Genomic DNA, 56,206 nt, shown 5'->3' on the forward strand with positions numbered 1-56,206 from the left:
AATGCTGCGAGCCGACAGACCACTGGTAAGCCGTGTGCGGGAAATCCGCATGCACGGTTTGAAAGGGGGCGTTGGCTCTCTAACCGGCCTTCGGGCCTTTTTGCGAGCCAACGTCTACCAATGAAACGCTATTTGGATGACCGCATTCGCCAAGATCTTCTGAAGAAAATGGTGGTGCTGACCGGCCCGCGCCAAGTCGGCAAGACAACCTTGAGCCAACAGTTGCTTGGTGAAGTTCCGGGTGGGCAGTACCTGAACTTTGATGTGGCGGCACACCGGGCCGTGATTCAAGCGCAAAGCTGGCGCCAGAGTGCACCGCTGCTGGTGTTTGACGAAATCCACAAGATGCGGGACTGGAAGAGCTGGCTCAAAGGGGTTTATGACGGCCGGGCACCGGGCCAGTCGATGCTGGTGACGGGGAGTGCACGCATGGACACTTTCCGGCAGGCGGGCGAGTCACTGGCCGGGCGCTTTTTCAGCTTGCGCCTGCACCCATTCTCGGTTCGCGAGTGGTGCGAGGCAACCCGGGCATCACCCCACGTCGCACTTACGCATCTGCTCTCAAGGGGCGGCTTTCCGGAACCGGCGCTGGCCGACAGCGATGCCGACGCCCAGCGCTGGCGCAGCGACTACTTTTCCGGTCTGGTGCGTGAGGACGTGCTGGAGTTTTCGCGCCTGCAAGAGGTCAACGCCATGCGGCTGTTTGCCGAGATGTTGCGTTCACGGGTGGGCTCGCCGCTGTCCATTGCGTCTTTGGCGCGCGACCTGAACCTGTCGCCGGTGACACTCGCCAAATACCTGGATATTCTTCAAGCTCTGTTCATCGTGTTTGTGGTCCGCCCCTGGCATCGCAACATTGCCCGTGCCACGCTACAGTCGCCCAAGGTCTACTTTTATGACACCGCTCTGGTGTTGGGCGATGACGGCGTCCGGTTCGAAAATCTGGTGGCCTGCCATCTGCTGAAGAACGTGCAGTGGCAGCAAGACACACGCGGCGCTGCGGTTGACCTGCACTACATCCGTACCAAGGACGACGCCGAGGTGGACTTCTGCCTGAGCGCGGGTGATACCCTGACCCATCTGGTGGAGTGCAAGCTGTCTGCTGCCAAACCGCACCGCACCCTGACCCGGTTCGCCACCGAATGGCCGCAGGCGCAAGCCCTGCAACTGCTGCGCGAATGCAAGGCCGAGGCTGACATCGGTCGCCTGCAAATTCGGGACGCAGCGTCTTGGCTTGCGGCTTTGGAGGTATGAGAAGTATCCTTGCAAATTCAACATGCCCTATTGAATTTGCAGGACTGTTACTGGCCCGCTCCGCCGACGAAGAAAAGCAGAGCCAGCTCCAGTGCCTGGCCGACTTCCACGCGCTGCACGCGAACGAGTCGCCGGCCATGCTGAAACGCCTGCAGCAGGCCGTCATGGAAAACAAAAACGTGTTCGAGGTCCTGATGGACGCCGTGCGCGTCTGCTCGCTGGGCCAGATCACCAACGCCCTGTTCCAGGTCGGCGGGCAGTACCGGCGCAGCATGTAATCACCACGGGACAGCGGCGAAGCGCTGCACCAGAAAATCCAGCAGCGCCCGCACCGCGGGCGACAAATGTTTGCGCGAGGGATACAGCGCGTAGATCGCCATGTCGGGCACCTTCCAATCCGGCAACACCCGTTGCAGACTGCCGTCACGCAGGTGCGGATTGGCCAGGTAGGTGGGTTGCAGCGCGATGCCGCCACCCGCCAGCGCGGCGCGCAGCAAGGCGGTGGCCTCGTTGGCGCTGAAGTGGCTGGCCACGCTGACCTGGGCCTGCTCATCACCCCGGCTGAGCTGCCACACACTTTTGCCAAAGTTGGCGTAGCTCAGGCATCGATGTGAAGCCAACTCTGCAGGGGTTTGCGGCGTGCCGTGTGCGCCCAAGTAAGTGGGTGACGCCACCAACACCGACGTGCAGGGCGCCAGCACGCGGCCAATGAGCGCGGGGTCCGGCTCGGCACTGATGCGTATCGCCAGGTCGACGCGTGCCTCGACCAGATTCAGAGCACCCTCGCTGGCGTTGAGGTCAACCTTAAGCTGCGGGTGCAGCTTCAGAAAGTCCACCACGGCGGCAGCCATCTGCGCATAGGCAAACGACACGCTGCAAGTGATGCGCAGTTGCCCGCGCATGGCGCCGTCGCGGTTGCTGGTTTCTTCTTCCACGTTCTCCATCAGCGCCAACATTTGCTGGCTGCGGCGCAGGCAGCTCTCGCCCGCATCGGTCAGCGTCACGCTGCGGGTGGTGCGCTGCAACAGGCGTGCGCCCAGCCACTGCTCCAGCTCGCCCACGTAGCGTGTCACCATGGCGCGCGACATGTCCAGCTTGTCGGCCGTGGCGCTGAAACTGCCTCTGTGGGCCACCTCCACAAACACCTGCATGGCGGTCAATCGGTCCATCATTTGCTCGATTTGTGAAACAGTAATGCGCGAATTATCCGGTTTATCTGCGCGGATATTGAAACTACAGTTCATCCCAGCGCTGCAGAGCGTGTTTTTCAAACCACCCACAGGAGCTACTCCATGATCCGCACCACCGTCATTGCCGCCTCACTCGCCATTGCCTTTTCCGCCCAAGCCGCCCAGCCTTTGAGCGTCAAGGTCTACAACGCCGGCGCCGCCAGCTTCAACGTCAACTCCACGCTGGTCTACGGCGAAAAAGAGGCCATCGTGATCGACGCCGGCTTCACCCGTGCCGACGCGCTGCGCATTGCCGCCAACGTGCTCGACAGCGGCAAGCAGCTCACCACCATCTACGTCAGCCAGGCCGACCCGGACTACTACTTTGGCGTGGAAACCTTGAAGGAATTTTTTCCGCAGGCCGATGTGGTGAGCACCCCCGCCGTGCTGGAAAAACTGAGCGCCAAGCTGGCGGGCAAGCTCGCGTTCTGGGGCCCCAAGATGGGTGCCAACGCACCGCGCAAACCGGTGGTGCCGCGCGCTCTCGTTGGCAACACCCTGACGCTGGAAGGCCAGACGATTGAGATTCGCGGCACGCAAGGCGCGCTGGCGCATCGTCCCTACGCCTGGATTCCATCCATCAAGGCGGTGGTCGGCAACATCGGCGTGTTTGGCAACATGCACGTGTGGACCGCTGACACGCAAACCGCTGCGCTGCGCGCGGCCTGGGTGGCGCAACTCGATGAGATGGCAGCGCTGAAGCCCGAGCTGGTGATTCCCGGCCACATGCAGGCCGGCACTGCGCTCGATGCCAGTGCCATCACCTTCACCAAGGACTATTTGCAGACCTTTGAAAAGAACCTGGCTGCCAACACCACCAGCGCAGCGCTGATCGGTGCCATGAAGCAGTCCTACCCGCAACTGACCGAAGGCGCGATGTCGCTGGACATTGGCGCCAAGGTCAACACCGGCGAGATGAAGTGGTAAGGCTGAATAGGGAAGAAGGCGGCACCATGCGCAGCACCGTTACCTATCTGTTCGATCCCCTGTGCGGCTGGTGCTATGGCGCGTCACCCGTGATCCAGCAACTGGGGCAACAAGCCAGCATCCAACTGGAGCTGGCCCCCACGGGCCTGTTCGCCGACGCCGGGCGCAGCATGGACGCGGCCTTCGCGGACTATGCCTGGTCGAACGACCTGCGCATAGCCAAGCTCACCGGCCAGCGCTTCACCGAGGCCTACCGCGACAACGTGCTGGGTCGCCACGGCAGCCGCTTTGACTCGTCCGCCGCGACGCTGGCCTTGACAGCAGTGTCCTTGTCCGAGCCGCTGCGTGAGTTGGAAACGCTTAAGGTTTTGCAGGAGGCGCGTTACGTGCAGGGTCTGGACACCTGCGCCGTGTCGGTGGTGGAGACGCTGCTGCGCGATCGGGGCCTGGCCGCTGCCGCGGATCGGCTGGCGTCAGCCGATGACGAACTGCTGGCCGCCAACGCGGCGCGCATCCGGAAGGCGCAGGGCATGATGCAGAGCTTTGGCGCGCAAGGTGTGCCAGCCCTGGCGGTCAGTGATGACAGGGGCCGTCGCCTGCTGAGTGGCAATGTGTTGATGGGTAGTCTGGACAGTCTGCTCGGTCACATTGCGGCCGTCTGAACGTCACAACAGAAATGGTCAGACACCACGAGAAGGAGTTTGCGATGACTGTTCTTCACCAAGTTCTGGCCCACCTGCGCGCGGGTCGCTGGAACGAGGCCCACAACCTGGTGCAGAGCGATGCTTCGCAGTTGGGCGCCTGGTTGCATGGCATCCTGCACATTCAGGAAGGTGATCTGGAAGATGCCGAGTATTGGTACGGCAAGGCCGACCGGCATTTCCGCAGCCGCGGCAGCCTGACGGAAGAGTTGGAACGTTTTGAGGCGGCGTTGCCGCGTGGCGAAGGCTCAGTGCGGTGAACAACAGGCGCCGGCGCTGACGATCCGCCTCCGCGTGAACGCTCTTCAGACTTACCTCAATGAAGCAAGACTTGGGTTTACGCGTCAAGCCGCTTTGCCTCTTGCCAATGACTTGACAGAAAGCACGTGGGCCAGCTTCTGTTCACCGAACGCACTGATCGCAAAATCAATAAAGGCGCGCGTTTTGGCCGGCAGCAGTTTCTGGCTGGTGAAGTAGAGCGAAAGCGGCCCCAGATCGACATGCCAGTCGGGCAGCAGCCGCTCCAGCGCGCCACTGGCCAAGTGGGGTGCGGCATGCGGCACCGCCACCAAACCGACGCCCAGACCCAGCACGGTTGCGCGGCACAGCGCATCCGGTTCATTGAACACAATCACGGGCTTTTGTTCTGCCTCCATCTCGGTGCCCGCACTGTTGCGCATGATTCGCGTGCGGGCGCGGCCGCTCAGTGGCGACCGCATGACCACGCCGGCCAAATCTGCCAGTCCGGACGGATCTTTGGGGCGGCGTTTGCCGCGCAGGAACGCCGGCGCTGCCACCGCAATCAGATGTATCCGTCCCAGTTCGCGCGCCACCATGCCGGGTTGCAGTTCGAAGCCACCGCCGATCGCCGCGTCGAAACCTTCGGCAATCAGGTCCAGTGGCCGGTTGTCAAAGGTCCAGTCAGGGATGACCGCCGGATAACGCGCCAGAAAGGCGGGCATCAGCGGCAACAGGAATTCCATGCCAAAGCTGGGTGCAGCACTCAGTTTGAGCACTCCGGCCGGCTGTCCCGCGTTGACCTTGATGTCGGCAATTGCATCCTGGACGCTGTTGAGTCCGCCACGCACGGATTGCAAAAAACGCTCGCCTGCTTCATTCAGGGTCAGGCCGCGGGTGCTGCGCTGGAACAGCCGCACGCCCAGATTGCGCTCCAGTTGCGCGACGTTGCGGCTGACCGCCGCAGGAGTCAGTGCCAGCCGGCGCGCTGCCGAAGAGAAGCTGCCGCTTTCCGCGCTTCGAACGAAAGACTCCAGGTTGGCGAAAGTTTCCATCACGCGCTTTCAACTGTTGGTTGAAACAGATTCTATCTGGCTGCAACTACCGCTACAGGATGGAAGCACCTAAAGTTCACCCCATCAGCCGTCGAGACGGGCATGGACAGCACCGGCTTTTCGGGGCGCTGGCGGTTCGCAAATTTGAAGCCCTATTTATCAACTGGAGTTAATCATGAGTATCGGAATTATTGGTTCTGGCGGCCTTGGCGCCAACGTGGCACGCGCACTGGCCAAGAAGGGCATTGCAGCGACCATTTCAAACAGTCGTGGGCCGGCCTCTCTGGCTGCGCTGATTGCGGAAGTCGGCCCGTCGATCAAGGCAGGCACGGTGGCAGAAGCCGCGAGCGCGGACATCGTGCTGGTGGCGGTGCGCTGGGAGTCGCTTCCCGAGGTGCTCTCAGGCATGCCCGCCTGGAATGGACGCATCGTCATTGACGGCACCAATCCAGTCGAGTTTCTTGACCCCAATGCGCCCAAAGACCCGAGCAATCCGCTGGCCGACTGGGGCATCAAGGCGATTGATCTTGGTGGCAAACATTCCAGCGCGGTGTTCCGCGAGATGGTGCCTGGCGCGCGGGTCGTCAAAGCCCTCAACCATCTGGGCGTGGACGCGCTGACGCAGACCGAAGTTTCTGGCGGCACGCGTGTCCAGTTCTATTCCGGCGACGACGCGGCGGCAAAAGCCGAAGTTCGCAAGCTGCTGGAAGCGGCGGGTTACTTTGCCGTGGACCTGGGGACGCTCGATGTGGGTGGCCCGCTGGCACAACTTCCGTTCGGCCCGCTGGCGGCGATCAACTTCATCAAGATCTGACTCAGCTTTGTCCGCAGGGCTGCTGGTGATGCAGAGGGTCGCGTCACAGCACCGTGATGTCGTCCTGGTGGTTGGCTATGTGCAGCGTGTGCGCCAGCGCAAAATCGGCGTGGCTCAGCGTGCCGTAGGCGAAATGCGGCTTGAGTGCGCCGGTGTGGCGCTGAAAACGTTGCACGGCGGCGCGTAGCCGCGTCTCCCCTGATTGCCACTGGGCCACTTGCGGCAAGGCGGGCGCACCGGGAATGGGTTCAATCAGGCTGTGGCTCATGCGCCCGCGCAGCCGGAATAGCGTGAACGCCGCAGCCCCCAGTGTCGACTGAAACAACGCGCTCCTGGGTTGCGGAAAGCCGTCCATGCTCATGTCGATGCTCTGCGCCATGTGCTCCAGCACGGCAGACATGGGCCAGGCGTTGCTGCTTTGCACCTGGGTGGCGTGCTCCAGGCGGTCCAGCCAGCGCAAGACATCGTCCAGCGACTGGACCTTGGGGCTATCCGCCATGGCGACTCATGTGGACAAGGCCAGCGGGGTGATGCGAATCAGCCGCCTTTTTTACAGCGCTTGCCGGGGTTTTTCTTGTTGTTGGTGGCGGTACCGCGCTCCAGGCTGCGCAGTTGTCCGCGGGGGGCGGTAAAGCACACGCCCTTGGGCGGCACGGGGCGGGGGGTAGCCTTGCGCTCGGCTTCGGTACGGAACTCTTTAGACATGCAATAACTCCATTGATTAAAAAACGAAACCCCGCGATTATCCCCGGACTGCGCGCTGGCCGCCTTTGGCCACCAGTTCCAGGTAGAACGAGGCCGCCCCTTCCTTGGCGGCGGCGTCGATCAAGGCGGTCAGGGTGGCGAAATGAACCACGCTGGCGGCCTCCGCGCTGTGGCCGAACTTGCAGTCAAAATCCCAGTAGTCGACGCCCTCGGGCAGCGGTTTGCGGCGCTCCCGTTTGACGTATTTGCGGATTTCGTGCTTGACGGCTTCCAGCACACGGTCAGGGTGCTTGCCTTCGATGTTTAATAGGAATGTTTTCTTCATTCGTGCGATTATGCGGTGGCTGCTCGCGGCCCCGACTTTTACCTAACAAAGCGTTTGCCTATGCCATTTTCCTCACTGGGCCTGTCGCCTGCGCTGTTGCGCGGCTTGGGCGACAAAGCTTATCCGGCGCCGACACCGATTCAGTTGGCGGCCATCCCCGCCGCTCTGCAAGGCCGCGATGTGCTGGGTTCGGCGCAGACCGGCTCCGGCAAGACCGTGGCTTTTGCGCTGCCCCTGTTGCAGCAACTGGAATCTGCCGCGATGGAGCGGCCACGGCGCCTGCGCGCGCTGGTGCTGGTGCCGACGCGCGAACTCTCAACCCAGGTAGGCGAAGAGATTCGCAGCCTGGGAGCGCATCTGGCCAATGTCCCGAAGGTTTCGATTGTGTTCGGCGGTGTTTCCATCAACCCGCAACTGCTGCGTTTGCGCGGTGGCACCGATGTGGTGGTCGCTACGCCGGGGCGCCTGCTGGACCTGGTGGCGCATAACGCGCTGGACCTGTCCTCCGTGGCGACCCTGGTGCTGGACGAGGCCGATCGTCTGCTGGACCTGGGTTTTACCGAGGAGTTGACGCGCATCCTGGCACTGCTGCCGGCGCGGCGCCAGAACCTGTTTTTCTCCGCCACTTTTGCGCCGGCGGTGCAGGCGCTGGCGCACCAGTTGTTGCACGACCCCGTTCGCATCACGGTGCAGCCAGAGCCTTTGACGCAGCCCGACATCCAGCAGCGCGCCATTGCCGTCGATGCGGGCCGGCGCACCCAGCTGCTGCGCCATTTGATACAACAAAACCATTGGAGCCGGGTACTGGTGTTTGTCGCCACCAAACACGCCGCCGAGATCGTTGCCGACAAATTGCGCAAGGCCCGCATCTATGCCGAGCCTTTCCACGGCGAGTTGAGTCAGGGCAAGCGCACCCAGGTGCTGGCCGACTTCAAGGCCTCGCGCCTGAAAGTGGTGGTGGCCACCGACATGGCGGCGCGCGGCCTGGACATCGCGCTATTGCCGGTGGTGGTCAACTACGACCTGCCGCGCTCGGCGCTGGACTACACGCACCGCATCGGCCGCACCGGCCGCGCCGGGGAGCCCGGCATTGCCCTGAGCTTTGTCAGCGCCGACAGCGAAGCCCATTTCCGCCTGATAGAAAAACGCCAGCATCTGAAGCTGGCACTGGAGCAGGTTGAGGGCTTCGAGCCGCTGCAAACCCTGGGCACGGCGGCACCGACCGCTGGAGGCATCAAGGGCAAACGCCCCAGCAAGAAAGACCGGTTGCGGGCGGCCGCGGCGGCGGCGGGCTCCTGAGCCGCCGCCAACCGGGCCCTATTTGACACAGGACAAGTCGGGGCCAGTCAGCAAGCGACGGATAGCCCTGCCGCCGATATACTCCGGGTAACTACTTACAGGAGTTTTCATGAGGTTTTTATCCATCGCGCTGGCCCTGCTGTTGGGCACCCTGGGCTTTGTTTCGTTCAGCGCAACTGCCGCCGAAGCCAATCTGAAGACCGTCGCGGCGCTCTACAAGGACAAGACGGCCCTGGCCGGCAAGACCATCAGTGCCCAGGGCAAGGTGGTGAAGGTCAACAACGGCATCATGGGGCGCAACTTCGTGCACGTGCAGGACGGCAGCGGCGACGCCAAAGCCGGCACCAACAACCTGGTTGTCACCAGCAAGCAAACGGCGGCGGTCGGTGACCAGGTCACCATTTCGGGCCTGGTCGTGATCAACCGGGATTTTGGCAGCGGCTATTCCTACCCCCTGCTGATCGAAGAGGCCACGGTCACCGTCAAGAAATAAGGGCTGGCCCTTGAACAGTTGGGGACAGAGTTGAAGGTCTGTCCCGCAAAGTATTAGAGAAGCCTTACCTTCACGCTCTTGCCCTTGACCTTGCCGGCGTTGAGTTTCTGCATCGCCTCCAGCGCAATATCGCGCTGCACCGCCACAAAGGTGGTGAACTCGGTCACATTGATTCTCCCGATCTGCTCGCGGCTGTAGCCGGCATCGGCGGTCAAGGCGCCCAGCACGTCGCCGGGGCGGATTTTCTCCTTGCGGCCCCCCAGAATCTGCAGCGTCACCATCGGCGGCAGCAGCGGCCCCTTGCCCGTGGGGGTCAGTTCTTCGAGCTTGTGCCAGACCGACTCATGGCTCTGGTACAACTCGATCTTGCCGACCGAACCCATCTCGTTCATGCTGGCCAGGCTCAGGGCCAGGCCCGATTCGCCGGCGCGCCCGGTGCGGCCGATGCGGTGGATGTGCACTTCGGGGTCCGGTGTGATGTCGACATTGATGACGGCTTCCAGTTGCGTGATGTCCAGGCCGCGCGAGGCGACGTCGGTGGCCACCAGCACCGAGCAACTGCGGTTGGCAAACTGCGCCAGCACCTGGTCGCGCTCGCGCTGCTCCAGCTCGCCATAGAGGGCCAGTGCGCTGAAACCCTGCGCTTGCAGGTAAGAAACCAACTCCTTGCAGCGCAGTTTGGTGTTGCAAAACGCCAGTGTGCTGGCCGGGCGGAAGTGATTCAGCAGCAGTGCCACCGCTTCGAGCCGGTTGGCGCGCGTGACCTCGTAGAAACGCTGTTCGATCAGGCTTTTGGCGTGCTGCGCCTCGACCTTGATGGTCAGCGGCTGGCGCATGAACTGCTGCGCCAGCTTCTCGATGCCCTCCGGATAGGTGGCCGAAAACAACAGCGTCTGGCGCGTCGGCGGACATTGCCTGGCAACGGTCGCGATGTCGTCGAAGAAGCCCATGTCCAGCATGCGGTCGGCCTCGTCCAGCACCAGGGTGTTGAGCGCTTCCAGCGTCAGGTAGCCGCGCGCCAGATGGTCCATGACGCGCCCCGGCGTGCCGACCACGATGTGCGCGCCATGCTCCAGCGAGGCGCGCTGGCCGCGCAGCGCGACGCCGCCGCACAAGGTGACCAGCTTGATGTTTTCCTCGGCCCGCGCCAGACGGCGGATCTCGACGCTGACCTGGTCCGCCAACTCGCGCGTCGGGCACAAGACCAGGGCCTGCACGGCAAAGCGGCGCGGGTTCAGCTTGTCCAGCAAGGCCAGCGCAAAGGCGGCGGTCTTGCCGCTGCCCGTTTTGGCCTGCGCAATCAGGTCTTTGCCGGCCAAGGCAGCGGGCAGGCTGGCGGCCTGGATTGGCGTCATTTCCAGGTAGCCCAGTTGCACCAGGTTGGCCAGGGTGGCGGGGTTCAGGGGCAGGGTGGAGAAGCTGTTGCCGGCAGATGGCTGGGTGGCGGAGGGCGCGCTGCTGGCGGCTTTTTTTTCGGTGGTGCTCATGGGTCGATTATCCGTACAACCCGTTGTTGGGCAAAATGCGGCATGGACCACGCACACGACACCCAGCAGCGCCTGACCGATCTGGAGATCAAGGCCAGCTTCAGCGAAGATTTACTCGACCAGTTGAACCAGGTCATCATCCGCCAGCAGCAGCAAATCGACCTGCTGATACGCGAAATCGCCGACCTGAAACAGTCCAGCACCGACGGCGGCCTAGCCGCGCCGCGCAACCTGCGCGATGAGCTGCCGCCGCATTATTGACACTCTGAGCCTGCCGCATGAGGACGCTATGGCGATCCTTTCTACAATCGAACGATCAGAGCCCGACAGACGGCAGTCGCCGCACCCCCAGACAGGCAGATCGCATGACCCAACTCCATATCTCCACCGCATTTGATTCCGGCGCCATCGAGGTGCTGAGCCTGGCCGACGCCGGCGACATCCAGCTCAACATCCGGCGCGACAACGCCAGCGAGTTTGCCCAGTGGTTTCACTTCTCGCTGCAGGGCGCGATGGGCCTGGCCGTGACGCTGCGCTTTCTCAACGCCGGCGCCTGCGCTTACCCGAAAGGCTGGCAGGGCTACCGGGTGGTGGCCAGTTACGACCGCCAGCACTGGTTTCGCATTGCCACCGAGTTTGACGGCACCCAAATGAGCGCCCACCTCACGCCCCAGACGCAATGTGTTTACTTTGCCTATTTCGAACCCTATTCGCACGAGCGCCATCTGGACCTGATAGCCTCGACGGCCGCGTCCGACTGCGTGACGGTGCAGCACCTGGGCCAGACGGTCGATGGGCGCGACCTGACGCTGCTGCGCATCAGCGATGAGGGCAGCGCCACGGCGCCGGCGCAGAAGAAGAAAATCTGGTTGATCGCCCGCCAACATCCCGGCGAAGCGATGGCCGAGTGGTTTGTCGAAGGCTTTCTGGAACGCTTGCTGGACGGCGACGACCCGGTGGCGCGCGTGCTGCTGGCCCAATGCGTTTTTTACGTGGTGCCCAATATGAACCCGGATGGCGCCCTGCGCGGCAACCTGCGAACCAACGCCGCCGGTGCCAACCTGAACCGCGAGTGGCAAAACCCCAGCCTCGAGAAATCGCCCGAAGTCTTCTGGGTGCGCCAGAAGATGCAAGAGACCGGCGTCGATCTGAGCCTGGACGCTCATGGCGACGAGGGCCTGCCGTACAACTTCTGTGTCGGCACCGAGGGCACCCCCGGCTACACGCCGCGCCGCGAGGCGCTCGAGTCCAGCTTCAAGACCGCCTGGCGGCAAACCTGCCCCGATTTTCAAACCACGCAAGGTTATGCCCGCGCCAATCCGGGCGAGGCCAACATGACGTTGGCCACCAACTGGGTCGGGCAGAATTTCGATTGCCTGGCTTTCACCATCGAAATGCCGTTCAAGGACAACGCCGATTTGCCCGATGCGGTGGCGGGCTGGAGTTCTGAGCGCTCGCGCAAGCTGGGAGCCAGCGTGCTGTTGCCGATTCTGGCGGTGTTGGAACAATTGAGGTAGCGCCATGACAGACGCCAGCAACAAGCCCACGTTTCGCCGCGCCGCGCCGCCAAAGCCACGCGCCCCCATCCCGGCCGGGCAGAGCAACACCGCCGCCATCGGCACCAACGGTACCCTGCGCCTGAACAAGCGCATGGCCGAGCTGGGGCTGGCGTCGCGCCGCGAGGCCGACGAGTGGATCGCCAAGGGTTGGGTCAAGGTCAATGGCGAAGTTGCCACCATGGGCATGCAGGTGAAGCCCGATGTGCGCATCGAGATCGCCAGGCAGGCGCAAGGCCAGCAGGCCAACCAGGTGACGATTCTGCTGAACAAGCCGATGGGCATTGTGAGCGGCCAGGCCGAGGACGGTCACCTGCCGGCCATCACCTTGATCCAGCCGCAAAACCGCTGGGCCGAGGACAACGCGCGCTTCTTCTTTCACCCCCGGCAACTGCAAAGCCTGGTGCCGGCCGGGCGGCTCGACATCGATTCGATTGGCCTCTTGGTGCTGACGCAGGACGGCCGGGTGGCGCGCCAGTTGATCGGCGAAGACTCGGTGATGGAAAAGGAATACCTGGTGCGGGTCAGCTACACCGGCTTTGCCGAGCCCGATGGTCAGCCGGACCGGCTGTTGCAGATCAACGATGGCGATCCGGTGAGCAGCAATGTGCAGGCGATTTTTCCGGCCGCCGGCCTGGAAAAATTGCGCCATGGTTTGAGCCTGGACGGCCAGGCCCTGAAACCGGCCAAGGTAACGTGGCAAAACCCGGAGCAGTTGCGCGTCGTGTTGACGGAAGGAAAGAAGCGCCAGATCCGCCGCATGTGCGAACTGGTGGGCCTGAAAGTGGTGGGCCTGAAACGCGTGCGCATCGGCAACGTGATGCTGGGTAACCTGCCGCTGGGCCAGTGGCGCTATCTGGCGCCGCATGAACACTTCTGATACCCCGGCCGACCGCAACTCTGGATCCATCGTATGAACAACTTGAGCTTGAAACATGTCTCATGGGCCGCCCTGCTGATAGTCGCGGCGTTACCGCTGGCTCAAGTGCAGGCGCAGCCGGCCACGGTCAATGCCATCTGCAGCACCGACCAGCTCTGGTGCGAGCGGGCGGCGCAGGAATTTACCCGCGGCACTGGCATCAAGGTGCTGCAATCGCACAAGGCCACCGGCGAGGCGGCGGCCCAGTTGCGCGCCGAGGCGGCCAATCCCAAAACCGACATCTGGTGGGGCGGCACCGGCGACCCTTACCTGCAAGCTGCCGAACTGGGCTTGCTGGAACCCTACCGCCCCAGCTACCTGAACGACTTGCATGGCTGGAGCGTGCGCCAATACGCCATGACCCAGAACATGGTGGGCGGCTTTTACACCTCAGCCATCGGCTTCGGCTGGAACACCGAACTGCTGCGGAAAAAGAAGCTGCCGGAACCCAAATGCTGGTCCGACATGATCCGGCCCGAATACAAGGGCGACATCGAGATTTCCCACCCCGCCTCCAGCGGCACTGCCTACACCATCCTGGCCGGGCTGGTGCAGTTGATGGGGGAAGAGCCAGCCTTTGACTACATGAAGAAGCTGCACAAGAACATCAGCAACTACACCCGCAGCGGCCAGGCGCAGGCGCCCAACGTGGCCAAGGGCGAGGTCGCCATCGGCATCAGCTTCATCTTTGGTTTCGACGGCTGGCGGCACAACAAGTACCCGGTCAAAACGGTCGCGCCCTGCGAGGGCACCAGCTACGAAGTGGGCGGCATTGCAATGGTCAAGGGCCAGCGCAACAAGGACGCCGCCAGGCGCTATTACGACTGGTTGATGAGCCCGCAGGGGCAGGCCATAGGCGCCCAGGTCAACAGCTTGCAGGTGCCGGCCAACAAGACCTTCAAGCCCGATCCCAAAATTCCGCAGCTCGATTCGGTGCGCCTGATCAAGTACGACTTCGAAAAATACGGCAAGGCGGCCGAGCGCCGCCGTCTGCTGGAGCGCTGGACCAAAGAGGTCGAGTCGCTGCCGCGCTAGCAGCGGCGCCAGAGCGTATGGGTAAGCCGCCCGCCAGGAATCCGCTGCGCCATCTGCGACCGAGCGACCTCAGGGCTGTGGCGCAGTTGGCCACTCAGGCTACAGCGGGTGTGGCGCGCATGGCCGAGGGCGTGCACCAGTCGGTCTGGAACAGCCTGGGCGTGCCGGGTGGCAAGGCGCCGGGGCAGACCCGTGGCTTGACCGGCCTGGTTTACCAAAGCGTGCAGGGCGTCACGCAACTGGTGGGCCAGGGGCTGGACACCCTGTTTGCCGGGCTGCAACCTTTTTTCGAGCGGGTGGAGCAGGAGCCGCCCGGTACACCGGAGCGCGAAGCCGTGCTGGCTGCGCTCAACGGCGTACTGGGGGACCGGCTGCTGGCCGGCCGCAACCCGCTGGCCACCCCCATGACACTGCGCTACCAGGGCCAGGCGCTGAACTGGCAAGCGCTGCCGCCCCTGCCGGCGGCGACCGGCAAAGTGCTGCTGCTGATTCATGGTCTATGCATGAACGATCTGCAATGGCAGGGCCGGGCGCAGGACGGCGCCGTCGATCACGGCGCGGCGCTGGCCTCTGCACTGGGCTATACGCCGGTCTATTTGCGCTACAACTCGGGCTTGCACACCTCGCAAAACGCGCATGAACTGGCGCAGCAGCTGGAGCAACTGGTCGACCACTGGCCGACACCGGTAACCGAAATCACAGTGCTGGCACACAGCATGGGTGGCTTGCTGACGCGCGGCGCTTGCCACTATGCCAGGGAACAAGGTTTGCGCTGGCCCGGCTATTTGAAGAACATCGTGTTTCTGGGCACGCCGCACCATGGCGCGCCGCTGGAGCGCGCCGGCAACTGGATCGATGTCATCCTGGGCAGCACGCCTTACAGCCGGCCGTTCGCCAAGCTGGGCCAGTTGCGCAGCGCCGGCATCACCGACCTGCGTTATGGCCACCTGCTGGACCTCGATTGGCAAGGCCACGATCGCTTTCAGCGCCGACCCGACCAGCGGCAGGTTCTGCCCTTGCCCGAGGGCGTGGCCTGCTACGCCGTCGCCGCCACCCTGGCCGCCAAACGCAGCTTGCTGGCGGACCGCCTGCTGGGCGACGGCCTGGTTCCGCTGCCCAGCGCACTGGGCCAGCACATGGACCCGCGGCGCACGCTGGCCTTTGCCAAGTCGGCACAGTGGATTGCCTACCGCACCGGCCACATGGCCTTGCTCAGCAGCCCCGAGGTGACGCGCCAGTTGCTGCTGTGGCTGACGCCGGCGCCGGTCTGAATTCTTGCCGTCGGTTGCGGCGCTTGCGGTCTACTCAGGACGCCGGAGATGGAAGCTGGCAGGCGGCCATGAAGCGTTGGGCATTGGCCTGCACCTGACTGGCTTGCATGCCCGGCTGGTAGAGCGCCGAGCCGATGCCAAAACCGTTGGCCCCGGCGGCCAGGTAGCTGCCCATGTTGTCCGGCGTGATACCGCCTACCGGCAGCAGCCGCGCGCTTTTGGGCAGCACGGCGCGCAGCGCCCGCAGCACCGCCGGGCTGATCATCTCGGCCGGAAACAGTTTCAGTCCGCTGGCGCCCGCTTCCAGTGCCGCAAAGGCTTCGCTGGGCGTCATCACGCCGGGCAGGCACAACAAGCCCAGGCGGACCGCCTCGCGCACCACCGCCGGATTGAAATTGGGGGAGACGATCAACTGGCCGCCGGCGCCATGAACCTGGCGCACGTCTTCCGGCGTCAGCACGGTACCGGCGCCGACCAGCGCTTGCGGAAAATTGCTGGCCAGGGTCGCAATGCTGGTCAGCGGATCGGGCGAGTTGAGCGGCACCTCGATCAGGCGCCAGCCGCTGTTGTTCAGCGCGCTACCGATCGCCAGCGCGTCGTGCGCCGGCAGGCCGCGCAGGATGGCGACCAGGGGCACCTGACGCAGTGCGGCTTCAAATTTTTGCAGTGAGTTCATGATGTTTTCAATTGGGTCGGGCGAGTGTTTGCGCGATCGCCCAGAGACCGGTCCAGGTTGCCTTGGCACCCAGGCATTGCGCCGCCACGCCGCGCAGCGCCAAGGCTTTCTGGTAGCGTTGCGTCAAGGCTTCCGAGCCTATCACCACCACGCTGCTGCCCACCGCCATCGGCTGGGCGCGCAGTTCCTCGCCGATCACCAGGCCCGACAGATAGCTGGGCAGGGCCGTGGCCGGCAGCCGATCGAACAGCGACAGGGTGCGCGTGCTGAACGCTGTTTGCAGCAAGCTGTGGCCGCGCAGTGCCAGCGTCACGCCCTGTTCGAAAGCCGCGTCGTCGAATTCAGTATCGCCGGAGGGCAGGGTGCGCGACAAAATGGAGTGCTGGCGCAGCAGGGCGAAAAACTCGCCGGTCATGAAAGTCGAGAAGGATTGGATGCGGCCGGCGCGCACCTGCACCCATTTGCTGTGGGTACCCGGCAACACCAGCAGCGCATCCTGCAAGCCCAGCAGTTGCAGGGCGCCAAAAATCTGCGTTTCCTCGCCTCGCATGACGTCCGGAATGCGCTCCAGTCTCTTGACATTCGGAATGCCGTCCATTTCACAGCAAAGCCCCGGCACGATGGCGATGCGGCCCGGTTCCACCCAGGCCAGTTGGGCGGCGATTTCCGCGAATCCGGCCGGACAGGCGCAGTAAGGCGCCTCCAGCCAGCCCTGGCGGCTGCCGACCATGCCCGACATCAGGCACAGCGCATCGGGCGCCTGCATCCAGTCGCCAAAACAGGTTTCGAAAACGGCGGGGAATTCACCCGCCTGTACCGTCAGGATGCCGCGCGCAAAAGAGCGCTCTTCCAGCACTTGGCCCTGGACGTCGAGCCGGGCACCGCGCAGCGAAGTGGTGCCCCAGTCGAGCGCCAACATGGTGAAATCTGGCATGCCCCTTGGCACCCGTTCAGCGTTTCAGGCCTTTGAGGGCATCCGCCGGGTAGCTGGGTTGCCGGCAATCCTCGATGTACTGTTCGATGATGGCCTTGAAGGAGGCGTCCGGCCGCAGTCCCAACGCCAGCGCGCGCTGCGCCGTGGAACCGCGGGGCCAGTTGGCGACGATGCCGGCGATGCGCGCGTCGGGCTCGAAGCGGACCCGTTGCCGCACCTCGGGGCCGGCCACGTCCTCCAGCGCTTGCAGCATGTCAGCGACGCGCACATTGAGCCCCGGCAGATTCAGCGCCAGACGTCCGCCCATGGCTTCCCGGCTGGCTTCGAACACGGTCAGCAAGCCTTGCACGGTATTGCTTGGCGACGACACCGGATGCCTGACCTCCGGCGAGACCGGGCAGGTGGTTTCCACGCCGGCCAGCGGCTCGCGGATGATGCCGCTGAAGAAAGACGAGGCCGCGCCGTTGGGCTTGCCGGGGCGTACCGCGACGGTCATCAGGCGCGCCGAACGGCCGTCGATGAAACCCTTGCGCGTGTAGTCGGCAATCAGGTATTCGCACATCAGCTTGTGCGTGCCGTACGAGGTCTGCGGCGACGGCAAGGTGTTGTCGCCCACCAGATCCGGCAGCGGGTTGGCGGCGTCCGGCCCGAACACCGCCACCGAACTGGCAAACACCAGGCGCGGCACGTTGCCGGCTTTGCGCAAGCCCTCCAGCAGGGCCCGGGTGCTGTCCAGGTTGGAGCGCAGGCCTAGCTCGAAATCGAGTTCGCATTCGCCCGAGACCGCCGACGCCAGGTGGAAGACGGCGTCGAAGCCGCTGGCAAACAGTTCGGCTTGCTGCAACAGGGGGCCGGTGTAAACCTGCACCCGCGGGTCGGCGCCGAGGTCGGCCGGCGGCGGGAACAGGTCGGCGATGGCGAGTTGGGCGATCGGCCGGCCCATCAGTTGCCCTTGCTTGAGCAGTTGGCGCGCCAGACGCGCGCCGACAAAACCGGCGCCGCCGGTGACGAGTATTTTCATGACGGAATCCTTAGTGTCAGTGATTGTCGCGCGGAATGAAGGCTTCGCGCTGGCCGACCAGAAAGTCCAGGTCGGCCCCTTCATCGGCCTGCAGCACATGCTCGATGTAGAGCTTCCAGTAGCCCGAGGTCATGGGTGGCTTGGGCGCTTTCCAGTTGGCCAGGCGGCGCGCCAGTTCCTGGTCCGTCACGTGCAGCTGGATCTTGCGGTTGGGCACATCGAGTTCGATGATGTCGCCGTTTTGCACCACTGCCAGCGGGCCGCCGGCGGCCGCCTCGGGCGCCACGTGCAACACCACGGTGCCGTAAGCGGTGCCGCTCATGCGGCCGTCGCAGATGCGCACCATGTCGGTAATGCCTTTGCGCAGGATCTTGGGTGGCAGCGGCATGTTGCTCACCTCGGCCATGCCGGGGTAGCCCTTGGGGCCGCAGTTCTTCAGCACCATGACGCAGGTTTCGTCGATGTCCAGATTCTCGTCATCGATGCGCGCGTGGAAGTCCTCGATATTTTCGAACACCACGGCGCGGCCCTTGTGCGTAGTCAGTGCCGGCGTCGCGGCGCTGGGCTTGATGATGGCGCCGCGCGGCGCCAGATTGCCGCGCAAGACGGCGATGCCGGCCTTGTCCTTGAACGGCGCATTGAACGGCTTGATGACGCGCGGGTCGTAATTCTTGGCACCGGCAATGTTCTCTCCCACCGTCTTGCCGTTGGCCGTGACGATCTCGGTGTGCAGCAGGTGCGCAATTTCCTTCATCACCACCGGCAGGCCGCCGGCATCGCAGAAGTCTTCCATCAGGTGCTCGCCGGAGGGCTGCAGATTCACCAGGCAAGGCAAGTCGCTCGCCAGGCGGTCGAAATCCTCAATCTGGAGCTTGACGCCGAGCCGGGTCGCCATCGCGATCAGGTGAATCACGGCATTGGTCGAGCCGCCAATCGCGGCCAGCGTTTTGATGGCGTTCTCAAACGCTTCACGCGTCAGGACCTTGGAGAGTTTCTGGTCCTCGTGCACCATTTCCACGGCGCGCCGGCCGACCATGCGCGCCAGCACGTTGCGCCGGCCATCGACCGCCGGGTAAGCGGCATTGCCGGGCAGACCCAGGCCCAGCGCCTCCACCATGCAAGCCATGGTGCTGGCGGTGCCCATGGTCATGCAGTGGCCGTGGCTGCGGTGCATGCAACTCTCGGCCTCCAGGAACTCCTCCAGCTTGAGGGTGCCGGCGCGGACCTGCTCGCTCATGCTCCAGACCCCGGTGCCGGAGCCCAGTTCCTGGCCGCGCCATTTGCCGTTGAGCATCGGGCCGCCGCTCAGGCCGATGGTGGGCAGGTCGACGCTGGCCGCGCCCATCACCAGGGAGGGCGTGGTCTTGTCGCAGCCCATCAGCAGCACCACGCCGTCCATCGGATTGCCGCGAATGCTTTCTTCCACGTCCATGCTGGCCAGGTTGCGGTACAGCATGGCGGTCGGGCGCAGCAAGGTCTCGCCCAGCGACATGACCGGAAACTCCAGCGGAAAACCGCCGGCTTCGTAGACGCCGATCTTGACCTGCTCGGCCAGCGTGCGGAAGTGCGAGTTGCAGGGCGTGAATTCGCTGAAGGTATTGCAGATGCCGATCACCGGGCGGCCGTCGAACTGGTCGTCCGGCACGCCCTTGCCCTTGACCCAGCTGCGGTAGACAAAACCGTCGCGGTCCTGGCGGCCGAACCATTGTTGGCTGCGGAGTTCTTCCGGTTTCTTTGGGGGGCGGCTTGAGTTTGTCATACGGGAAAAGTAGGAATGGATGAACGTATTATCATCATACGATAACAGCTGTGCGTTGGTGAAAACCCTTACGGGGAAGCACATTTTATCGTCATATGATAGCAATTGAAAGCAGGTAACAGACATGATTAAGAACGTGCACGGCAATACCGTCGATCGTCTTGGAGAAGCCATCGTCGCCGGGCGTTACGCGGTCGGTGCGTCGATTCCGCCGGAGCCCCTGCTGGGCGCCGAGCTGGGGGTCAGCCGCACCGTGGTGCGCGAAGCCGTCAAGTCGCTGATCGCCAAGGGTCTGGTCACCACCGGTCCCAAGGTCGGCACCCGGGTGCTGTCGGAAGAGCACTGGAACTGGTTCGATCCGGACGTCATTGCCTGGCAGTCCAAAGCCGGCCTGACGCCTGAATTCCTGCGCGACCTGCAGGATCTGCGCCGCGTGGTGGAGCCGGCCGCGGTGCGGCTGGCGGCCCAGCGTGCCACCGCTGAGGATATTGCCGGCATCGAAGCCGCTCTGGAAGGCATGAAGCACGCCGTCAAGGAAGGCGGCGATTACGTGACGCACGACCTGCGCTTTCACCAGGGTCTGCTGCGCGCCTGCCGCAACCGCATGCTGATCCAGATGAGCAAGGCGCTGGCGGCCTTGCTGCGCACCAGCTTCGAGTTGTCCGCCAGCAAAAAAGGCGGGCCGGCCAGTTCCCTGGCACTGCACCGCGCGGTGCTCGATGCCGTGATCGCGCGCAACCCGGCCAAGGCCGAGAAGGCGATCCTGGTGCTGATCGACGGCGCGCATGAGGACATCGAGCAAATCCTGGCCTCGCGCCGCCGCCTGCCCCGGCTGAATAGCCCGGCTTCGGTGCTGAAAGCGGCCTGATGCGGCGAATATTCTGGAGTTGACGTTGCAAAAAATAATCAATCTGTTTTTCAAGCTGCTCGAATTTTTGGTGGTGGCGTGCATGGTCGCCATGGTCGTCATGGTGTTCGGCAATGTGGTGCTGCGCTACGGCTTCAACTCCGGCATCGACATCTCCGACGAGATGGCGCGCTACTTCTTCATCTGGCTGACCTACATCGGTGCCATGTTGGCGATGCGCGAGAAAGGGCACCTGGGCGTCGACACCCTGGTCATGCATCTGGGCATCGGGGGCAAGAAGCTGTGCCTGTTTCTGAGCGAGACGCTGATGCTGGCCTGCAACGTGCTGTTTTTCGTCGGCACCTGGCAGATGCATGCGCTGCAGGTCAGCAATGTCTCGCCGGTGGTGGGCATCTCGATGATCTGGATTTACGGCATCGGCTACGTCGTCGGCGTGGTCATGGGCCTGATGAACCTGAATGTGCTGTACCGCCTGCTGACCGGCCGGCTGCGCGAGGACGAGCTGGTCCAGGTGATTGAAACCGAAGGCCTGGCGGAAGTCGAAAAACAACTCAAGGAAGCCAAGGTATGACGGTTACAGTCTTCATCGTCAGCCTGCTGGCGGCCATGGCGGTGGGCATGCCGATCGCCTATGCCTTGCTGGTGTGCGGCGTCACGCTGATGGGTTTTCTGGCGGCCACCAGCGGCCTGGTGACCTTCGATGCCCAGATCCTGGCGCAGCGCTTTGTCGACGGTGCCGACAACTTCCCGCTGCTGGCGGTGCCGTTCTTCATGCTGGCCGGCGAGTTCATGAACGCCGGCGGCTTGAGTCGGCGCATCGTCAATCTGGCGATGGCCTGGGTCGGCCACTACCGGGGCGGCCTGGGTTACGTCACGGTGGTTGCCGCCGTCATCATGGCGTCGCTGTCGGGTTCGGCCGTGGCCGACACCGCGGCGCTGGCGGCACTGCTGATTCCCATGATGCGCAGCGCTGGCTACAACCTCAACCGCTCGGCCGGGCTGATCGCCTCCGGCGGCATCATCGCGCCGGTGATTCCGCCCTCCATCGGCATGATCATTTTCGGCGTCGCCGGCAACGTCTCCATCACCAAGCTGTTTCTGGCCGGCATTGTGCCGGGTGTCTTGATGGGCGCCGCCGTCGGTCTGACCTGGTGGTGGCTGGCGAAGAAGGAAAAAGTGCTGCCGGCGACCAAAGTGGCGTTGCCGCTGCGCCTCAAAATCACCGCCGAAGGCGCCCTGGCGCTGGCCTTGCCGGTGCTCATCATCGGCGGCATGAAATTCGGCGTCTTCACACCCACCGAAGCGGCCGTGGTGGCGGCGGTCTACAGTTTTGTGGTCGGCATGTTCATCTACCGCGAACTCAAGTGGTCGGCGCTGTACCAGCTGGTGCTTACGGCCGGCAAGACGACGGCGGTGGTGATGTTTCTGGTGGCGGCGGCCATGGTCAGCGCCTGGCTCATCACGGTGGCCAATATTCCGACCGAGGTGGCGGCCATGCTGGAGCCCTTCATGGGCAACAAGATGCTGCTGATGTTCGTCATGATGGTGCTGATCGTGGTGGTCGGCACGGCCCTCGATTTCACGCCCACGGTGCTGATCCTGACGCCGGTGCTGATGCCGGTGGTGCTGAAAGCCGGCATCGATCCGGTCTACTTCGGCGTCCTGTTCATCATGAACAACGCCATCGGTCTGATCACGCCGCCGGTGGGCACCGTGCTCAATGTCGTCTGCGGTGTGGCCAAAATCACCATGGACGACGCCTTCAAGGGCGTGCTGCCGTTCCTGCTGGCGCAACTGGCGGTACTTTTCCTGCTGGTTCTCTTTCCCCAGATCGTCACCGTGCCGCTGCACTGGTGGATGCACTGACAGCCATTTTTCAACCCGGTCTTCATACTTAATTAAAGGAAACAACCATGTTCAAACGCAGAACCATTGCCTCGCTCGTTGCCGCCGGCGCCTTGCTGCTGGCCAGTTCGTCCTTCGCCCAGTTTGCCGAGCGCACCATCAAGTTCACCAACGGCGTGGCCGAGGACCACCCGGTCGGGCTGGGCGTGAAGCGGATGCAGGAAGTGCTGAACGCCAAAACCGGCGGCAAGATCAAGATCAATGCCTTCTGGAACAACGCCGCCGGCGGCGACTTGCAAGCGACCCAGGCGCTGCGCGCCGGCACCCAGGAGATGGTCTGCACCTCCAGCTCGCCGCTGGTGGGCATCATCAAGGAACTGGGCGTGTTCGACCTGCCGTTCCTGTTTGCCAATGAAAAAGAAGCCGATGCCGTGCTGGACGGCGCGGCCGGCGTCTACTTCAACAAGAAGCTGGAAGAAGCCGGCCTGATCAATCTGGCCTACTGGGAAAACGGTTTTCGCAACCTGACCAACAACAAGCGCGCGGTGGCCAAGGCGGAGGATTTCGAGGGCATCAAGGTGCGCGTCATGCAGAACAAGATCTTCCTCGATACCTTCAAGACGCTGGGCACCAATGCCGTGCCGATGAACTTCGGCGAGGTCTTCACGGCGCTGGAAACCCGGACCATCGACGGCCAGGAAAATCCCTTCGTCACGATCGAGACGTCCAAGTTCAACGAGGTGCAGAAGTACCTGTCGGTGACGCGCCATGCCTACACACCGTTTCTGATTCTCTACAGCAAAAAGCTGTGGGACCAGCTCAATGCGCAAGAGCAGGCCGTGCTGCGCGAAGCCGCCATGGAAGGCCAGAAAACGCAGCGCGCCGCCATCCGCGCGCAGTCCGACAAATCGCTGGCCAGCCTGAAAGCCAAGGGCATGCAGGTCAACGAGGTGAGTCCGGCCGAGCAGCGCCGCATGTTTGAAAAAGTCAAACCGGTGTATGACAAGAACGTGCCGACGATTGGCGCGGAAGCCGTCAACATGGTGTTTGACGCCCTGAAAAAAGCCCGCGGCTGATTCCAGGCTGGCGACAAGGCCGCAAAGACTGTTCTTTGCGGCCTTTTTCAATGATCACCCTCTTCTTGAATCCCGACAGGATCGACATGAACCCTTCAGCCAACCTCGGAGCGGCCCGTTTCAAGGGTGTTTTTCCGGTGGTGCCCACCCCTTTCCGCGAAGACGGCGAACTCGATCTGGCGAGCCAGAAGCGCTGCGTCGATTTCATGATCGACGCCGGCTCCAACGGCTTGTGCATCCTGGCCAATTTCTCCGAGCAGTTCGCCCTGTCGGACGCCGAGCGGGAGGTCTTGACCGACACCATCCTGGGCCACGTGGCCGGTCGCGTGCCGGTGATTGTGACTACCACGCATTTCAGCTCAAGCATCTGCGCGCAGCGCAGCCGCCGCGCCCAGGACGCCGGTGCCGCGATGGTGATGCTGATGCCGCCCTACCACGGCGCCACCTTGCGCGCCACCGAGGAAAAGACGTTCGAGTTCTTCCAGAGCGTCGGCGCCGCCATCGACATTCCGATCATGGTGCAGGACGCCCCGGTCAGCGGCACCACCTTGTCGGCGGCCTTGCTGGCGCGCATGGCGAAAGAAATCGAGCAAGTGGCCTACTTCAAGATCGAGGTGCCCGGTGCCGCCTCGAAGCTGCGCGAACTGATCCGCCTGGGCGGCGCCGCGATCGAAGGCCCGTGGGACGGCGAGGAAGCCATTACCTTGCTGGCCGACCTGGACGCCGGCGCCACCGGCGCCATGACCGGTGGCGCCTACCCGGACGGCATCCGCGGCATTGTCGATGCCTATGCGGCGGGGCAACGTGAAGAGGCGGTGGCGGCGTACGCGCGCTGGCTGCCCCTGATCAATTTCGAGAACCGCCAGTGCGGTCCGCTGGCCTGCAAGACCTTGATGAAAGAAGGCGGCGTGATCGCCTGCGAAGCGCCGCGCCATCCGGTGGCGCCGCTGCACCCGGCGACGCGCGCCGGCTTGATCGAAACCGCGCGCCGGCTCGATCCCATGGTCTTGCGCTGGGGCCGGTAGAACACTTCTTTCCTCGGGAAGGCATGCCATGAAGATCACGCAACTCGAAACCATTCGTCTGGGCGAATTTCCCAACATCATCTGGGTCCGCCTGCATACCGATGAAGGGCTGGTGGGACTGGGCGAAACCTTCATGGGGGCGCAGGCGGTGGAGGCCTACCTGCATGAATGGGCGGCGCCCAAGTTGCTGGGCCGCGACCCGCTGGCGATTGAGGCGCGCAACCGGGAACTGATGGGCTATCTGGGCTGGCGCGGCTCCGGTGTCGAGACGCGCGGCAACTCGGCCGTCGACATTGCGCTGTGGGACCTGTTCGGCAAGGCCGCCAACATGCCTGTGCATACCGCGCTGGGCGGCAAGAGCCGCGACGCCATCCGCGTCTACAACACCTGCGCCGGCTACCGCTATGTGCGCAACACGGCCAACCAGAGCAGCGCCAACTGGGGCCTGGGCCAGCATGCCGGGCCGTACGAAGACCTGGAAGGCTTTCTGCAACGCGCCGATGAAGTGGCCCAGTCGCTGTTGAGCGAGGGCATCACGGCCATGAAGATCTGGCCGTTCGACCCGGCGGCCGAGAAGAGCGACGGCCAGTACATCAGCAACGCCGATCTCGATAGCGCGCTGGAGCCATTTCGCAAAATTCGCAAGGCGGTGGGCGACCAGATGGACATCATGGTCGAGTTCCACAGCCTGTGGCGCTTGCCGATGGCGCAAAAAATCGCCCGCGCGCTGCAGCCGTTCAACACCTTCTGGCACGAGGACGCGATCCGCATGGACAGCCTCGATCTGCTCAAGCAGTACGCGCGGGACTGCCAGGCCCTGGTCTGCGCCAGTGAGACGCTGAGCTACAAATGGGGTTTCAAGGACTACCTGCAAACGGGCGTCGCCGGCGTTGCCATGCTGGACCTGAGTTGGTGCGGCGGCTTGACCGAGGCGCGCAAGATCGCCGCCATGGCCGACGCCTGGCAGTTGCCGGTGGCGCCGCACGACTGCACCGGACCAGTGGTGTGGGCCGCCTCCACCCATCTGTCGCTGCACGCGCCCAATGCGCTGATCCAGGAGAGCGTGCGCGCCTTCTACAGCGGCTGGTACCGGGAACTGGTGACCGAGCTGCCGCGCGTGCAAGACGGCATGATCAGCCTGAACGACCAGCCCGGTCTGGGGCTGGAACTGCTGCCCGATCTGCACTTGCGCGCTGACGCCGTGGTCCGGGTGGCGCTGCCGGAGTAAGCCTTTTCGGCCGCCGTGGCCGGGCCGCGGAGCGCCAACTCAGGGTTTCTACCGGTATCCAGTTGGCAATGGCCATTGGTATGATGATATTTCAATACGATGTAAGCCGACCGGTGCTTTGCCTTCGACGGAAGTCAGTCGTGCCAGCCGGCCTTTCAGGTGTTGACATGCGTTTGCCTGGCTGCGCCGTTCTGCCGACGTGGTACCTCTGACGACCGGCATGAGCCGTGGCTTGTCGGACGGGCATTTTTTTTAGCAAACACCTGAGACCGGGTCCGCCGGTTCAGGAGAAGGAACTTAAATGAAAAATCGTCGATTCACGCTCCGCACCCTGGCACTCGGTTGTTTGCTGGCGGTTGCGACCCAACTGCCGGCCACGGCGGCCGATACCGCCAGCAAGAAGATTGCGCTGTCGAATAACTTTGCCGGCAATTCCTGGCGCCAGACCATGCTCAAGAGCTGGGACAAGATCACCAAGGAAGCGGTGGCCAAGAAGGTCGTGGCACAAGCCCCCAGCTTCACCACCGCCGAGAACCAGGCGACCGAGCAGGCGGCACAGATTCAGAACATGATTCTGCAGGGCTTTGATGCCATCGTCGTCAATGCGGCCTCGCCGACGGCGCTCAATGGCGCCGTCAAGAAAGCCTGCGATGCGGGCATCGTGGTGGTGTCGTTCGACGGCATCGTGACCGAACCCTGCGCCTACCGCATCGCGGTCGATTTCAAGCAGTTGGGGGCGATGCAGATCGACTACTTTGCCAGCCGCGGCCTGAAGGGCAACCTGCTGGAAGTGCGGGGCCTGGCGGGCGTCTTCGTGGATGACGAAATTCACCAGGGCATTGTCGACGGCGTGAAGAAACACCCGCAATACAAGATCGTCGGATCGGCCCCAGGCAACTGGACCCAGACGGTGGCGCAGAAGGAAGTCTCGGCCATTCTCTCGACCCTGCCGGCCGTGACGGCGGTGGCGACCCAGGGCGGTGACGGCTATGGCGTGGCCCAGGCCTTCAAGGCGGCAGGGCGGCCGACCCCGGTCATCTTCCTCGGCAATCGCCATGACGAACTGACCTGGTGGAAAGAGCAGCGCGACGCCAACAAATACCAGACCATGTCGGCCAGCATTGCACCGGGCGCTTCGACCTTTGCCTTCTGGGTGGCACAGCAGATCCTGGCCGGCGCCAAGGTGCCCAAGGACATGAAGCTGCCGCTGAGCGTGGTGACGCAGCAGACGCTGGATGCCTCGCTCAAGAACACCGAACCCGGTGGCGTGGTGAACGTCGAGTACTCGCAAAAGGAAGTGATGGATTTCCTGGCCAAGCTGAAATAGTGCGCGACTGAGCCGGCCCGGCCCTCAAGTGAAGGCCGGGCCGGTTTGGTTTGATCGACCGGAAACACAGGGTGACAAATTTGACTTCTGAAACAGTGTTCGAAGTGCGGCAGGCGGCCAAGGCGTTTGCCGCGGTGCAGGCTTTGCGCGGCGTCGACCTCCAGATCAGGCGCGGCGAATGCATAGGACTGGTGGGACACAACGGTGCCGGCAAATCGACCCTGATGAATGTGCTCTCAGGCACCCTGAAACCCGATCGCGGGGAACTGCTGTTGGCCGGTCGAGCGCCGCAGTCCGAATGGGACGTGCGCGCCGCCCAGGGCCTGGGCGTGCGTTCGGTCTACCAGGAACTGTCTCTGTGCGCCAATCTCTCGCTGGCCGAGAACATGCGCATCGCCCAGCCGCAGTTCAAGGGCTGGAACTGGCGCCAAAAGACCGGCGCCCAATTGACGGCAACGCTGGACCGCATCTTTCCGGGCCATGGCTTGCGCGCCGACCAGGTGGTGGGCGAGCTGCCCATCGGCAAGCGCCAGATGGTCGAGATTGCCCGTGCTTTCACGCCGGGACTGCTGCCGCTGGAACTGATGATTCTGGACGAGCCGACCTCGTCGCTGGACAGCCAGGCGGCAGCCCAGCTGCTGGCCTACATCCGCGAATTCGTGGCGCAGGGAAAAAGCTGCATCCTGATCTCCCACAAGCTGCGCGAAATTTTCACCGTGACCGATCGCATCGTGGTGATGCGCGACGGTCAGGTGGTGGAGTCGGTGGCCACCGGCCAAACCAGCCGCGACCGGGTGGTTGCCGCCATGGGCCAGGACGAGCAATCTGGCGGCGTTGCCGCCAAGGCCACCGGCAACGCCGGGCCAGCAACGGCGCAGCGGGTGGTGCAGGTGGCCGCAAGCGGCCCGGCGCCGGTCGGGATGACGGCGGCGGCCGGTGAAATCATCGGCCTGGCCGGCCTGGCCGGCCATGGGCAGACTGCGCTGCTGCTGCGTTTGCAGGCGGCCTCCGGCGGCCGGGCCGAGCCCGGTGTCTCGGTGGCCGCTGCCACCTCGTTTGTCGCCGGCGACCGCCAGACCGACGGTGTCTTTGCCTTGTGGTCGATCGCGCGCAACATGAGCGTCGGCTGGTTGCCGCAATTGCGCCGCCACCGGCTGATCGATCTGAAGCAGGAGCGCGCGCAGGCCCAGCACTGGCGCTCGCGCCTGGGTCTGGTGACGCCGGACCTGGAGCTGCCGATTCTCTCGCTCTCCGGCGGCAATCAGCAAAAAGTGCTGTTCGCCCGGGCACTGGGGTCCAGCGCGCCCATCATCCTGATGGACGACCCGATGCGCGGCGTCGACGTCGGCACCAAGCACGATGTCTATGCCTTGATTGCCGAGGAGGCCAGCCAGGGGCGCACCTTCATCTGGTACACCACCGAGTTCGATGAGCTGTTTCATTGCGACCGGGTTTATGTTTTCAACATGGGCGCCGTGGTCGGTGAGCTGACACGGGCTGAGCTGAGCGAAGAGCGGGTGCTGAACATGTCTTTCCAGGAGACTGCCGCATGAGCGCCGCGCCGGGCCGTTCCCAAGCAAGCTCGCACCGCAGTGCGCAGCACGAAGGTACTCCAGTGAGCCCCCTGTTTGCGAAGCGCGGCGTGCAACTGCTGCATGGCTTCTTGCCGGTGCTGGCCTTGGGCTTGTTGCTGGCGGCGGTATTCTGGCGCCAGCCGCGCGCCATGTCGTACTTCGGCCTGAATCTGCTGCTGGACCTGGCCATCCCCCTGATGTTTGCGACGCTGGCGCAGATGATGATTCTGGCGGTCAGCGATCTGGACCTGTCGATCGGCCCGTTCGTCTCGCTGGTGGCCAGCATAGGCGCCACCTTGTTGCCGACGCGGCCGGCCGTGGCCGTGCTGGCGCTGCTGGCCGCGATAGCGGCTTATGCGTTGGCCGGCGCGGTGATCGAGTCGCGCCGCCTGCCCTCCATCGTCGTCACCCTGGGCCTGTCTTTTGTCTGGCTGGGCTGCGCCGTGCTGCTGCTGCCGACGCCCGGCGGCCTGGCGCCGGACTGGCTGAGCAGCGCCATGGCGTACCGCACGCCGTGGCTACCGATGCCGATCTGGATGGCGGTGCTGGCCGCCGTAGTGGGCCACTTGCTGATCACGCGCAGCGCCTTCGGCACCTTGGTGCGCGGCCTGGGCGGCAATCCGGCGGCGGTGGCGCGGGTCGGCTGGTCGCTGGTGCGGTTGCGCGCCGGCGTCTACGCCCTGGCCGGCCTGTTCGGCGTCATTTCCGGCTTGATGCTGGTGGGGCAAACCACCTCCGCCGATCCCAACATTGCCGCCCGCTACACGCTGGTCTCGATTGCCGCCGTGATCCTGGGTGGCGGGAAATTCGTCGGCGGCTATGTCTCGCCGGTGGGCGCCGTGATCGGTGCCTTGACCATGACACTGGCGGCCTCTTTTCTGACCTTCCTGGACATCGCGCCGGACTGGCAGGTCGGCATGCAGGGACTGATTCTGATCCTGGTGCTGGGCCTGCGCACGGCGATCGACCGGCTGGAGCAATTCGCATGAACGCTGTTTCCAATTCCATGTCCAGGCTGGCCAGCTGGCGGCGCTGGGGCGCCGGCCGGCCCTGGCTCGGTTCCTGTGTTGCCGCCGTGCTGGCCTGGGCCGCCACCGTGTTCTCGGGTCAGGGCCATGGCTCCGGCGACCTGCTGACGGCGGCCCTGACTTTTTCCGCCTTCACGGTGCTGGTGTCGCTGGGCCAGATGCTGGTCATCAGCGTCGGCCCCGGCAACGCCGACCTCTCCATCCCGTCCTCCATCGCCTTGTCGGGCGCGGTGGCGATGATCGTGATGGACGGCAACAACGCCATGCTGCTGCCCGGTCTGCTGGCGGCCGTGCTGGTGGGCGTGGCGGTGGGCGTCTTCAACTTCGGCCTGATCCGTGTGCTGAATATTCCGCCAATCATCGCCACCCTGGCCGGCTCGCTGATTGTGATGTCGGTGGCGATCTCGATCGGCCGCGGGCTGAAGATCAAGCCGCCGCCCCTGTTTTCCGATCTCATGGCGCTGCGGCTGCTGGGCCTGCCGCTGCTGGCCTTGCTGGCGCTGCTGGTCACCGTTGGCATCGCAGTCATGCTACGGCGCAGCGTGCTGGGCCGCTCCATCGAGGCGGTGGGGCAGAACGAGCGTGCCGCTGGCTTGGCCGGTCTGCGGGTGCAGGTCACCCGCTTCTGGGCTTACGTCATTTGCGCCGGCCTGGCCGGCCTGACCGGCGCCCTGATCTCCGGCTTTGCCGGCGGCAATTCGCTGGACCAGGGGCAGGAATACCTGCTGCTGACGATCGCCGTGGTGGTGATAGGCGGCACCGTGGTGAGCGGCGGCGCGCCCTGCGTGCCTGGCATCTGGGGCGCCGCCATGTTCATGTTTTTGCTGGTGGCCATGCTCAACGCCGCGGGGGCCGGGCCGGGTCTGCGCATGTTGCTGACCGGACTCATCATCATCGCCGTGATCGTGGCCGCCAGTTCACCCGCCAAACGCTGAAGTTTTTATCGGAAGGAAGCACCAGCATGAGTTCATTTGGAATCCTGGAGGGCACCGGCTTCGAGGTGATCGAGCCGGCATTTAGGTCTTGTCTGGAACATTCGGAGCGCGTCCAGCGCCTCTGGACCGGTGGCCGCTGGTGCGAGGGGCCGGCCTGGTTTGCCGCGCACGGCACGCTGGTCTGGTCCGACATCCCGAACGACCGCATGCTGCGCCTGGACGAGCGCAACGCCAGCGTCGGCATGTTTCGGCAACCGGCGCAAAACGCCAACGGCAACACGGTGGACCGTGACGGGCGGTTGGTCACCTGCGAGCACTTGACGCGGCGCGTGCTGCGCACCGAACACGACGGCACGCAGACCGTGCTGGCAGATCGCTGGCAGGGCCGGCGCCTGAATTCGCCCAACGATGTGGTGGTGCGCTCGGACGGTTCAATCTGGTTCACCGACCCCGACTACGGCATTCTTTCGGCCAACGAAGGCGCGCTGGCCGAGAGCGAAATCGGCGCCTGCCACGTCTACCGGGTCGATCCCGCCAGCGGTGCGGTGGAGCGGGTGGCGGACGACTTCGTCAAGCCCAACGGCCTGGCTTTTTCGCCCGATGAATCGATTCTCTACATTGCCGATACCGGCGCCAGCCACGACCCCGACGGACCGCGCCATATCCGCGCCTTCAAGGTCAGCCCGGATGGGCGTCGCCTGACGTCCTCGCGTCTGTTTGCGGTGTGCACTAACGGTTTGTTCGACGGCTTTCGCGTCGATCAGCAGGGGCGGCTGTGGTGCAGCGCCGCCGATGGCGTGCACGCCTACGCCGCCGACGGCACTCTGCTGGGCAAAATCCTGCTGCCCGAGACGGTTGCCAACGTCTGCTTCGGCGGGCCTAAGCGCAACCGCTTGTTCATCTGCGCCACCAGTTCCCTGTACGCGGTTTACCTCAACACAATCGGCTAAACAGCACAGACTGACTCAAGGGAAATAGCGTATGGCACAACCAAGAATCGGCTTTATCGGCATCGGCATGATGGGCCATGGCATGGCCAAAAATCTGCTGGCCAAGGGCTATGCCTTGAGCTTCAAGGTCAACCGCAATCGCGACAATCTGGCCGATCTGATTGCCGCCGGCGCGCAGGAGGCCCACACCAATGCGGCCTGCGCGCAGGCCTCGGACATCGTCTTCATCTGCGTCACCGGCTCGCCGCAGGTGGAGCAGATCGTCTATGGCCAGGACGGCTTGCTGGGCTGCGGGCGCGCCGGCCTGATGGTGGTCGACACTTCCACCGCCGAGCCCGCTTCCAGCGCTCGGATTCGCAGCGATCTGGCCGCCCGGGGCATCACGCTGATCGATGCGCCGCTGACGCGCACGCCCAAGGAGGCGGAAGAGGGCCGGCTCAACACCATGGTGGGCGCCACGCCGCAGGACTTCAAAACCCTGGAGCCGGTGCTCAAGGCATTTTGCGAAAACATTTTCCATGTCGGCCCACCGGGGCACGGGCACGTGCTCAAGCTGGTCAACAACATGATGGCCATGAGCTTCGCAGCCTCCATTGCCGAGGCCTTTGCCGTGGCGGCCAAAAGCGGTATCGACCTGAACCGGCTCTACGACGTGGTTTCTGCCGGCGGCGTGAACAGCGGCATTTTCCAGATGATGACGGCGCAAACCCTCAAGACCGGCGACCTGACCGGGTTCAAGTTCGCCATCGCCAATGCCCAGAAAGACCTGCGCTACTACACGCACCTGGCCGAAACGTTGCCGGTCGCCAGCCTGATGGGCGAGGCCGCGCACCAAAGCCTGATCCAGGCCGTCAATGCCGGCTACGGCGACAGGCTGATCGCCTCGCTGTTCGAGGCGCAGGAAAAACTCAATAACGTCAAGATCGTGCCGCGTTGCGCGTCCTGACTGGGCCTTCGTCCTGCATGAATAGGGGTCCGGTTATTTTTGTCGTCATGGGCGTCAGCGCCAGCGGCAAAAGCACCGTGGGGGCACAACTGGCGGCGACTCTGGGACTGGAATTTCTGGAAGGCGACAGCTTGCATTCGGCCGCCAATGTGGCCCGCATGGCCGCCGGCGTGGCTTTGACCGATGCCGACCGCCTGGGCTGGTTGCAGGCGTTGGCGCGGCGCATCGCGGCGGCGCGGGCCGCCGGGCTGGGCCTGGTGCTGTCGTGCTCGGCGCTCAAGCGCGCTTACCGCGACATCCTGCGCCAGGCTGCGCCCGACCTGCACCTGGTGCACCTGCAAGGCGGGCGGCAACTTCTGGCGCAGCGCATGGCGGCGCGCACCGGCCATTACATGCCGCTGTCCTTGCTGGAGAGCCAGTTGGCGACCCTGGAAACGCCGGATGCACAGGAGAAGGCACAGACTTTTGACGTGCGCAGCCACCCCGAGCAGATCGTGGCCGCCGTGATCGCCGGCCTCAAGCTGGCGAAGTGACACCCACTTTGCGGGGCCGCATCGCGCGCAATCTGCGCGTCAAATTGAACATCGGGTAGGGAGGAAATCGTGGACCCGCTCGGCTGGATCAACGAAGCAAGGACTGGATGTCCTGTTCGAATTGAGTGAACGTGCGCGCACCGTCATGGAAGTAGCGCAGCTTGCCCGTCTTGTCGTAAATCAGGGACAACGGCACTCCGCTGGACCATCGCTGGTCGACCGAACGGTAGAACGTGTCCTCTACCGTCCCGGCGATGAATAACGGAAATGCCGGATTCTGCGCGCGGACGAACCTCATGACGGCTTGGGTTTCGGAGAAATCGTTCAGGGAGACAGCGACCACTTCAAGGCCTCTTGCCTTGTACCCGCCATAGAGATTCACGAGAGCCGGAAATTCAACTGTGCAGGGAGCGCACCAGGTAGCCCAGAAGTGGAGCAGCACAACCTTCCCTTTGTTCTTTGCAAGCAGCGCTTGAATTTCCTTGCTGTTGATCCTGGGCAGGGCCGACGAATCGGCAGCAAAAGCGTTAGGCAGCAAGATCAGGCAAGCGACCAGAACGAGCCGGCCAAGTATCGGTGCGATGGGACGGGAGGGGTGCGCCGGCATTTATTTCTGACCGACTACGCGGGATACCGCATTCGTTACCCTGCCGAAGTTCTGCACCTTCACATTGACGAAGTTCGCCGTGACCTTGCGCTTCGCGCTGACAAGGATCGTGTTGCTCACGCTGGCATTCAGCTTGTAAAGCTTGATGGCGACGTCGTGCTTCCCATTGCGCAACACGGTCAAGGGGATCGTGATGTGATTTTCCTCTGCCAATTTTTCGAGCCAGGGCTGGCTGTCTGGCCCCTCGATCATGACCGCGACTACCCTCAGGTTCTGATCTTTCGCAAGGTCATTGAGCTTGCCTACCAAGCTCGCGGTTTCATTCCCCGTTTCCCGGAAAAACGCAAGAACCAGGGGGGCATCCTTCGATTCGCATACGTAGCAGACCGAATTGCCCTTGTGCGGCCCGGTCACGTCCAGGACCGGAAAGGACGGAATCATCTCTCCCACGGCGCGGCCCGACACGGTGTTCGGTGGCGCCGCCAGGCAGTCTGGAGCGGACGCCGCGATGCTCGTGGCAACCATGAACGCAAGCAAAGCTCGCTGCATACAACCTTCCCCCGGCCTAGCGTTTCTCAGCCCGCCCGTTGGTGCTTCCTACGGTTGGATATCCCAGTTCTCGCCATCGGGGCAAGCCGCCCTGGAGAATCTTCAATCGCGTGTACCCCAGCTTCTCCAGTTTCGTCGCCATTGCGGTCGACTCTTCCTCTTGCTCACACGGGCAGTACAGCACCAGGGTCTTTGTGCGGGGAAGGTTCACCGGTGTCCTGATCCTGTCCGCGTAGGGCAGATTGACGGCACCGGGCAGGTGCGCTTCCTGGAAGTACTCGCTCGGCTGGGTATCGACGACGACGATATCCTGGGTTGCGCTGGAGTCGATCAGCTTCTTCAACTCCTGGGCAGTCACAAACGGATACCGCCCGGCCTTGCCTGGCTCGCCTGCCTCGCTCCGGAGGGTGAAGATGAGCGAGTCGCCTACCCAAGCGAGAAGAAACGAACGCGCGATGAGTCTTCTGGATGTCATGAGATTCTCCTTGCCGGCCGGCTGTTCTACTGGATCACGAATTCCTTCAGCGGGCGATATCCCGCCTTGTCCATGAGCTCGTCCCAGTTCGCGGGCAGGTTCACCTGCTTCACGGCTTTTCCCGTGGCGCCGGCCAGAACCTGCGCCTTGTTTCTGCTCGGGTCGCCGCAGACGAGAATCCGGATGCCATTGCGCGCAATCGACGGCATCGTCTTGATTTCTTCCCATCCAGGTGTTCTCGGATACCACGGCGGCAGTTTCCCTTTCGCTGCGCGCGGATCCCTGAGATCTCGCTCGACTTCCGCCTCGAAGGACCGGAATATCCGGCCGTAGGAGCCGTACACCTTGGAGAAGGTCCACTCGTACGTGGGCTTTCTCGCCGTGTCCACCAATTCTTCGATCAGCTTCTTCTTCGTATAGCCGCCCTTTGCGAGAACTTCGGCAGTGCCCGGCGTGATCAGCAGCGTTCGCGGCGAATCGATCATGCCGGTGGCAAAGGCTTCGTTGTAGGTGATTGCGTAGGCCAGGATCTGCATCAGGATCTTGGGGTCGGAGGTCGATGGGATGACGTTTTGCCCCATGAACGAGCTGCTCGCGGCTGCTACCGTATTCGCGTTCCTGTCGAATCCTCTTTCCACGTGATCCGGCTCCCAGCCGATGTTCTTCAGGGCTTCTTCGTCTTCGGCCAGGACCCAGGATTGCAGCTTGCCGAACGTGCCCATCTGCGTTTCCTTGATCCGGAAACCCGCTATGTTCCTCTCGATGAGGCTCATGGCGCGGCCGATGGCCGCATTGGCGGGTGCGGCGATCAGCCCCTGCCCGTAGTCGATCCCGAGCTGCCTGGCCAGCGGCCCGTTGAGCCAATAGAACGTGCTGAGTGAATGTGTGCTGCCGCCCGTCACGGTCAGCCGGTATGCAGGGTCGCCGATGGCTTGCACCGCCGCAATGATGACCGGCATGTGCTCCGGGCGCGCTCCTGCCATGACGGCGTTGACGGCGATATTCCACGGTGTGGCTCGCAGGTTCGCCAAAGGAAGCACGGCGATCTCCTCGTGCCGGGCGTAGCCGGTGTATTTCAGGAACTCTTCGACCCGCGCCACGGTGGGCGGGATGATCGCCATCCCGTCACTCCACTGGTAATCCGCGAAGTAGCGGTTGACCTCGTCGAGCGTTCCCGTGAACACCACTTCCGGGGCCTTCTTCTCCTTGAGAGCTCCCTCCTGATTCGGGGACAATTCGGCCAATGGCTTTGTCAGAGCCTGTACCACCTGGGGTACCACCACCTTGGTCGCGTTCTCCCGCACTTGTGAGTCCGAGTGGAGATCGAACGGGCCGGGATACACGGCCACGCGCATCGACGGCACGCCCTGGTCGTGCGCCGTCATTTCGGCCTGTTTCCTGAAAGCAGGCGCTACCACGACGACGCTCGGGATCCCCGATTTTTCGGCGACAACCGCCGCCTGCGTGGCACGCGGTGTACACACCCCACAGCCGCCATCCCCGGTGATCACCACGCTGCAAGCTTCCTGCTTCAGCGCGAGCCGCAATTTCTCGGCATCCGTTTGGGGATTGTCGGGCGTCGACGGCAATGGAGCGATTGGCATCTGCGTGTGCGAGACGACCCTGATGTCCGGATAGATCCGCTTCAACTGTTCCCCGATCGCCGGGAGCGTGATGTCGGCCTTGAATGCCCGGTTCGACACCATGCAGACCGTCTTGCCGGCCAAGGTATTCGGCCGAGGCGTCATGTTGATCATCTTCACGGTACTTTCGCCGATCGGGCTCAGGACGCTGTACACCGGCTCAGCCGAGCCGGCTCGAACTGCACCGGACGTCTGCGCCGCCGCCGAAGCACTGAACACAACAAGCGCTAACCAGAGCTTGACGCTCCTGATTTCAGTTGAAGCCATTTTCAAGGGATCTCCGTTGTTCATCTCGTCAGTACCGAGCCTATAGAAGAATTGTTGCTCCCCGGTTGCCAACTGGTGAACTCGCGTCACACGCGCCTGTTGCAGCGCCCGCTCATGCGGCGATCAATTCCAGTGTGGCGCAGAGGCCGCCGCCCGCCCGGTTGCTGATCAGCAGCCGGCCACCGTGGCGGATTGCAACTTCGTTCGTGATCGAGAGGCCCAGCCCCGCGCCGGACGAGTAGCCGCGAGAGCGATCCAACTGCTCGAACGGCTGTAGCACGCGCGCGATCTCGGACTCCGGAATTCCCGGGCCGCGGTCCATCACATGAACCCGCACGCGTTCGCCTTCCAGGTCCACCGACAGCTCCAGTTCGGACGCATGCACGACGGCATTTCGCAGCAGGTTCACGAGCGCACGGCGCAACGAAGGCGCGTGCCCGCGCACCACGAACCCAGTGGGCTCGGGGCTGCGTACCTCCACGCCCAGGGCTTCGATGTCCTCCACGGCTTGCGCGAGCAATCCGTCCAGATCCACCGACTCCAAAGGTGGCGTCTCGCCGATGCCGCGCAGGTAGTCGAGCGTGCCCTGCACCATTTCTTCCAACTGGCGCAAATCGCGGCCGAAGGAGGTTCGGCTTGCGGGATCGGCGAGCAACTCGGCGCGAAGCCGCAGGCGGGTGATCGGCGTGCGCAGGTCGTGCGAGATGGCCGCAAGCGCCTGCACGCGCCCTTGCACGTGCTCCTTGAGCCGCTGGTGCAGGCCGTTCAGCACCTCGGCAGCGCCGCGCACTTCGGGCGGCCCCTGCAGCGCCAGGGGCGTGACCTCAAGGCCTGCGCCCAGCGCTTGCGCACCGCGGGCGAGCTGCTCCAGCGGACGCAATGCCCAGCGCATCGCCAGCATCACCAGCAGCGACGTCACCACGCCGAGCAGCAGGAACGGCCCCAGCAGGCCGTCGGTGCGGAACCTCGGTTGCGCCACCTCCACCTCGGCTTGAAGCTGTTGCCCGTCGCGCAGGCTGGTCGCGATCGTGATGCGCAGCCCCTGCGTGCGAGAGGAGTCGCGCACGCGCTGCAGGGGACCGCGCGTGGCGACGACCGATACCGCGCGGGCGGAGAGGCGCCGTCCCCACACCTCGCGCACCACGGCCAGCACTTCCGGTGGCGCGGCTTGCGGCGCGGACGCGGCATCGAGCCGCACGACCGGGTACGGGACCGCAGCCGCGACGGCGGCGCGGTCCGCCGCCGGGACGGCGTCGATGACCGCCACCACGTCCGCGGCGCGCTGCACCTGTTGCACCAGTGCGGCGCGGCGCGCGGTGGCGGCGCGATCCGACAGCGCCCACCAGAGACTGGCCGCCTGCACCGACAACAGCCCGGCCAACAGCAGCAGGAGCAGCCGCGCCCGCAGCGACACACTCGCCCATGCACGCTGCGACCGCTCAAGCATCGGGCGGCACCGCGTGCACGTCGGCGTCCAGCACATAGCCGCTGTTGCGAATGGTCTTGAGGAACTGGCCTTCGCCTGCGTCCCGCAGCCTTTGGCGCAAGCGGTAGACCTGGAAGTCGATTGTGCGATCGGAAGGTTGGAGATCGCGCTTGTGCGCCAGTTCCACGAGGCGTTCCCGCGACAACACAACGCGCGGGTGCATGAGGAATACGCAGAGCAGCCGGTACTCTGACGTCGACAGCGGCACCAGGACGCCGTCATCGTGCCGCAGCTCACGCGAACGGGTGTCCAGGCGCCAGGCGCCGAACCGCAGCCTGGCCGGCAGGGTCGAGTCAGCGGCCGCACCCGCAGTGCGCGCGGGCGCGCGACGCAACACCGCGCGGATGCGGGCCACCAGCTCGCGTGGCTCGAATGGCTTGCTCACGTAGTCATCCGCGCCGATCTCCAGGCCCACCACGCGATCGATCGGAGAACTCAGCGCCGTGACCATGATGACGGGCACGCGCGTGTGCTCCCGCAGCCACCGCAGGAGGTCCAGGCCGCTCTCCTGCGCAAGCATGACGTCGAGCACCACGAGGTCGATGCGGTGTTCCTGGAAGTTCTGCCGCATCTCGGCGCCACCGGCCGCCAGTAGCGGGCGCAGCTCACAGGCTTCCAGATACTGGCGCAGCAACTGTCGGATCTCGGGGTCGTCATCGACGACCAGCACGGAGTCGGGCGAGGTGGGCGCGGCGGTTGGCATCCCCGGATTGTCGTGGCGATTTGTGAGACCTGCCAGCGGTCATACAAAGCTGCTACCTGCGCTTTACAAAACCGTGCAGGACGGGTGCCGTCGTGGTGGAGAAGGTCCGCTTCTGTCAACCATCGCGCCAGTTCGTGCACCGTGTACCTGAACATCCCGGATTGCGATGAGACAGCGCGACGGGGCGCCTCACCGGTGACACGATTATGATCACATGACACAAGAATCCGGATACCTCCATGCTGGAACACATATTGGTCACGTCGACCCGGTTGCTACCCCTGATGCTGGCAGCTTGCGCATCCATCAGCAGTTCCGCCGCCGTCCAGCCCGTGCTGGCGTGTGTCAATCTGTTGAACACAAATTTCGAGAATGTCGTCGTTACTGCTGCCAGGGCAGTGCCTGCTATCGATCAGTTGCCAGGCTACTGCGAAGTCTTGGCCACTGAGATCGGGACCCGCCATGACATGAAGGCGCTGCTGCCCGAAACATGGTCTCGCCGCTTTTACCAGCAAGGCGGCAGTGGCATGGATGGCGTGATTCCTGAATTGATCCCGCAAAACATCACCGCTACGCAGGGTGGCAGTGCCGCCCTGAAAGCGGGCGCTATCGTTCTTGGCAACAACGGTGGTCACAGAGATCGCACTGGCGCGGACTTGCTTGATAACCCGAACGCAACCGAAAGGTACGCTCACACAGCCATTGGTATCGCCAGGGATTTCGGCGAAGCCCTGGCACGGGCCTATTACGGCAAGCCAACCCAATTTGCCTATTACCAGGGATGCTCCAACGGAGGGCGTGGCGCGCTCAATGCCGCCGCCAAATACGGCACGAAGTTTGATGCGGTCATCGCGGGTTCGCCAACGCGTAGCGATCCGGGGGTCACCGCACAATGGTTGCGTCTTTCTCAATTGCCCCTGCCGCAATACGACAAACTCAAGGCGGTTGCAGCGGCCGCTGTTTTGAAGTGCGACAGGCTCGATGGTGTGCAGGATGGGATCATTTCAAACTGGCGAGCCTGCGAATTTGATCCGGCCAAGGATGTACAGGTTGCGCTTCAACTGACGCCTGTGGAAGCGGCAGCCATCAAGAGCTTGATGAGCGACATTGAACTTCCCAACTCGGGTACCGTTTACTCGGGCTACGGTTATGGTTTTGGCGACAAAAGCATGAAGTTTTCGTCCAAACTTTATGAATTCCTCGGGCTTGGATACATGCGCTACATCGTTCTCAATGAACCCAAATGGGAGGCCGCCAACTTTACGGTTGAGGTCTATTTCGAGCGGATCCGGTCGATCCTGGAAGATAAGTATCAATTCGACGCCGAGACGGCAGGACTCCAACAATTCTTGGATTCAGGAAAGAAGATTCTGGTTTGGCACGGTTCTGACGACACCATCGATTCGCATCGCGACACCATCCGCAAATGGGATGAATTGGAGAGCGCCGCGGGTGCGATGGCAAGGCAGAACGCCCGGCTCTTCATCCTTCCCGGTGTTCAGCATTGCGGCGGGGGCGCTGGTGCCGATACTTTCGATCCTTTCACGGCCATGATGAATTGGGTCGAGAAAGGCGTTGCGCCCGATGGCCTGGTTGCAACCAAATTGGACGGCGTACCGGTCTCGTCGCGCCCGCTATGCCGGCATCCGAGTTATCCACGATACCGGGGCGCAGGCGATATCAATCTGGCAGAAAACTACCGGTGCACCCCATAGAGCAGGCGGTCGTCCCTGAAATCTTCACTCCGAACCCAAGCGCGGCGTGTGCCGGTCTCGTTGAAGTCCCTGCGCCGTTGCCGAGCGAGACTTACTGCGCCAGCGATGGTTTGATGGCCAGTGCGGCCGCTTCGGCGACGCAATCGCGATCAGGCTTCATGCCCATGCTGCGCACTGCTGCAAGCTCGGCTTTGGCGGCACCAAGATCAGCCCGAAAGTCATCATCGGCATGCAGCCGTGCGACCGTTCCGGCGGCGACGTTGCGTGCCTGAACCACGTCGCTGTGCCAATGGGCGTTGCAGACGTTGCGGCTCTCGCCAAAACTCAGGCCACGCAGCAGGATGGCGTCGCTCTGGGCGGGCGAAAGCTCGGCCAGAATCAGCGCCCAACCCCAGCCGGCAGCGGTGTGCCCGGACGGATAGGAGCCGTCTTTTGCCAGTATCTCCCGGTCGTTGGGCGTGCAGATGGGCTCCTGGTTCCAGATGAACGGTCGAGCCCGGTTGTAATGAATCTTGGCGGCATAGGTGGAACCCCCGAGGTCGGCCAACGTGCGGCGCAGCAACTTGTAGAGACGGGGCGTAGCGGGCTCGCTGACAGGAGCGTTCAAGGCACAGGAAAACGTTCCAGCCGCATGCGGAAAACTCAGGTTGGCATCCGATTTGGCCAACGCCCAGCGCGCCGTGTCGCGCAAGAGGAAGCTGCGGCGGCTGATCTCCTTGTCCAGCATCAAGGCTGAAGAATCGGCGGCGGGAACCGGGGGCACCATGGCAAGGCTGTTCGGCAATGCGCTGGGCGCAAGGTAACCTGGCAGCATTCCGGTGAATCCTGCCGGTACGGCAATGCTGTCATTCTGTGCCTGCACAGTGATACAAGCGGTGGTGATGGCAACAAGGGCAGCGCGCCGACCGAACTTCTGCCGAAAAAACATCTTTGAAGTCATTCAATGCTCCATTGGTTAGGCGTCAGCCTAGAGTGCCTCTTACCGGCGATTGACGCCAATTACCTTCGCCGGGAAAGCGTATCAATTTTGATATCCAACGGTGCTCGATACCGAAAGCTTGCCCGTCAAATCTGTGACGATATAGCCAAAACTGCCACCGCTGGGAATGGGACCGCGTTTGAGGTTCAAGGCGCCACCACTGACCGTCACTTGCCGGTTCGTCCTGCCGAAGACGTAGTAGTCCGCCGGGGTGCCGTCGGAGTATTTACCGCGGTAGTAGGCACCCAGAGCAAACTGATCTCCATCTTTAATGGGGGCGATCCTGTCGGCGTTGCTTGAACTCCCCGGCGCTCCCTGAAAGCCAAGAACTCGCAAGGCTGTCGTTGAACCGCCTTCCGGTACGTATTCCTCAACCGAAAGAGCGCCATCCTCCCAATAACTGTATGTTGTGTTCCAGCGATATACCGGAACCAAGCTGCGGTTATTGATATTGCTGCCGACCGTTGCAACTTGATCAGGAATCATGGCCACGGTATAGGCCGACCCCTCAATAGAAGCCCAGCTCCGGGTTCCGATAAAGTCCACCCCCCACTGACCAGTGGAGTCCGTAGCTGTGTTCACATTCTCCTGAATGGCATCAAAACACGGGACCTCCTGAGGAGGTTTATTTGCGTCGTAGTAAATCTGGCAGGCATCCGCTTGATGGGCGGAAAGCACCAACGCAAAGTCGTTGCTGATGACTGCCGCATATTTACCCTTGGTCGAGTCCATCGTCACTTGAGCCTCCAGTTGGTCCTTGTTGGTGGCATAAAAATCATAGTAGTTTTTGACGAGGCCGGTGCTGCCGTTGGTGTACTTGCTTGCAAAGGTCGCTATGCCGGAGAACATGGTATTTGAAGCGTACGCGTGATAACCATCAACATAGGCAGCCAATGTGGATGGGAAATACAAGGCCAATCCACTTGCAGGCAGGTTGCTACCGTTTTGGATTTTGTAAACGACTGCGGCGCCAAGCGCGTTGTACAAGGCGTCGCTCGCATCCATCAAGGGCTGATCGGCTCCAACGTATTTGTTGATATTGGTCACGACATTCGCCGGAAAACTCGCCATGTCTACAAGGTCGGTGGACATCGCAAGGATCGGAGCGGTTTGCCAATCCAGAGACCTCGCACGAGCGAAAGCGATCTGCTTCCAGGCAATCAGACTTGCCGGCGCGTTGACGGTGTATTTTTGCAGCGCAGTGGCAAATCCGTCGGTCGCAGCACTCAGGGCAGCCATCTTCGACAAATCGGTTACAGAGAGCGTAACGGTTTGCTTGGCCAAGTTCATCTTGACGAGATAGGAGTTGGCGATTTCCGCTCCGATGTCCTTGCCAGTGGCTGCAGGGTTGTCGGTGACAAACTTCAGGAACCCATTCCAGGCCCAGCCCCCGCCTGGCTCCAGGTCTTGTGAGGCGACCATGTATTTCGTCGAATTTGCCAGACTTGCCGCCACTTCAGCGTTGGCCATCAGGCAGGCGTCAAATCCGACCATCTCAAACTTGATGTTTTGTGCTTGCGAGACTGTTTGCAGGCTTTCCTGAATTGCCGGCACAGAAAGTGCGTTGCCGGTAATCTCATCGCTTCCTATTCCCGAGTTAATGCCGCCGCCGTGATCCCAAAGCACGACGATGTATTTATCTGCCGGATAGGCCTTGACACCCCATGCCAAGAAGCTTTGCAGAGTGGCCTTACTTCCCATATCGACATTGGTGCCTTTGGCGTCTGGCCCCAGATCATCGAGTTTGGACAGAGTACCCTTCTGCACCTGATAACGCTGAACCCTGCGCCAGTCAATCGCCCGCGTCGGGTCTTTTGCAGTGTCTGCTTCGGACCCCGGATCCTTTTTCGCCCCACCGGTCTGGATAACGACAGTCATGTTGGCCGTTGAACCGACGGCCATCATCTCCTTGATATTCGCGCTGGCTTGACCGTCTTCGCTTTCCAGATTTGCGCCGATGATGTAGACCATAACGGTTGTTGTCGGCGAGGCCGGCGACCCGGTGGACGACCCGCCGCAGGCAACCAGAAGCGTTGTTGCAAACAACAGAATCGTGAGTAAACGAAACATGTCTCTCATAATGAGTTCCAGATGGGTTGCGAAGCACGCAGGAGCGATGCTAAGAGCCATGGTGCGGTGAACCTTTGCTGGACTGCGCAATACCTTTGCCGGACGGAAACATCTTTCTCCGATGAACTTCAGGTGAACCTGAAAGTGCCGAACGGGATTGCCTGAGCATGCTGTAAATAGGCTCATGCGGTCTGACTATTTCTGCGGTCCTGCCTGCATCCGCACAATCGGCTCGCCACTGGCGTCCTTGGCGTCGCCACCGCGATACCCTGCGGGACGCTGCGGTGCATCGGACGGCAAGGTCAGCGCGATCGAGCGTGCCGCGTGTCTGCCGTGCTGAGCGGTAAAGACGTGCAGGTAGCTGTCGCCCGGAGGTGCCATCAGCTTGACAACGAGTTGCGACGGAACACCGGCCGTCAGCCGCCAGGTCGATTCGCCTCCCTGCGGTAGCAGGCGGGCGCCGTCACTGGTGCTCAACCGAACCGAGGCGTCGTCGCCGCTCACCCCCTCAAAGCGCAATACCAGGTCAAAGGGTTGACCGAGCACCGGACTGAATGGCCGCACATACAGCGCGATTCCGGTTCGCAACTTGCCCGACACCGGCTCTGGTCCACCGAGCCAGACACCCGTGCGCTCGGGCTCTGCCAGCGGCGCCAGGGCGATCACGTCCTGGTTGCTGGGTAGACGCGCCTGGTTCGTGGCAGCCATGTCATTGCCTTGCTGACAGGCGACCAGCAAGACGCAGATTCCCCAACCCAACACCCGTGCTGACAAGGCACGCACCGCAGAGCCAGCCAACGGCCCTGGAACAGCGTGACGAAGCGATGTCAAGAAGCCTCCCGCCACAGCTTCAGGTTGTTATTGCAGCGATTGCCCCGGAAGACGCTGTCCGGATCGACCACGAACTTGAGCGAGTACACGCGTCCCTGGGTCACTGCGATGAGTGAAGGGCTGTCCTTCATATTTTCATAGCCCAGGATGCTGACCTCTTGACCTGTTTCATCGCGCACGCTGAAATACCGCGGCTTGAACTCTTTGCCGCGGTCGTCGACCGGCTGTAGCCGCATATAGCCCGTGAAGGTGGATTTGAACGTGAAGCGCCGGCTCAGGCCCAAGGTATTTTCAAAAGCTTTGATTGGCTTTTCTTTCAGTGACGTGAAACGTGACATCCGGTGATTGAGACAAAACGAAGGGGAATTGGTGCTGACCAGCGTGGACGAGGCGCTTGGCCCACTGGCGGCGTCCAGCGCCACCGTCAGGTACAGCACCTCCAGATCATTGGCGCCTATGCTGACGGTGGCGTTGATCGCCGGGTCAGGCGCCAAGCCCGCAGGCAAGGTGCCCAAGGGATCGGTGGAGCGAATGTTTTCAGTGCTCAAGAGATCCGAGAGCGATACAGTTGGATTTTGCTTTATGAACTGGTCCAGGAAGGCAAAGACCGTGGCCGAATGATGCACGTTCTTGAGGGCAGAGACGGCCTTCCAGAACGCTGGGAAGCCGTAGTCATTGCCCATCTTGTACAGCATGTAACCAATCGACTCTTCCGAATAGAAACCCTTGCGAATGCCGGCAGCAGTTGCCTTTCTTAGGTCCGTCAGGCTGCCAGTGGCCTGAAGCGGACCCGAGGAATCGGTGTAGAAAGGGCTACCTGTCAACAGCCCGCCAACCGCCGTGCCATAGCCTTCGCCGTAGGACAGACTGGCGTCCTTGAATTCTTCTGCTGCATGGTTGTCACCCGGGCTGTCGGAGTAGGACAAAGCGAACTGTAGATAGTGACCGAATTCATGACCGATCACGCCCTGATCAAATTCGTCGGTATCGACATCGGCCATGCCAAGGATGAACAAGCCCGGGAAGGCCCCCTCACTGGCGAACTTGGAAGTCGTGATTTCCCCTCTCTCAATCTTCTGGGCCTCGGTTTCTTCAGGCTTGACTTGAACAGGCGTTCGAATGACCGTTGTATTGGCCTTGCTCCAGTAGATGTTGAGGTCCGGCAGCTTGACGTTCGGGTCTGTGGTCTGCAGCTTGGTCACTGCGGTGTAGGCCACCTCGAGAATAGAAAACGGTGCGGACAGGCGATTGGAGCCATCAGCGGGAACCTGTCTTGCGTTGCCATCAAAGCCCAACGTGGCTTCGATATCTTTTGTGGTATTTCCGGCAATTGTGGTGAACGGGACTGAGTCCAGCAAATACATCCCCTTCGGACTGCCTTTGAAGGTGTTGTCGCGCACCGAGATGTTCCATTGAGCGCCGGTCGTGCTTCCAATGTCGCGCGTCTTGAGCAGTTGCGCCCTGACGCGCACGGCCACATTCTTGCCGGCCGGTGCGCCTGTGAACTGGTACTGTCCGTTGGCATCGGTGGATGTTGCCATCAGAACCGTGTCTTTGACATCAAGGTCCAGCAATTCGACGACAACCCCCTTGACCAGGAACGTCCTCAACTGGTCGTAACGCAGGGCGCCGTTGCCGACATTGATGCTGGGTGCAACGGCCCTTACCGTGCCGGACACGTTGGCTGGCCCCGTGCCAGCCTGCAGCAGAAAAGCCCTGGCCTGCAGGGCGGCACGCACTGCGCTCGCGTTGGCCACATCCTGAACCGTGATGGTGGTACGCGAGGCGACATCGCCATCGTCCATCACCAACAACTCGGCGCTGCCGGCGGCGCGCGCAGGACAGTCGGCAGTGACCACTTCGTCTTCAGAGTGAACCTCAAAGTCCTGCGTTGGCCGCAGATCATGCAATTGGCACGACACACCGCCGAGCGTGACGTGAAGCCCGAAATGGAGGTTGCGGCCCACGATTTCAATGCTGGAGGTGACACCAGAAGGCACTGTGCTGCCAGGCACACCTGACTGTGTTGTTGATGGGTCCGCATCAACGTACCAGACCGTCGTCGCCACGCCCTGGTGCTGCATGTTCTCAAAGACGTCGCGCAATACGTCCATGCCCGAGCCGGCGACCTGGTTCTGAAGCCGGTTGTTGTCTGTCAGCTTTTCCATGGCGCCTGTTACCGCGTCCCTGAGCTCCCCATCCTTGAAACGACCGCCGGCCGTCATCGCGGCAGTCAGGCTGTCCATCACCGCGGAAGCCTGGTTACCCGCCGAGCCGCCCTGTTGCAACTGCGACAGCGCGGCCAGGACTGCGCCGTAACGTCCTGCATCACTGTCTGCGAGCGGCTTGGCCGAGAGGTCGTCTGGAACTTGCCTGTCGATGTCAATGCCAGCCAGTCCAAAAGCCGAGGCTACCGCCATGGACAGCTTTTGGTAATTGGCGCCAGGGTCGCGCTCAGCCAGCACACGAAACGCCAACTCCGTCAGCGGCGTTACGACCGCCGTTTCATTGTTCTGCGCCAACTCGATGTAGGAGCGCAACGGGATGCCGATGGCAGTTGCGCCTGTGGCCTCGTCCGTGTAAGTGCCCCCGGCACAGGACAGCTGGGCCATGCCGGCGACGGCCGGTACATCCAGCGTCGCGGTACCTGCCTTGGTTTTCGCCGGACCCGCAATCGTTGTTCCGCTGGCGTCCAGCAGCACGCAAGAGCCGCCATCCACCGGTGCCAGGACGTAAAGTACGGTCAGTTGGTTCGTCGCTCTGTCCCCGGAACAAGCGGCCAGCAAGGCAAGCGCGCTGACCGTGAAGACCGCGGTTTTCAAGACACGCTTGAAGACGCTTGGCAATTCGATCATTTGAGGCCACTCCATAAAGTCAAGGCGGGCCCATTTTGAAGAACAATGTTCAACAAAACTTTGCTGGACTGCGCAATACCTTTGCTGGACGGAAATATTTATTGGAACGGCAGGAACGGGGGTGGCAATCCCCACTGACGGTGAAACAATGGCGGCATGATCAACATTGCTTCACCGCCTTCTCGATCCGCACGTATTCTGGTGGTGGATGATCGCGAGGAAGATCGGCATTTGCTCGCCGACTACCTGCGCCGCCAGGGCTATCGGCTTTACGTGGCGGAAGATGGGCGCGATGGCGTTGAGAAGGCCATCTACATCCAGCCCGATTTGATACTGATGGACGTGCACATGCCGGTTTGTGACGGCATTGCGGCGTGCCGTTTGCTCAAGGCAGAACCAAAGACGATGGCGATTCCCTTGATCTTTCTGACGGCCGCGGCCTTGCCCGAGGAGCGGGTGCAGGGCCTGCTCGAGGGCGCGGTGGACTACATCACCAAACCGTTCAATTTTGACGAGGTTCGCTTGCGCATCTGCATTCAACTGAACGCCGCGCACGGCCACGAGCACCCTCCCGGCGGACGTGACGAAACAGGCCCGAGCGGGTCCGTCGAAGCAGCGATATTTCTGGCTGCACAGCGGCGCATCCTGCAAGATCTTGCGTCTACGCCAGAGTTGGCAGTTTTGGCACACAGCGTCGGGACGAATACACGTCTGCTCAATGAGGCTTTTCGTAAATTCGTCGGCGTTACGGTGTTTGACTATCTGCGCGAGGCCCGCATGAAGGAGGCGCGTCACCTGTTGTCTGAAACCGACCTGGAAGTACAGACCGTCGCCAATGACCTGGGTTATGGCAACGCGGCCAACTTCTCGACGGCATTTCGCGAGCGTTTTGGCCTGTCACCGCGCCAGTATCGCAAGGCGACGCCCGGAGCCATGGAAGGCACATGATCACGGGCTTGCTGCGCCGCCTGCTCTGCCTTCTTCTTGGCCTGGGCGCGCTGGCCTGCACCCTGGTGCGGGCGCAGGGGCTCGATCTGGGGGTGCCAGACAGACAGGTCGCCGTATGGGGAGAATTGGCGATTCTGGAAGATCCGACTGCCCAACTATCCCCGGCCACGGCACTGGCACAACCCGGTTGGCAAGTAGCCACGCCGCGCCTGATGAGCAGGAGCACCAGCACTTCTGCATTCTGGCTGCGATTGGTCGTCGTCAACCATGCACCTGAGAAGATCACGCGCTGGCTGAGCGTGGGTTCGCAGCAACTCGAAGATATCGGTTTTTACCGCCTGGCGCCGGACGCTGAACAGGTACAACTGTTCCTGCCGGGTGGCGCAGTGCATGCGCGCAAGGAGATGCCGCTGGCTGGCAGGACTTTTGTCTTTCCGGTCGCACTGGCCAGCGGCGAGGGGGCGATCTTGCTGCTGCGCATCCAGGGGCGCACGACCATGTCCATGGAGGTCGGACTGTGGGAACCTGCTGCTTTGCGGGAACAGGAAGCCCGCAAGGATTTGGCCCATTTGATTCCTCTATCTGCCTTGATGACGGTGGCACTTTATCTGTTGGTCCATTCGCTGGCACGAATGGACCGTCCTCTTCTGTTGTTGGCCGCCTGGTTGTTGCTGGCGGCGCTCCACGACCTGGCTTACGGTGGATATCTGAATCGTTATGTCTTGACCGGTGGCGGTGAACCAAGCCTGCGGACTTCCGCGGTGCTGGCTAATCTGGCGCTCGCGGTGTGCACCGCGTTCATGTACGTTTTTCTCGAACTTTCACGCCTCAAATTCTGGCGCCACGTCTACTTGGGCCTACCGCTGGTCTTCCTGGCCATCGCGCTGGGCGCCGCGTTTGGCAATCTGCGGTTGTTTATTACGCTGACGAACAGTTTCCTGATGGCGTTCTTGCTGATCTGGCCCCTGTCCATGCTGTTGGCATGGCGTCGGCGCCTGCCCAACGTTGGAATATTTTTCATTTCCATTGCCGGCCAGTGGGTCATCCTGATCCTGCGCTTGTTGACGGTGCTGGGGATGGCGCCGATCATGGTGGACCACGACAGTCTGGCCATATCGATCCTGCTGGGATTCACCCTGGTTTTGCTGTACTTTGTGGTACGCCGCTCGATCGCTGAGCACAAGGCGAAAACAGATTCCCAGACCGCCATGTTGGAGTTCAATGCCCAGCAGCACGCCCGCCTCGAGGAGGCGGTGAATGCCCGCACCAACGCTTTGCAGGACGCGGTCATCGCGGCCGACGATGCCAACCGTGCCAAGAGCGACTTCCTGGCACGGATCAGCCATGATTTGCGCTCACCGCTGACGGCAATCATTGGCTATGCCGAAATGATCATCGCTGCCGGACGCACCGATGCCCAGAACGGACGGATCATCCGGCGCAGTGCCCAGCATCTGCTGGCCCTGCTCAACGACCTGATCGACTATGCACGCGGCAGCGCCCAACCCAACGCCTTGCTCGTATTGCCGCTCTATACGTCGACCTGGCTCGACAGTATCGCTGCCGACGCCAGGGCATTGGCCACCAAGCATGGAAACAGCTTCGACTTCAAGGTGTTTGGCAACCTTCCCCTGGTGATTGAGGTGGACGCCAAGCGCCTACGGCAGGTGCTGGAGAACCTGCTGACCAATGCTTCAAAATTCACCAACCACGGAAATATCGATTTCCATGTCACGGTGTCAACCGATGACACTGCGAATGACGCTAGTCTCCAGCATTTCCTCTTTACCGTGCGCGATAACGGTCCAGGCATTCCCGCGGAAGAACTGGTGCAGATCTTTGAACCGTTTCATCGTTTGAAGGGCGCCGAACACCACGAGGGGCTGGGCCTGGGCCTGGCCATTGCGCAGCAGTGGATCAAGCGCATGGGCGGTTCCATCGAAGCCTCCAGCGTGCTTGGCCAGGGCACAACCATGCAGGTGCGCATCGCGCTGCAGCAGTCCAGCGAGGACAGTTTGTCGCATCAAAACCAGATTCTCGATGAAGGCTCTCCGCCCACCCTTGACGGACGCGACTGCCGAATCTGGATTGTGGAGGACAGCCACATTATCCGCAGCATGTTGTGCACTGAATTGGGCGGTCTGGGCTTTATCGTGGTGCCGATCAGCAATGGACAGGAGGCGTTGGTGCGCCTGAACCAGCCTGAAACCAAGGTGCCGGATTTGATACTGACCGACTTTCAAATGCCATTCGCCGATGGGAAAGCGGTGTTGAAGGCGGCGCGTGCAAAGTGGCCAGGGATACCGGTGGTGCTGTTGACCGCAACCCACGATTGGGCGAGCCACGGAGAAGATGGATTTTCCGAAATCTTGCCCAAGCCCGTCAGCCTCACTTTGCTGCGTCAGTCGGTGGCCCGTTTGCTGGGGCTTCAGACAAGTGGCCAGAGCACTGATGTTGACATCTTGCCGCCAGCGATGGTTTATCCGGACCCGCAATATCTTGACGAAGCGCTTCTGCTCATCCGGATGGGCGCCATCTCCGATCTGGTCGACTGGGCCAGCGCGCTGGCCGAGAAGCATGCGCAGTGGAGCAGCTTTGCAGATTGGGCCAAAGAGTTGGCGGATCGCGGGAATCTCAAAGAGCTGGCGGTGCTGTGTGAGTCAGCGCAAAGCAAACCTGCCGATGTGCCAAAGATGCCTCTTCATCCCGGTGGCGGTACAACCATCAACAGTGAAACAGGAACAGGACCATGAACAAAACATCAATTCTTTTACTCAAGACAAGCCTTGCCGGCATTGCATTCGCAGCCGCATCTGCTTTTGCTCAAACCTATGACAGCCAGAACGCGCTGGACGACGAGATCAGGAAAACCGCTGATGAACTGAGTTTTCTTGAGTTTGAGAGTGCGTCAAGCTGGGGCCAGACCAGCAGGTGCCAGCTCAAGTACCGGGTCGCCAATACGGAGAATCCGTACCAAGCCGGAGATGCGCAACTTGTGCAGGGTTCGATTACCAGCGACTACTACAAAGACAAGCCGATCAACTTCATTTTGAACGTGCAGCCCCTGCGACTCGATGTAAATCGGGCCAGTCGCCAGGCCGGGTCCAGGACCCTTCATCCAATGCGTGCCGCTCTTATGGTCAATGGGCTGGACCTGAGCAAGTATCAACTGGATGCGAACACCTGTGATGGAAGCAGCTGCTTTGTTTACGCGCCGACCAAGGGCGAAGAAATCGTCGACCTGATGAAGGCGGTGCAATCGAAGTCGATCCTGGATGCCGAAATAGTGTTTTCGTTGGACAAAGTCTTACCGGAAAGAACGATCAGAATTTCCAATCTCACAACCCATGGAATCACCAACAGCGAAGTCAGAAAACAGTTCACGACTTGCCTCGCCGAACTGGTGAAGAAAGAAGTCGCTGATATACAAAAGTCTGACGCGGCCCAAAAGAAGTAGGCTGCGGCAACACAGCGGGCTTGTGCCCCTGGGCTCCGACCGTCACACGTCGCGGTTCAGTGTCACATGCCATGCAAAGCACTTCGCCAGCCGGGCCGGGATGCCTTTGACGTTACTGGAAACCCACTGCGCAATTTCTGTGGTCTCGAAAACCATGGCCGCGCCACCCCATACGTTGACGGGATGCGCTGCTGCGAGTGGATCGCCTGAATAGAAAAAGTACCCATTGTCGGAAACATGGGTGCCCACGTAGATGATGCTCCAACCGGCTTCGCTGAAGGATTGATAGATATCGACCTTCTTCAGCTTTTGTTGCCTTGCAATGGCCTGCCCCAGTTGCAGCTTTCGGGCAGCACTCAGACTGCGATTGACGCCATCGCATGGACTCAACCGCACCCATGCAAGGGCTTCGTCGTACTGTTGCCTGGAGATCGCCTTGTCCGCCAGCGCTTCTGTGAGAACCTGAAGGGCTTGCGCTTTTGATTTCTCCGACAATGGCGGCTCGGTTGCACTCTGATCGGCCCGGGCGCAAAGCGCAAGAAGCGCGAGAGTGAAAAGCAGCAGGTGTCGCATGGATAACCCCCTCATTTGAGATCGTCCACGGGTGCCTTTCTTACCAGCACGGGCGACTTGATCGCATCGAAGTCGAATTCATCCCGAAGTGAATAGAAGTCCGTTCCTTCATCGGTTCCAGAAAACAAATCCGTGATCTTTTTCCCATTACCAAAGACGACCAGGCTTACGCCGCTGCCCTGACCCAGCGCATCGGAAACGTAGTAATGGAAGCTGCCTTGATTGAAACTTATGATGTTTTCACCCGTGTGCGGAGTGGTGCTTCGAGTGAAGATGGCCATCTTGGAGACGGTCGATGCGGACTGGTCAAACTCTACATTGCCAGGCGCGCCATAGCGGTAAGTCATTTGCGTGATCGTTGGCCCCTGCGGGTTGATGCATATCGAAAGCACCTTGCCGGTCGAGCTGTACGTGATGCCGACTTTCGATGTGTGAACCTTCTGCATCTTTGCCGTGATGAACGTTCTCTCGGCCGCTGTGCAGTGGGTCGGGACTGTGGTCTGGGCGCCAGAGTATCCGCAGCAGAGCAATGAGCTTGCGACCATTGCGGCTCCAAATTTAATCGGCGGCATTGTGCAATCCTTCAATCCGGCGCCAGACGGCTTACCTGGCTGCAACCATCTGCTCAATCACCCTGCGAAGGGGTTCGCTTGAGATGCTGGTCTCTCCCCTGAAAGGCTGATCCAGAATCATGATCAACCCGACGACCATGCCCAAGGCTCCGAAATAGGCTCCAAGGACACCCGCGCGTCGCCCATCCAGTTTGGTGCGTCCCACCAGGACGCTGCCCAGCAACATCAGAACGGCGATATAGAGCCAGAATACCCGTGGCGACGAAGCCGTGGCCAGCTGGTATCTCAGGAGCCGGGAATTCTCCAGTTTGCTCAAGGACGTCAGGATCTTGTCCGAGTAGGACGACATTCCGGATTCCTGCACATTCTTTTGCACTGAATTGCGCAACTCGACGACAGCTTTCTCGACCTCGACAGACAGCATGGGATTGGCTTGCGCCAACGAACTCCATTCGTCCGCAACCACGGCTTTGGCGTATCTTTCCAACTGCTTCTTCTGATGCTGGGTGAAGACGCTCGGCTGCAAATCCAAGAGAAAGATGTACTGTCGCAACTCAAGAGATTCATTGATGACACTGTCCTGAGCTTTGCTGAAATTGGCGCGCACGTCACCCAGCGTAATCGCCAGCAAGAAGACCAGAAAGGCAAATATGCTTTTTTCAACGGTTTCAAAGAGCACATCGGAATCCATGTTCTTGCTGCCGAACAAGAACCGGTTTGAAAGAGCTGAAATCGAAATTCCAGCGACGGCAAAAAACGCAAGGAATTCGGCCATGATGGTGATATCGGAATTCGACGCAATATGCCTCAATACCAGATCTGAAAGATTCATATGGATCTTCAATAAGTCAAAATCGCCGTCTCAGATCTCGCCTTGGCCAGCCGCTCCATGGGTGACCCCAAACTGTCGGAGGATCGCGTTGCCCCTGAGCACGGCGGCGTCGAGCCCCTCCTTGACGGTCTTCTTGCCGGCAAAAATGTTCTCCAGTTCCATTTCGATGGCCTGGCGAACCTGGGTGTAGTTGCCCAGGCGCAGACCTTGACCGGTCTGGGTGGCTGGGGCGTTCAGCAGTTGGCTTACGCCCGCCCACTGCTCCGGGTTGTTCTTGTAGAAGGCCTGTTCCTCCAGGCTTTTAACCGCTGCCTTGGTGATTGGCAAATACCCTGTGGTGGCGGCCCACCAGCTCTGCTGGGACGGCTCGGCGACGAACCTCAGGAACAGCACCACGCCCTTATAGCTCGCAAGGTCGTGCCCCCTCATCACCCACAGGGTGGCGCCCCCCAAAGTAGTGTTGGCCTTCGGATAGGGCCACCCCCAGTGGGGGAACTGGCCGGTCCCCCAGTCGAAGCCGAGAGATTTTCTGAGACTGCCTATGGACCCGGACGACTGCAGGAGCATGGCGCAATCGCGCTTGATGAACTTGATATCTGCCTCCTCCAACCGGCCACCGTAGGAGAAGATTCTTTCCTTTTGCCACCGGGTGAGAGCCTCTGTATGCATGCGGCCAAAGTCACCATTGATGAGGAGCTTGGTATCGAGGCCCGAGTAGCCGTTCTGATTGGTGGCGAAGGGCTGGTCGTGCCAGGCAAACGTGTTCTCGAGCAGCGTCCATGACGGCCACGAAGTGGTAAAGCCGCAGCTGGCGGCACCGGTGGCCAGAATCACTCTGGATGCGGCTTCGACCTCCTGCCAGGTGGCTGGAGGTGTGTCGCCAAGCCCCGCCTTCTTGAAGATGTCCTTGTTGTAGTAAAGGATCGGGGTAGAGACGTTGAACGGCATCGAAGCAAGCTTGCCATCCTTGGCGTAGTAGCCGGCGATGGTCTCCATAAAATCGTCCCAGTTGGGCTCGCTGCCGTGTTGACGCATCAAGCGCTGAACCGGGACAATGGCATCCGACAACATCATGCTCAGGGTACCGACTTCGTAGACCTGCACAATGTGCGGCGAGGCCTTCTGTCGAAAGGCTGACATAGCCAAGGCCTGGACCTCCGGGTACGACCCTTTATAAACGGCCTTGACTTGGAACTCCCCCTGACTCTGGTTGAACTGTCTCACCAGTTCGCTCACAGCATCACCGAGTTGGCCGTCCATGGCATGCCAGAACGTGATCTCGGTTTTTGCCTGTGCACTGGAGGCTCCCCCTATCAGGGCCATGGCCGCGACAGCGACCACCCCTATGCAATGGATGATGCAGTATCGCAATGCAGGTTTGATACGGAATAGCTTCATTGCGCGGGACCCTTCGACGCCGGGCGGTCCGCCAGGAACTCCAGGATCGTCTGCCGGTTCTGCATGACCACCTTCGCCGCGGCGGTGTGTAACAAGTGCCGATCGCACTCGGACTCCATCACGAACTTGGTCGGAATCATGGCAAGGCGCTGTTGTACGTCCTCTGGCGAGGACAAAGGGGGATCCTCATGGCGACAGGCTTCCGGCAGATCGCTGAGATCCTCGTCCCACTGCGCGCTCTCGTGGTTCAGGAACAGGATGCGCAGGCTGGCGTCATCGGGAAACACACCTTCGATCTGGAGGCTACGGTAGAAGAGAGACCAATAAGCCGTTGCCCGTTCCTCCATCACCTTGGGGATGCGGGAAAAGTCGTAGTTGAAGAGGGTCCAGGGTTGGCTGCGCTGTTTGAGCTGCTTGAAACCGACCGAGAAGGGGTAGGAACTGTTGAAGGCGAGGATCAGGGCGCGGCGCACCTTGTGGTCCTGCATCTGCTTCTGAAATGTGAACAACAGCGACTCCAGACCGAGGTTTTCGTAGAGTCCGCCATCCCCCGTATGCCAGTAGTCCAGTTCGTCGCCCACCGTGAACGTGATCGGTCCCACCAGGGGCGGGAACGAGGCGGACGCCGTCACCGCTACCGCCACCTTCAGGGGGCAAGGGTCGATCTGCAGTTCGAGCGGAGACACCGGCAGCAGCGACTCCCAGCGTTTCTTCATCACCTCCGGGTAGGTGCGCGTGATCCCCCTGCTGATCAGCGACCGGTCCAGATCAGCAATGAAGTCGTATTGCGCTGCATCGGGTGTGAGCGTGGTGAACATGAACCGCCGACCATTGTTGTAGAGCGTGCTGTTGATAAGCAACGTGGGGCTATCCCCGCTCTGTTGTCGCGCCGCCAGATCTGCAAAGGTGCCGGGGCCCAGCAGGCTCTCTTCAAGAATTTCGTGCAACGATTGCGCTGCCAGGGCCGAGTTCAGGATAAACCGGCCTGCACCGAGTTGACGCCAGATCAGTGCGCTCTGGAAGTCCTGGGCCAGTTTGGTCTGGAAATCGGTGAAAAAGGTCTGGTAGGCCTGCGTCATTGTCCCGTCCGCGGCGAGCATCGGCGTCTCGTGCGCAGGCTTGTGCAACGCATAGTAGGCCGCCGCCAGGCCGCCTCCGGAGACACTGGAGAGGTACGAGACCTGCTCCAGTACCGACGACCCACCCTGCGGAGA

Annotated in this window: 54 protein-coding genes and 1 pseudogene (1 of these 55 cut by a window edge); 30 read left to right on the top strand and 25 right to left on the bottom strand. The window is 62.1% G+C overall.

Annotation, left to right across the window (positions count from 1 at the left end):
* Positions 1–120: 120 nt before the first annotated feature.
* Positions 121–1,254 (top strand): ATP-binding protein, encoded by a 1,134-nt coding sequence (locus PHS32_RS09750; protein WP_301078750.1) that lies wholly within the window; start codon positions 121–123, stop codon positions 1,252–1,254.
* Positions 1,255–1,298: 44 nt separating this feature from the next.
* A pseudogene (locus tag PHS32_RS09755) lies at positions 1,299–1,532 on the top strand (hypothetical protein); the annotation flags it as partial.
* On the opposite strand, the gene PHS32_RS09760 reads toward PHS32_RS09755, so the two are convergent.
* On the bottom strand, positions 1,533–2,423 hold the full coding sequence (locus PHS32_RS09760) for a LysR family transcriptional regulator (protein ID WP_301078824.1): 891 nt from the start codon (positions 2,421–2,423) through the stop codon (positions 1,533–1,535).
* Between the two features lie 123 nt (positions 2,424–2,546).
* Here PHS32_RS09760 and PHS32_RS09765 point away from each other — a divergent pair, with 123 nt between their 5' ends.
* From PHS32_RS09765 to PHS32_RS09775, 3 genes are read left to right on the top strand one after another with little or no spacing between them, the layout of a single operon-like run.
* Positions 2,547–3,410: an MBL fold metallo-hydrolase gene (locus PHS32_RS09765; protein WP_301078751.1), complete on the top strand. Its 864-nt coding sequence runs from the start codon at positions 2,547–2,549 to the stop codon at positions 3,408–3,410.
* 26 nt (positions 3,411–3,436) lie between these two features.
* Positions 3,437–4,072, top strand: a complete 636-nt coding sequence (locus PHS32_RS09770; protein ID WP_301078752.1) for a DsbA family protein — start codon at positions 3,437–3,439, stop codon at positions 4,070–4,072.
* Between the two features lie 44 nt (positions 4,073–4,116).
* Positions 4,117–4,371, top strand: coding sequence for a hypothetical protein (locus PHS32_RS09775; protein ID WP_301078753.1), 255 nt, complete (start codon positions 4,117–4,119; stop codon positions 4,369–4,371).
* Positions 4,372–4,455: 84 nt separating this feature from the next.
* On the opposite strand, the gene PHS32_RS09780 is transcribed toward PHS32_RS09775, so the two are convergent.
* Positions 4,456–5,403, bottom strand: a complete 948-nt coding sequence (locus PHS32_RS09780) for a LysR family transcriptional regulator (RefSeq protein ID WP_301078754.1) — start codon at positions 5,401–5,403, stop codon at positions 4,456–4,458.
* 175 nt (positions 5,404–5,578) lie between these two features.
* On the opposite strand from PHS32_RS09780, the gene PHS32_RS09785 reads away from it, so the two are divergent.
* Positions 5,579–6,217 carry an NAD(P)-binding domain-containing protein gene (locus PHS32_RS09785; protein WP_301078755.1) on the top strand — a complete coding sequence of 213 codons (639 nt, stop codon included), beginning with the start codon at positions 5,579–5,581 and terminating at the stop codon, positions 6,215–6,217.
* 43 nt (positions 6,218–6,260) lie between these two features.
* On the opposite strand, the gene PHS32_RS09790 is transcribed toward PHS32_RS09785, so the two are convergent.
* Genes PHS32_RS09790 through PHS32_RS09800 form a run of 3 tightly spaced genes read right to left on the bottom strand, consistent with a single transcriptional unit; the run spans position 6,261 to position 7,247 of the window.
* Complete coding sequence (locus PHS32_RS09790; protein ID WP_301078757.1) at positions 6,261–6,716, bottom strand: DUF1569 domain-containing protein; 456 nt, start codon at positions 6,714–6,716, stop codon at positions 6,261–6,263.
* A gap of 38 nt (positions 6,717–6,754) precedes the next feature.
* The gene (locus PHS32_RS09795) at positions 6,755–6,922 is read right to left on the bottom strand and encodes a hypothetical protein (RefSeq protein ID WP_301078758.1); all 168 of its coding nucleotides are present in this window, start codon (positions 6,920–6,922) and stop codon (positions 6,755–6,757) included.
* A gap of 37 nt (positions 6,923–6,959) precedes the next feature.
* Positions 6,960–7,247: a DUF6172 family protein gene (locus PHS32_RS09800; RefSeq protein WP_301078759.1), complete on the bottom strand. Its 288-nt coding sequence runs from the start codon at positions 7,245–7,247 to the stop codon at positions 6,960–6,962.
* Between the two features lie 60 nt (positions 7,248–7,307).
* On the opposite strand from PHS32_RS09800, the gene PHS32_RS09805 reads away from it, so the two are divergent.
* Together PHS32_RS09805 and PHS32_RS09810 are read left to right on the top strand one after the other, a co-directional pair.
* Complete coding sequence (locus tag PHS32_RS09805; protein WP_301078760.1) at positions 7,308–8,546, top strand: DEAD/DEAH box helicase; 1,239 nt, start codon at positions 7,308–7,310, stop codon at positions 8,544–8,546.
* A 109-nt stretch (positions 8,547–8,655) separates the two neighbouring features.
* On the top strand, positions 8,656–9,039 hold the full coding sequence (locus PHS32_RS09810; RefSeq protein ID WP_301078761.1) for a hypothetical protein: 384 nt from the start codon (positions 8,656–8,658) through the stop codon (positions 9,037–9,039).
* 53 nt (positions 9,040–9,092) lie between these two features.
* Here the strand turns inward: PHS32_RS09810 and dbpA are convergent, their stop codons facing one another.
* Entirely contained in the window at positions 9,093–10,526 is a 1,434-nt protein-coding gene (gene dbpA / locus PHS32_RS09815) for an ATP-dependent RNA helicase DbpA (protein WP_301078762.1), read from the bottom strand.
* A gap of 42 nt (positions 10,527–10,568) precedes the next feature.
* Here dbpA and PHS32_RS09820 point away from each other — a divergent pair, with 42 nt between their 5' ends.
* The 5 genes from PHS32_RS09820 (at position 10,569) to PHS32_RS09840 (ending at position 15,307) form a co-directional block, all read left to right on the top strand.
* The gene (locus PHS32_RS09820; protein WP_301078763.1) at positions 10,569–10,787 is read left to right on the top strand and encodes a SlyX family protein; all 219 of its coding nucleotides are present in this window, start codon (positions 10,569–10,571) and stop codon (positions 10,785–10,787) included.
* 104 nt (positions 10,788–10,891) lie between these two features.
* Positions 10,892–12,043 (top strand): M14-type cytosolic carboxypeptidase, encoded by a 1,152-nt coding sequence (locus PHS32_RS09825; protein ID WP_301078764.1) that lies wholly within the window; start codon positions 10,892–10,894, stop codon positions 12,041–12,043.
* 4 nt (positions 12,044–12,047) lie between these two features.
* The gene (locus PHS32_RS09830) at positions 12,048–12,962 is read left to right on the top strand and encodes a pseudouridine synthase (protein ID WP_301078766.1); all 915 of its coding nucleotides are present in this window, start codon (positions 12,048–12,050) and stop codon (positions 12,960–12,962) included.
* A 33-nt stretch (positions 12,963–12,995) separates the two neighbouring features.
* On the top strand, positions 12,996–14,036 hold the full coding sequence (locus PHS32_RS09835) for an ABC transporter substrate-binding protein (RefSeq protein WP_301078767.1): 1,041 nt from the start codon (positions 12,996–12,998) through the stop codon (positions 14,034–14,036).
* Positions 14,037–14,053: 17 nt separating this feature from the next.
* A complete protein-coding gene (locus PHS32_RS09840) occupies positions 14,054–15,307 on the top strand; it encodes an alpha/beta hydrolase (RefSeq protein ID WP_301078768.1) in 1,254 nt (417 codons plus the stop codon).
* Positions 15,308–15,341: 34 nt separating this feature from the next.
* On the opposite strand, the gene PHS32_RS09845 is transcribed toward PHS32_RS09840, so the two are convergent.
* Genes PHS32_RS09845 through PHS32_RS09860 form a run of 4 tightly spaced genes read right to left on the bottom strand, consistent with a single transcriptional unit; the run spans position 15,342 to position 19,697 of the window.
* Positions 15,342–15,983, bottom strand: a complete 642-nt coding sequence (locus PHS32_RS09845) for a 2-dehydro-3-deoxy-6-phosphogalactonate aldolase (RefSeq protein ID WP_301078770.1) — start codon at positions 15,981–15,983, stop codon at positions 15,342–15,344.
* Positions 15,984–15,990: 7 nt separating this feature from the next.
* Entirely contained in the window at positions 15,991–16,917 is a 927-nt protein-coding gene (locus tag PHS32_RS09850) for a 2-dehydro-3-deoxygalactonokinase (RefSeq protein WP_301078771.1), read from the bottom strand.
* A gap of 16 nt (positions 16,918–16,933) precedes the next feature.
* The gene (denD, locus tag PHS32_RS09855; RefSeq protein WP_301078772.1) at positions 16,934–17,938 is read right to left on the bottom strand and encodes a D-erythronate dehydrogenase; all 1,005 of its coding nucleotides are present in this window, start codon (positions 17,936–17,938) and stop codon (positions 16,934–16,936) included.
* A gap of 16 nt (positions 17,939–17,954) precedes the next feature.
* The gene (locus PHS32_RS09860) at positions 17,955–19,697 is read right to left on the bottom strand and encodes an IlvD/Edd family dehydratase (protein ID WP_301078773.1); all 1,743 of its coding nucleotides are present in this window, start codon (positions 19,695–19,697) and stop codon (positions 17,955–17,957) included.
* A 124-nt stretch (positions 19,698–19,821) separates the two neighbouring features.
* Here PHS32_RS09860 and PHS32_RS09865 point away from each other — a divergent pair, with 124 nt between their 5' ends.
* The 13 genes from PHS32_RS09865 (at position 19,822) to PHS32_RS09925 (ending at position 33,032) form a co-directional block, all read left to right on the top strand.
* Positions 19,822–20,565: a FadR/GntR family transcriptional regulator gene (locus PHS32_RS09865; RefSeq protein WP_301078774.1), complete on the top strand. Its 744-nt coding sequence runs from the start codon at positions 19,822–19,824 to the stop codon at positions 20,563–20,565.
* Between the two features lie 25 nt (positions 20,566–20,590).
* Complete coding sequence (locus tag PHS32_RS09870; RefSeq protein ID WP_301078775.1) at positions 20,591–21,136, top strand: TRAP transporter small permease; 546 nt, start codon at positions 20,591–20,593, stop codon at positions 21,134–21,136.
* Positions 21,133–22,431 carry a TRAP transporter large permease subunit gene (locus PHS32_RS09875; RefSeq protein ID WP_301078776.1) on the top strand — a complete coding sequence of 433 codons (1,299 nt, stop codon included), beginning with the start codon at positions 21,133–21,135 and terminating at the stop codon, positions 22,429–22,431. Before PHS32_RS09870 ends, PHS32_RS09875 begins: the two co-directional genes overlap by 4 nt.
* Before the next feature lie 47 nt (positions 22,432–22,478).
* Positions 22,479–23,486, top strand: coding sequence for a TRAP transporter substrate-binding protein (locus PHS32_RS09880; protein WP_301078777.1), 1,008 nt, complete (start codon positions 22,479–22,481; stop codon positions 23,484–23,486).
* An 86-nt stretch (positions 23,487–23,572) separates the two neighbouring features.
* Complete coding sequence (locus tag PHS32_RS09885) at positions 23,573–24,511, top strand: dihydrodipicolinate synthase family protein (RefSeq protein WP_301078778.1); 939 nt, start codon at positions 23,573–23,575, stop codon at positions 24,509–24,511.
* A gap of 28 nt (positions 24,512–24,539) precedes the next feature.
* On the top strand, positions 24,540–25,739 hold the full coding sequence (locus tag PHS32_RS09890; RefSeq protein ID WP_301078779.1) for a mandelate racemase/muconate lactonizing enzyme family protein: 1,200 nt from the start codon (positions 24,540–24,542) through the stop codon (positions 25,737–25,739).
* Positions 25,740–26,040: 301 nt separating this feature from the next.
* On the top strand, positions 26,041–27,066 hold the full coding sequence (locus tag PHS32_RS09895; RefSeq protein WP_301078780.1) for an ABC transporter substrate-binding protein: 1,026 nt from the start codon (positions 26,041–26,043) through the stop codon (positions 27,064–27,066).
* A gap of 71 nt (positions 27,067–27,137) precedes the next feature.
* Complete coding sequence (locus PHS32_RS09900) at positions 27,138–28,619, top strand: sugar ABC transporter ATP-binding protein (protein ID WP_301078781.1); 1,482 nt, start codon at positions 27,138–27,140, stop codon at positions 28,617–28,619.
* Complete coding sequence (locus tag PHS32_RS09905; RefSeq protein ID WP_301078782.1) at positions 28,616–29,629, top strand: ABC transporter permease; 1,014 nt, start codon at positions 28,616–28,618, stop codon at positions 29,627–29,629. Before PHS32_RS09900 ends, PHS32_RS09905 begins: the two co-directional genes overlap by 4 nt.
* Positions 29,626–30,603, top strand: a complete 978-nt coding sequence (locus tag PHS32_RS09910) for an ABC transporter permease (protein WP_301078783.1) — start codon at positions 29,626–29,628, stop codon at positions 30,601–30,603. The genes PHS32_RS09905 and PHS32_RS09910 overlap by 4 nt, the downstream gene beginning before the upstream one ends.
* Before the next feature lie 26 nt (positions 30,604–30,629).
* Entirely contained in the window at positions 30,630–31,553 is a 924-nt protein-coding gene (locus tag PHS32_RS09915; protein WP_301078784.1) for an SMP-30/gluconolactonase/LRE family protein, read from the top strand.
* Between the two features lie 31 nt (positions 31,554–31,584).
* Positions 31,585–32,499 (top strand): NAD(P)-dependent oxidoreductase, encoded by a 915-nt coding sequence (locus PHS32_RS09920; RefSeq protein WP_301078785.1) that lies wholly within the window; start codon positions 31,585–31,587, stop codon positions 32,497–32,499.
* A gap of 17 nt (positions 32,500–32,516) precedes the next feature.
* Positions 32,517–33,032 (top strand): gluconokinase, encoded by a 516-nt coding sequence (locus PHS32_RS09925; RefSeq protein WP_301078786.1) that lies wholly within the window; start codon positions 32,517–32,519, stop codon positions 33,030–33,032.
* Between the two features lie 88 nt (positions 33,033–33,120).
* Here the strand turns inward: PHS32_RS09925 and PHS32_RS09930 are convergent, their stop codons facing one another.
* From PHS32_RS09930 to PHS32_RS09955, 6 genes are all read right to left on the bottom strand, one after another.
* Entirely contained in the window at positions 33,121–33,639 is a 519-nt protein-coding gene (locus PHS32_RS09930; RefSeq protein ID WP_301078787.1) for a TlpA disulfide reductase family protein, read from the bottom strand.
* The gene (locus PHS32_RS09935) at positions 33,640–34,188 is read right to left on the bottom strand and encodes a hypothetical protein (protein ID WP_301078788.1); all 549 of its coding nucleotides are present in this window, start codon (positions 34,186–34,188) and stop codon (positions 33,640–33,642) included. It lies immediately after the preceding gene.
* 16 nt (positions 34,189–34,204) lie between these two features.
* Positions 34,205–34,663 (bottom strand): rhodanese-like domain-containing protein, encoded by a 459-nt coding sequence (locus PHS32_RS09940; RefSeq protein ID WP_301078789.1) that lies wholly within the window; start codon positions 34,661–34,663, stop codon positions 34,205–34,207.
* Between the two features lie 26 nt (positions 34,664–34,689).
* Complete coding sequence (locus PHS32_RS09945) at positions 34,690–36,573, bottom strand: hypothetical protein (protein ID WP_301078790.1); 1,884 nt, start codon at positions 36,571–36,573, stop codon at positions 34,690–34,692.
* 112 nt (positions 36,574–36,685) lie between these two features.
* The gene (locus PHS32_RS09950; protein ID WP_301078792.1) at positions 36,686–38,020 is read right to left on the bottom strand and encodes an ATP-binding protein; all 1,335 of its coding nucleotides are present in this window, start codon (positions 38,018–38,020) and stop codon (positions 36,686–36,688) included.
* Positions 38,013–38,762, bottom strand: coding sequence for a response regulator transcription factor (locus PHS32_RS09955; protein WP_301078793.1), 750 nt, complete (start codon positions 38,760–38,762; stop codon positions 38,013–38,015). Before PHS32_RS09955 ends, PHS32_RS09950 begins: the two co-directional genes overlap by 8 nt.
* Before the next feature lie 239 nt (positions 38,763–39,001).
* Between PHS32_RS09955 and PHS32_RS09960 the strand changes: the two genes are divergently transcribed.
* The gene (locus tag PHS32_RS09960; protein ID WP_301078794.1) at positions 39,002–40,477 is read left to right on the top strand and encodes a tannase/feruloyl esterase family alpha/beta hydrolase; all 1,476 of its coding nucleotides are present in this window, start codon (positions 39,002–39,004) and stop codon (positions 40,475–40,477) included.
* A gap of 91 nt (positions 40,478–40,568) precedes the next feature.
* On the opposite strand, the gene PHS32_RS09965 is transcribed toward PHS32_RS09960, so the two are convergent.
* From PHS32_RS09965 to PHS32_RS09980, 4 genes are all read right to left on the bottom strand, one after another.
* Complete coding sequence (locus PHS32_RS09965; RefSeq protein ID WP_301078795.1) at positions 40,569–41,417, bottom strand: phosphatase PAP2 family protein; 849 nt, start codon at positions 41,415–41,417, stop codon at positions 40,569–40,571.
* 81 nt (positions 41,418–41,498) lie between these two features.
* On the bottom strand, positions 41,499–43,526 hold the full coding sequence (locus PHS32_RS09970; RefSeq protein ID WP_301078796.1) for a clostripain-related cysteine peptidase: 2,028 nt from the start codon (positions 43,524–43,526) through the stop codon (positions 41,499–41,501).
* A 195-nt stretch (positions 43,527–43,721) separates the two neighbouring features.
* Positions 43,722–44,234, bottom strand: a complete 513-nt coding sequence (locus PHS32_RS09975; RefSeq protein ID WP_301078797.1) for a hypothetical protein — start codon at positions 44,232–44,234, stop codon at positions 43,722–43,724.
* 119 nt (positions 44,235–44,353) lie between these two features.
* Positions 44,354–46,879 carry a hypothetical protein gene (locus tag PHS32_RS09980; RefSeq protein WP_301078798.1) on the bottom strand — a complete coding sequence of 842 codons (2,526 nt, stop codon included), beginning with the start codon at positions 46,877–46,879 and terminating at the stop codon, positions 44,354–44,356.
* 489 nt (positions 46,880–47,368) lie between these two features.
* Here PHS32_RS09980 and PHS32_RS09985 point away from each other — a divergent pair, with 489 nt between their 5' ends.
* The 3 genes from PHS32_RS09985 to PHS32_RS09995 are packed head-to-tail and all read left to right on the top strand — an operon-like array spanning position 47,369 to position 51,617.
* Positions 47,369–48,160 carry a helix-turn-helix domain-containing protein gene (locus tag PHS32_RS09985; RefSeq protein WP_301078799.1) on the top strand — a complete coding sequence of 264 codons (792 nt, stop codon included), beginning with the start codon at positions 47,369–47,371 and terminating at the stop codon, positions 48,158–48,160.
* On the top strand, positions 48,157–50,913 hold the full coding sequence (locus PHS32_RS09990; RefSeq protein ID WP_301078800.1) for an ATP-binding protein: 2,757 nt from the start codon (positions 48,157–48,159) through the stop codon (positions 50,911–50,913). Before PHS32_RS09985 ends, PHS32_RS09990 begins: the two co-directional genes overlap by 4 nt.
* Positions 50,910–51,617 carry a hypothetical protein gene (locus tag PHS32_RS09995; RefSeq protein ID WP_301078802.1) on the top strand — a complete coding sequence of 236 codons (708 nt, stop codon included), beginning with the start codon at positions 50,910–50,912 and terminating at the stop codon, positions 51,615–51,617. Before PHS32_RS09990 ends, PHS32_RS09995 begins: the two co-directional genes overlap by 4 nt.
* Before the next feature lie 42 nt (positions 51,618–51,659).
* On the opposite strand, the gene PHS32_RS10000 is transcribed toward PHS32_RS09995, so the two are convergent.
* The 5 genes in view from PHS32_RS10000 to PHS32_RS10020 are tightly spaced (at most 31 nt apart) and all read right to left on the bottom strand, a layout consistent with a single transcriptional unit that may run on beyond the window.
* On the bottom strand, positions 51,660–52,190 hold the full coding sequence (locus PHS32_RS10000) for a hypothetical protein (RefSeq protein WP_301078803.1): 531 nt from the start codon (positions 52,188–52,190) through the stop codon (positions 51,660–51,662).
* A gap of 11 nt (positions 52,191–52,201) precedes the next feature.
* On the bottom strand, positions 52,202–52,762 hold the full coding sequence (locus PHS32_RS10005) for a hypothetical protein (RefSeq protein WP_301078804.1): 561 nt from the start codon (positions 52,760–52,762) through the stop codon (positions 52,202–52,204).
* A 31-nt stretch (positions 52,763–52,793) separates the two neighbouring features.
* Positions 52,794–53,594 carry a DUF4239 domain-containing protein gene (locus PHS32_RS10010; RefSeq protein WP_301078805.1) on the bottom strand — a complete coding sequence of 267 codons (801 nt, stop codon included), beginning with the start codon at positions 53,592–53,594 and terminating at the stop codon, positions 52,794–52,796.
* 30 nt (positions 53,595–53,624) lie between these two features.
* Positions 53,625–54,992: a sn-glycerol-3-phosphate ABC transporter substrate-binding protein UgpB gene (gene ugpB / locus PHS32_RS10015; RefSeq protein WP_301078806.1), complete on the bottom strand. Its 1,368-nt coding sequence runs from the start codon at positions 54,990–54,992 to the stop codon at positions 53,625–53,627.
* Positions 54,989–56,206: the 3' portion of a patatin-like phospholipase family protein gene (locus PHS32_RS10020; RefSeq protein ID WP_301078807.1), read on the bottom strand. The gene runs 237 nt beyond the window's last position; only the last 1,218 of its 1,455 coding nucleotides appear in the window; its start codon lies beyond the right edge, outside the window; its stop codon occupies positions 54,989–54,991. The genes ugpB and PHS32_RS10020 overlap by 4 nt, the downstream gene beginning before the upstream one ends.

Source organism: Rhodoferax sp., assembly GCF_028714215.1.
In the GTDB taxonomy this organism is placed as follows: Bacteria; Pseudomonadota; Gammaproteobacteria; order Burkholderiales; family Burkholderiaceae_C; genus Rhodoferax.

Bases quoted from the DNA above. Each gene is read 5' to 3' on its own strand.
- PHS32_RS09905 (WP_301078782.1), top strand. From the start codon at position 28,616: ATGAGCGCCGCGCCGGGCCGTTCCCAAGCAAGCTCGCACCGCAGTGCG.
- PHS32_RS09965 (WP_301078795.1), bottom strand. From the start codon at position 41,417: ATGACTTCAAAGATGTTTTTTCGGCAGAAGTTCGGTCGGCGCGCTGCC.
- PHS32_RS09910 (WP_301078783.1), top strand. From the start codon at position 29,626: ATGAACGCTGTTTCCAATTCCATGTCCAGGCTGGCCAGCTGGCGGCGC.
- PHS32_RS09995 (WP_301078802.1), top strand. From the start codon at position 50,910: ATGAACAAAACATCAATTCTTTTACTCAAGACAAGCCTTGCCGGCATT.
- PHS32_RS09790 (WP_301078757.1), bottom strand. From the start codon at position 6,716: ATGGCGGATAGCCCCAAGGTCCAGTCGCTGGACGATGTCTTGCGCTGG.
- PHS32_RS09990 (WP_301078800.1), top strand. From the start codon at position 48,157: ATGATCACGGGCTTGCTGCGCCGCCTGCTCTGCCTTCTTCTTGGCCTG.
- PHS32_RS09770 (WP_301078752.1), top strand. From the start codon at position 3,437: ATGCGCAGCACCGTTACCTATCTGTTCGATCCCCTGTGCGGCTGGTGC.
- PHS32_RS09860 (WP_301078773.1), bottom strand. From the start codon at position 19,697: ATGACAAACTCAAGCCGCCCCCCAAAGAAACCGGAAGAACTCCGCAGC.
- PHS32_RS09845 (WP_301078770.1), bottom strand. From the start codon at position 15,983: ATGAACTCACTGCAAAAATTTGAAGCCGCACTGCGTCAGGTGCCCCTG.
- PHS32_RS09945 (WP_301078790.1), bottom strand. From the start codon at position 36,573: ATGGCTTCAACTGAAATCAGGAGCGTCAAGCTCTGGTTAGCGCTTGTT.
- PHS32_RS09875 (WP_301078776.1), top strand. From the start codon at position 21,133: ATGACGGTTACAGTCTTCATCGTCAGCCTGCTGGCGGCCATGGCGGTG.
- PHS32_RS09830 (WP_301078766.1), top strand. From the start codon at position 12,048: ATGACAGACGCCAGCAACAAGCCCACGTTTCGCCGCGCCGCGCCGCCA.
- PHS32_RS09840 (WP_301078768.1), top strand. From the start codon at position 14,054: ATGGGTAAGCCGCCCGCCAGGAATCCGCTGCGCCATCTGCGACCGAGC.
- PHS32_RS09950 (WP_301078792.1), bottom strand. From the start codon at position 38,020: ATGCTTGAGCGGTCGCAGCGTGCATGGGCGAGTGTGTCGCTGCGGGCG.
- PHS32_RS09865 (WP_301078774.1), top strand. From the start codon at position 19,822: ATGATTAAGAACGTGCACGGCAATACCGTCGATCGTCTTGGAGAAGCC.
- PHS32_RS09925 (WP_301078786.1), top strand. From the start codon at position 32,517: ATGAATAGGGGTCCGGTTATTTTTGTCGTCATGGGCGTCAGCGCCAGC.
- PHS32_RS10000 (WP_301078803.1), bottom strand. From the start codon at position 52,190: ATGCGACACCTGCTGCTTTTCACTCTCGCGCTTCTTGCGCTTTGCGCC.
- PHS32_RS09970 (WP_301078796.1), bottom strand. From the start codon at position 43,526: ATGTTTCGTTTACTCACGATTCTGTTGTTTGCAACAACGCTTCTGGTT.
- PHS32_RS09960 (WP_301078794.1), top strand. From the start codon at position 39,002: ATGCTGGAACACATATTGGTCACGTCGACCCGGTTGCTACCCCTGATG.
- PHS32_RS09765 (WP_301078751.1), top strand. From the start codon at position 2,547: ATGATCCGCACCACCGTCATTGCCGCCTCACTCGCCATTGCCTTTTCC.
- PHS32_RS09890 (WP_301078779.1), top strand. From the start codon at position 24,540: ATGAAGATCACGCAACTCGAAACCATTCGTCTGGGCGAATTTCCCAAC.
- PHS32_RS09885 (WP_301078778.1), top strand. From the start codon at position 23,573: ATGAACCCTTCAGCCAACCTCGGAGCGGCCCGTTTCAAGGGTGTTTTT.
- dbpA (WP_301078762.1), bottom strand. From the start codon at position 10,526: ATGAGCACCACCGAAAAAAAAGCCGCCAGCAGCGCGCCCTCCGCCACC.
- PHS32_RS09760 (WP_301078824.1), bottom strand. From the start codon at position 2,423: ATGGACCGATTGACCGCCATGCAGGTGTTTGTGGAGGTGGCCCACAGA.
- PHS32_RS09750 (WP_301078750.1), top strand. From the start codon at position 121: ATGAAACGCTATTTGGATGACCGCATTCGCCAAGATCTTCTGAAGAAA.
- PHS32_RS09785 (WP_301078755.1), top strand. From the start codon at position 5,579: ATGAGTATCGGAATTATTGGTTCTGGCGGCCTTGGCGCCAACGTGGCA.
- PHS32_RS09825 (WP_301078764.1), top strand. From the start codon at position 10,892: ATGACCCAACTCCATATCTCCACCGCATTTGATTCCGGCGCCATCGAG.
- PHS32_RS10005 (WP_301078804.1), bottom strand. From the start codon at position 52,762: ATGCCGCCGATTAAATTTGGAGCCGCAATGGTCGCAAGCTCATTGCTC.
- denD (WP_301078772.1), bottom strand. From the start codon at position 17,938: ATGAAAATACTCGTCACCGGCGGCGCCGGTTTTGTCGGCGCGCGTCTG.
- PHS32_RS09895 (WP_301078780.1), top strand. From the start codon at position 26,041: ATGAAAAATCGTCGATTCACGCTCCGCACCCTGGCACTCGGTTGTTTG.
- PHS32_RS09820 (WP_301078763.1), top strand. From the start codon at position 10,569: ATGGACCACGCACACGACACCCAGCAGCGCCTGACCGATCTGGAGATC.
- PHS32_RS09800 (WP_301078759.1), bottom strand. From the start codon at position 7,247: ATGAAGAAAACATTCCTATTAAACATCGAAGGCAAGCACCCTGACCGT.
- PHS32_RS09915 (WP_301078784.1), top strand. From the start codon at position 30,630: ATGAGTTCATTTGGAATCCTGGAGGGCACCGGCTTCGAGGTGATCGAG.
- PHS32_RS09795 (WP_301078758.1), bottom strand. From the start codon at position 6,922: ATGTCTAAAGAGTTCCGTACCGAAGCCGAGCGCAAGGCTACCCCCCGC.
- PHS32_RS09955 (WP_301078793.1), bottom strand. From the start codon at position 38,762: ATGCCAACCGCCGCGCCCACCTCGCCCGACTCCGTGCTGGTCGTCGAT.
- ugpB (WP_301078806.1), bottom strand. From the start codon at position 54,992: ATGAAGCTATTCCGTATCAAACCTGCATTGCGATACTGCATCATCCAT.
- PHS32_RS09985 (WP_301078799.1), top strand. From the start codon at position 47,369: ATGATCAACATTGCTTCACCGCCTTCTCGATCCGCACGTATTCTGGTG.
- PHS32_RS09940 (WP_301078789.1), bottom strand. From the start codon at position 34,663: ATGACATCCAGAAGACTCATCGCGCGTTCGTTTCTTCTCGCTTGGGTA.
- PHS32_RS09810 (WP_301078761.1), top strand. From the start codon at position 8,656: ATGAGGTTTTTATCCATCGCGCTGGCCCTGCTGTTGGGCACCCTGGGC.
- PHS32_RS09775 (WP_301078753.1), top strand. From the start codon at position 4,117: ATGACTGTTCTTCACCAAGTTCTGGCCCACCTGCGCGCGGGTCGCTGG.
- PHS32_RS09780 (WP_301078754.1), bottom strand. From the start codon at position 5,403: ATGGAAACTTTCGCCAACCTGGAGTCTTTCGTTCGAAGCGCGGAAAGC.
- PHS32_RS10010 (WP_301078805.1), bottom strand. From the start codon at position 53,594: ATGAATCTTTCAGATCTGGTATTGAGGCATATTGCGTCGAATTCCGAT.
- PHS32_RS09880 (WP_301078777.1), top strand. From the start codon at position 22,479: ATGTTCAAACGCAGAACCATTGCCTCGCTCGTTGCCGCCGGCGCCTTG.
- PHS32_RS09920 (WP_301078785.1), top strand. From the start codon at position 31,585: ATGGCACAACCAAGAATCGGCTTTATCGGCATCGGCATGATGGGCCAT.
- PHS32_RS09975 (WP_301078797.1), bottom strand. From the start codon at position 44,234: ATGGCTGCCACGAACCAGGCGCGTCTACCCAGCAACCAGGACGTGATC.
- PHS32_RS09835 (WP_301078767.1), top strand. From the start codon at position 12,996: ATGAACAACTTGAGCTTGAAACATGTCTCATGGGCCGCCCTGCTGATA.
- PHS32_RS09930 (WP_301078787.1), bottom strand. From the start codon at position 33,639: ATGCCGGCGCACCCCTCCCGTCCCATCGCACCGATACTTGGCCGGCTC.
- PHS32_RS09850 (WP_301078771.1), bottom strand. From the start codon at position 16,917: ATGCCAGATTTCACCATGTTGGCGCTCGACTGGGGCACCACTTCGCTG.
- PHS32_RS09935 (WP_301078788.1), bottom strand. From the start codon at position 34,188: ATGCAGCGAGCTTTGCTTGCGTTCATGGTTGCCACGAGCATCGCGGCG.
- PHS32_RS09805 (WP_301078760.1), top strand. From the start codon at position 7,308: ATGCCATTTTCCTCACTGGGCCTGTCGCCTGCGCTGTTGCGCGGCTTG.